The organism is Peribacillus sp. RS7 (genome assembly GCF_041956845.1).
GTDB lineage: Bacteria > Bacillota > Bacilli > Bacillales > DSM-1321 > Peribacillus.
In genome coordinates, this window is record NZ_CP168135.1 from 1,729,590 (window position 1) to 1,787,260 (window position 57,671).

Annotated in this window: 51 protein-coding genes, 1 pseudogene and 1 riboswitch (2 of these 53 cut by a window edge); of the genes and pseudogenes, 11 read left to right on the forward strand and 41 right to left on the reverse strand. The window is 40.3% G+C overall.

The features are described 5' to 3' along the window. Positions 1–913 carry the 5' portion of an iron ABC transporter permease gene (locus ACDZ29_RS08955; protein WP_289326964.1) on the reverse strand. Its footprint begins 143 nt before the window's first position, so the window shows 913 of its 1,056 coding nt (coding positions 1–913); the start codon lies at positions 911–913; its stop codon lies off the left edge, out of view. Next, positions 910–1,914, reverse strand: a complete 1,005-nt coding sequence (locus tag ACDZ29_RS08960; protein WP_375090689.1) for a FecCD family ABC transporter permease — start codon at positions 1,912–1,914, stop codon at positions 910–912. Before ACDZ29_RS08960 ends, ACDZ29_RS08955 begins: the two co-directional genes overlap by 4 nt. Before the next feature lie 189 nt (positions 1,915–2,103). On the opposite strand from ACDZ29_RS08960, the gene ACDZ29_RS08965 reads away from it, so the two are divergent. Next, a complete protein-coding gene (locus ACDZ29_RS08965) occupies positions 2,104–3,093 on the forward strand; it encodes an ABC transporter substrate-binding protein (protein WP_375090690.1) in 990 nt (329 codons plus the stop codon). Between the two features lie 88 nt (positions 3,094–3,181). Here ACDZ29_RS08965 and ACDZ29_RS08970 read toward each other — a convergent pair whose 3' ends face one another. From ACDZ29_RS08970 to secA, 9 genes are all read right to left on the reverse strand, one after another. Next, positions 3,182–4,375: a PDZ domain-containing protein gene (locus ACDZ29_RS08970; RefSeq protein ID WP_375090691.1), complete on the reverse strand. Its 1,194-nt coding sequence runs from the start codon at positions 4,373–4,375 to the stop codon at positions 3,182–3,184. A 211-nt stretch (positions 4,376–4,586) separates the two neighbouring features. Further along, positions 4,587–6,011 (reverse strand): S41 family peptidase, encoded by a 1,425-nt coding sequence (locus ACDZ29_RS08975; protein ID WP_289326968.1) that lies wholly within the window; start codon positions 6,009–6,011, stop codon positions 4,587–4,589. 142 nt (positions 6,012–6,153) lie between these two features. Continuing rightward, a complete protein-coding gene (locus tag ACDZ29_RS08980) occupies positions 6,154–7,545 on the reverse strand; it encodes a murein hydrolase activator EnvC (protein WP_289326969.1) in 1,392 nt (463 codons plus the stop codon). Between the two features lie 99 nt (positions 7,546–7,644). Further along, complete coding sequence (gene ftsX / locus ACDZ29_RS08985) at positions 7,645–8,538, reverse strand: permease-like cell division protein FtsX (protein ID WP_289326970.1); 894 nt, start codon at positions 8,536–8,538, stop codon at positions 7,645–7,647. Further along, a complete protein-coding gene (gene ftsE / locus ACDZ29_RS08990) occupies positions 8,528–9,214 on the reverse strand; it encodes a cell division ATP-binding protein FtsE (protein ID WP_061141190.1) in 687 nt (228 codons plus the stop codon). Before ftsE ends, ftsX begins: the two co-directional genes overlap by 11 nt. A gap of 293 nt (positions 9,215–9,507) precedes the next feature. Next, positions 9,508–9,849, reverse strand: coding sequence for a cytochrome c551 (gene cccB / locus ACDZ29_RS08995; protein ID WP_375090692.1), 342 nt, complete (start codon positions 9,847–9,849; stop codon positions 9,508–9,510). Positions 9,850–9,898: 49 nt separating this feature from the next. Beyond that, positions 9,899–10,714 carry a YitT family protein gene (locus ACDZ29_RS09000; protein ID WP_375091121.1) on the reverse strand — a complete coding sequence of 272 codons (816 nt, stop codon included), beginning with the start codon at positions 10,712–10,714 and terminating at the stop codon, positions 9,899–9,901. Positions 10,715–10,930: 216 nt separating this feature from the next. Then, a protein-coding gene (gene prfB, locus ACDZ29_RS09005; RefSeq protein ID WP_289326973.1) for a peptide chain release factor 2 occupies positions 10,931–12,029 on the reverse strand; the annotation gives its coding sequence in 2 pieces (ribosomal slippage) (positions 10,931–11,965 and positions 11,967–12,029; 1,098 coding nt in all). A gap of 165 nt (positions 12,030–12,194) precedes the next feature. After that, complete coding sequence (gene secA / locus ACDZ29_RS09010) at positions 12,195–14,708, reverse strand: preprotein translocase subunit SecA (RefSeq protein WP_375090693.1); 2,514 nt, start codon at positions 14,706–14,708, stop codon at positions 12,195–12,197. Positions 14,709–15,130: 422 nt separating this feature from the next. Here secA and ACDZ29_RS09015 point away from each other — a divergent pair, with 422 nt between their 5' ends. Continuing rightward, positions 15,131–15,454, forward strand: coding sequence for a helix-turn-helix domain-containing protein (locus tag ACDZ29_RS09015; RefSeq protein WP_289326975.1), 324 nt, complete (start codon positions 15,131–15,133; stop codon positions 15,452–15,454). A 137-nt stretch (positions 15,455–15,591) separates the two neighbouring features. Here the strand turns inward: ACDZ29_RS09015 and sinI are convergent, their stop codons facing one another. From sinI to ACDZ29_RS09115, 20 genes are all read right to left on the reverse strand, one after another. Then, complete coding sequence (gene sinI, locus ACDZ29_RS09020) at positions 15,592–15,732, reverse strand: DNA-binding anti-repressor SinI (protein ID WP_375090694.1); 141 nt, start codon at positions 15,730–15,732, stop codon at positions 15,592–15,594. Positions 15,733–15,763: 31 nt separating this feature from the next. Further along, a riboswitch (cyclic di-GMP riboswitch) is annotated at positions 15,764–15,848 on the reverse strand. Positions 15,849–16,535: 687 nt separating this feature from the next. Next, positions 16,536–17,093, reverse strand: coding sequence for a ribosome hibernation-promoting factor, HPF/YfiA family (hpf, locus tag ACDZ29_RS09025; protein ID WP_289326977.1), 558 nt, complete (start codon positions 17,091–17,093; stop codon positions 16,536–16,538). Positions 17,094–17,345: 252 nt separating this feature from the next. Beyond that, positions 17,346–17,690 (reverse strand): flagellar protein FliT, encoded by a 345-nt coding sequence (locus ACDZ29_RS09030; RefSeq protein ID WP_375090695.1) that lies wholly within the window; start codon positions 17,688–17,690, stop codon positions 17,346–17,348. Beyond that, complete coding sequence (fliS, locus tag ACDZ29_RS09035; protein WP_289326979.1) at positions 17,690–18,091, reverse strand: flagellar export chaperone FliS; 402 nt, start codon at positions 18,089–18,091, stop codon at positions 17,690–17,692. Before fliS ends, ACDZ29_RS09030 begins: the two co-directional genes overlap by 1 nt. Before the next feature lie 23 nt (positions 18,092–18,114). Then, the gene (locus ACDZ29_RS09040; RefSeq protein ID WP_375090696.1) at positions 18,115–19,626 is read right to left on the reverse strand and encodes a flagellar hook-associated protein 2; all 1,512 of its coding nucleotides are present in this window, start codon (positions 19,624–19,626) and stop codon (positions 18,115–18,117) included. A 13-nt stretch (positions 19,627–19,639) separates the two neighbouring features. Beyond that, positions 19,640–19,999: a flagellar protein FlaG gene (flaG, locus tag ACDZ29_RS09045; RefSeq protein WP_375090697.1), complete on the reverse strand. Its 360-nt coding sequence runs from the start codon at positions 19,997–19,999 to the stop codon at positions 19,640–19,642. A 219-nt stretch (positions 20,000–20,218) separates the two neighbouring features. Next, entirely contained in the window at positions 20,219–21,055 is an 837-nt protein-coding gene (hag, locus tag ACDZ29_RS09050; RefSeq protein WP_289326981.1) for a flagellin Hag, read from the reverse strand. Between the two features lie 136 nt (positions 21,056–21,191). After that, positions 21,192–21,425 carry a carbon storage regulator CsrA gene (gene csrA, locus ACDZ29_RS09055; protein WP_289326982.1) on the reverse strand — a complete coding sequence of 78 codons (234 nt, stop codon included), beginning with the start codon at positions 21,423–21,425 and terminating at the stop codon, positions 21,192–21,194. Next, positions 21,425–21,868, reverse strand: a complete 444-nt coding sequence (gene fliW, locus ACDZ29_RS09060) for a flagellar assembly protein FliW (RefSeq protein ID WP_375090698.1) — start codon at positions 21,866–21,868, stop codon at positions 21,425–21,427. The genes csrA and fliW overlap by 1 nt, the downstream gene beginning before the upstream one ends. An 8-nt stretch (positions 21,869–21,876) precedes the next feature. Next, positions 21,877–22,455 carry a DUF6470 family protein gene (locus tag ACDZ29_RS09065; RefSeq protein ID WP_375090699.1) on the reverse strand — a complete coding sequence of 193 codons (579 nt, stop codon included), beginning with the start codon at positions 22,453–22,455 and terminating at the stop codon, positions 21,877–21,879. Positions 22,456–22,499: 44 nt separating this feature from the next. Next, the gene (gene flgL / locus ACDZ29_RS09070; RefSeq protein WP_375090700.1) at positions 22,500–23,378 is read right to left on the reverse strand and encodes a flagellar hook-associated protein FlgL; all 879 of its coding nucleotides are present in this window, start codon (positions 23,376–23,378) and stop codon (positions 22,500–22,502) included. A gap of 12 nt (positions 23,379–23,390) precedes the next feature. Next, complete coding sequence (flgK, locus tag ACDZ29_RS09075; protein WP_375090701.1) at positions 23,391–24,950, reverse strand: flagellar hook-associated protein FlgK; 1,560 nt, start codon at positions 24,948–24,950, stop codon at positions 23,391–23,393. Positions 24,951–24,980: 30 nt separating this feature from the next. Next, positions 24,981–25,469: a flagellar protein FlgN gene (locus ACDZ29_RS09080; RefSeq protein WP_375090702.1), complete on the reverse strand. Its 489-nt coding sequence runs from the start codon at positions 25,467–25,469 to the stop codon at positions 24,981–24,983. Positions 25,470–25,546: 77 nt separating this feature from the next. Beyond that, a complete protein-coding gene (flgM, locus tag ACDZ29_RS09085; protein ID WP_289326988.1) occupies positions 25,547–25,810 on the reverse strand; it encodes a flagellar biosynthesis anti-sigma factor FlgM in 264 nt (87 codons plus the stop codon). A 254-nt stretch (positions 25,811–26,064) separates the two neighbouring features. Next, positions 26,065–26,463, reverse strand: coding sequence for a TIGR03826 family flagellar region protein (locus ACDZ29_RS09090; protein ID WP_375090703.1), 399 nt, complete (start codon positions 26,461–26,463; stop codon positions 26,065–26,067). 99 nt (positions 26,464–26,562) lie between these two features. Then, positions 26,563–27,255 carry a ComF family protein gene (locus tag ACDZ29_RS09095; protein ID WP_375090704.1) on the reverse strand — a complete coding sequence of 231 codons (693 nt, stop codon included), beginning with the start codon at positions 27,253–27,255 and terminating at the stop codon, positions 26,563–26,565. Beyond that, complete coding sequence (locus tag ACDZ29_RS09100; RefSeq protein ID WP_375091122.1) at positions 27,248–28,639, reverse strand: DEAD/DEAH box helicase; 1,392 nt, start codon at positions 28,637–28,639, stop codon at positions 27,248–27,250. Before ACDZ29_RS09100 ends, ACDZ29_RS09095 begins: the two co-directional genes overlap by 8 nt. 127 nt (positions 28,640–28,766) lie before the next feature. After that, entirely contained in the window at positions 28,767–29,609 is an 843-nt protein-coding gene (locus tag ACDZ29_RS09105; RefSeq protein ID WP_375090705.1) for a DegV family protein, read from the reverse strand. Positions 29,610–29,807: 198 nt separating this feature from the next. Continuing rightward, positions 29,808–30,491: a response regulator transcription factor gene (locus tag ACDZ29_RS09110; RefSeq protein ID WP_283916290.1), complete on the reverse strand. Its 684-nt coding sequence runs from the start codon at positions 30,489–30,491 to the stop codon at positions 29,808–29,810. 46 nt (positions 30,492–30,537) lie between these two features. Further along, positions 30,538–31,680: a sensor histidine kinase gene (locus ACDZ29_RS09115; protein ID WP_289314374.1), complete on the reverse strand. Its 1,143-nt coding sequence runs from the start codon at positions 31,678–31,680 to the stop codon at positions 30,538–30,540. 626 nt (positions 31,681–32,306) lie between these two features. Here ACDZ29_RS09115 and ACDZ29_RS09120 point away from each other — a divergent pair. Together ACDZ29_RS09120 and ACDZ29_RS09125 are read left to right on the forward strand one after the other, a co-directional pair. Next, positions 32,307–32,942: a YigZ family protein gene (locus ACDZ29_RS09120; protein WP_289326993.1), complete on the forward strand. Its 636-nt coding sequence runs from the start codon at positions 32,307–32,309 to the stop codon at positions 32,940–32,942. A 174-nt stretch (positions 32,943–33,116) separates the two neighbouring features. Continuing rightward, on the forward strand, positions 33,117–34,139 hold the full coding sequence (locus ACDZ29_RS09125) for an LCP family protein (RefSeq protein WP_375090706.1): 1,023 nt from the start codon (positions 33,117–33,119) through the stop codon (positions 34,137–34,139). 142 nt (positions 34,140–34,281) lie between these two features. On the opposite strand, the gene ACDZ29_RS09130 is transcribed toward ACDZ29_RS09125, so the two are convergent. The 3 genes from ACDZ29_RS09130 to ACDZ29_RS09140 all read right to left on the reverse strand — a co-directional run bounded on the left by ACDZ29_RS09130 (position 34,282) and on the right by ACDZ29_RS09140 (position 37,273). Then, positions 34,282–35,331: a glycosyltransferase family 4 protein gene (locus ACDZ29_RS09130; protein WP_375090707.1), complete on the reverse strand. Its 1,050-nt coding sequence runs from the start codon at positions 35,329–35,331 to the stop codon at positions 34,282–34,284. Positions 35,332–35,407: 76 nt separating this feature from the next. After that, complete coding sequence (locus tag ACDZ29_RS09135) at positions 35,408–36,511, reverse strand: glycosyltransferase family 4 protein (RefSeq protein ID WP_375090708.1); 1,104 nt, start codon at positions 36,509–36,511, stop codon at positions 35,408–35,410. Between the two features lie 18 nt (positions 36,512–36,529). Then, positions 36,530–37,273: a WecB/TagA/CpsF family glycosyltransferase gene (locus ACDZ29_RS09140; RefSeq protein WP_370016820.1), complete on the reverse strand. Its 744-nt coding sequence runs from the start codon at positions 37,271–37,273 to the stop codon at positions 36,530–36,532. 112 nt (positions 37,274–37,385) lie between these two features. On the opposite strand from ACDZ29_RS09140, the gene ACDZ29_RS09145 reads away from it, so the two are divergent. The 3 genes from ACDZ29_RS09145 to ACDZ29_RS09155 are packed head-to-tail and all read left to right on the forward strand — an operon-like array spanning position 37,386 to position 41,538. Next, positions 37,386–38,816 carry an O-antigen ligase family protein gene (locus ACDZ29_RS09145; protein WP_375090709.1) on the forward strand — a complete coding sequence of 477 codons (1,431 nt, stop codon included), beginning with the start codon at positions 37,386–37,388 and terminating at the stop codon, positions 38,814–38,816. Positions 38,817–38,820: 4 nt separating this feature from the next. Continuing rightward, a complete protein-coding gene (gene murJ, locus ACDZ29_RS09150; protein WP_375090710.1) occupies positions 38,821–40,347 on the forward strand; it encodes a murein biosynthesis integral membrane protein MurJ in 1,527 nt (508 codons plus the stop codon). A 24-nt stretch (positions 40,348–40,371) separates the two neighbouring features. Beyond that, the gene (locus tag ACDZ29_RS09155) at positions 40,372–41,538 is read left to right on the forward strand and encodes a glycosyltransferase family 4 protein (protein WP_375090711.1); all 1,167 of its coding nucleotides are present in this window, start codon (positions 40,372–40,374) and stop codon (positions 41,536–41,538) included. A 38-nt stretch (positions 41,539–41,576) separates the two neighbouring features. Here the strand turns inward: ACDZ29_RS09155 and tagH are convergent, their stop codons facing one another. The 5 genes and pseudogenes from tagH to ACDZ29_RS09180 form a co-directional block, all read right to left on the reverse strand. Beyond that, positions 41,577–42,374 (reverse strand): teichoic acids export ABC transporter ATP-binding subunit TagH, encoded by a 798-nt coding sequence (tagH, locus tag ACDZ29_RS09160; RefSeq protein WP_289327001.1) that lies wholly within the window; start codon positions 42,372–42,374, stop codon positions 41,577–41,579. 17 nt (positions 42,375–42,391) lie between these two features. Beyond that, positions 42,392–43,189, reverse strand: a complete 798-nt coding sequence (locus ACDZ29_RS09165) for an ABC transporter permease (RefSeq protein WP_370016825.1) — start codon at positions 43,187–43,189, stop codon at positions 42,392–42,394. A 3-nt stretch (positions 43,190–43,192) separates the two neighbouring features. Beyond that, positions 43,193–44,407 (reverse strand): annotated as a pseudogene (locus tag ACDZ29_RS09170) (CDP-glycerol glycerophosphotransferase family protein); the annotation flags it as partial. Positions 44,408–44,625: 218 nt separating this feature from the next. Next, positions 44,626–46,164: a glycosyltransferase family 2 protein gene (locus tag ACDZ29_RS09175; RefSeq protein ID WP_375090712.1), complete on the reverse strand. Its 1,539-nt coding sequence runs from the start codon at positions 46,162–46,164 to the stop codon at positions 44,626–44,628. Between the two features lie 89 nt (positions 46,165–46,253). After that, positions 46,254–49,586 (reverse strand): CDP-glycerol glycerophosphotransferase family protein, encoded by a 3,333-nt coding sequence (locus ACDZ29_RS09180; RefSeq protein WP_375090713.1) that lies wholly within the window; start codon positions 49,584–49,586, stop codon positions 46,254–46,256. A 1,203-nt stretch (positions 49,587–50,789) separates the two neighbouring features. On the opposite strand from ACDZ29_RS09180, the gene tagD reads away from it, so the two are divergent. The 4 genes from tagD to ACDZ29_RS09200 all read left to right on the forward strand — a co-directional run bounded on the left by tagD (position 50,790) and on the right by ACDZ29_RS09200 (position 54,933). Further along, a complete protein-coding gene (gene tagD, locus ACDZ29_RS09185; RefSeq protein ID WP_289327004.1) occupies positions 50,790–51,188 on the forward strand; it encodes a glycerol-3-phosphate cytidylyltransferase in 399 nt (132 codons plus the stop codon). Beyond that, a complete protein-coding gene (locus tag ACDZ29_RS09190) occupies positions 51,181–52,344 on the forward strand; it encodes a CDP-glycerol glycerophosphotransferase family protein (RefSeq protein WP_375090714.1) in 1,164 nt (387 codons plus the stop codon). Before tagD ends, ACDZ29_RS09190 begins: the two co-directional genes overlap by 8 nt. A gap of 334 nt (positions 52,345–52,678) precedes the next feature. Next, positions 52,679–53,719 (forward strand): LysM peptidoglycan-binding domain-containing protein, encoded by a 1,041-nt coding sequence (locus tag ACDZ29_RS09195; protein WP_289327007.1) that lies wholly within the window; start codon positions 52,679–52,681, stop codon positions 53,717–53,719. A 287-nt stretch (positions 53,720–54,006) separates the two neighbouring features. Further along, a complete protein-coding gene (locus ACDZ29_RS09200) occupies positions 54,007–54,933 on the forward strand; it encodes an LCP family protein (RefSeq protein WP_375090715.1) in 927 nt (308 codons plus the stop codon). A gap of 47 nt (positions 54,934–54,980) precedes the next feature. Here ACDZ29_RS09200 and ACDZ29_RS09205 read toward each other — a convergent pair whose 3' ends face one another. Then, positions 54,981–56,747, reverse strand: a complete 1,767-nt coding sequence (locus ACDZ29_RS09205; protein ID WP_375090716.1) for an LTA synthase family protein — start codon at positions 56,745–56,747, stop codon at positions 54,981–54,983. A gap of 507 nt (positions 56,748–57,254) precedes the next feature. Then, a protein-coding gene (locus ACDZ29_RS09210) for an SLAP domain-containing protein (RefSeq protein ID WP_289327010.1) crosses the window boundary here: on the reverse strand, positions 57,255–57,671 show its 3' portion. Its footprint extends 66 nt past the window's final position; only the last 417 of its 483 coding nucleotides appear in the window; the start codon falls outside the window, past its right edge; the stop codon is at positions 57,255–57,257.

Here is a 57,671-nt window from a genome sequence, read left to right on the forward strand (position 1 = left end):
AAGCTGAAGTAGGCAACAACACCCCAAAACTCGAACCAACCAGCCTTCTAGCCATATGAGGCGCCATTAGTCCCACAAAGCCAATTCCTCCAGCAAAAGCGGTAGAACCACCAATCAATGCCGTACTGATCATCAATAATGTAAACCGCTGTTTTTGGACATGTCCTCCAAGCCCCGTTGCAAGGTCATCGCCTAACTCCTGTAAATTAATATTCCTGGCATATAGAAAGGCAAGTAAAAGGAATAGAATCGTCCATGGAGCTAGCACCGCGATATTACTCCAGGTGGAGTTAGATACTGAACCCGTGATCCAAAGGTTTGCCTGGCTCGCTTGAAAGACGGGCCCAAGAATCATCATCATTGTAGTGAGTGCCTTCATTAAAGCCATCACCCCGATCCCAATCAACACAAGCCTTATCGGGGGAACTCCATTTTTCCAGGCTAAAGAATAAACAAGCAATGCCACGACTGTCGCCCCAATGAATGCAGCTAACGGAAGCCAATTGATGCTTACCGTTAACGAATGGTTCTTATCGCTAAAAAAGGCCATGAATCCAACGACCGCTACAGTCGCCCCTCCTGTTATCCCCAAGATATCCGGGGAGGCAAGTGGATTTCGAATCATCCCCTGAAGGATACCTCCAGCTACCGCAAGACCCATTCCTACCAAGAGAGCAACAATTATTCTGGGCAGGCGGAAAGATTGGATAATAAGCCGATCGCTTTCCGTCCCCCCTCCAATAAAGACCTGAAGTACGCTCAACGGATGGATATTCATTTCACCCACAGCAGTACTGATCACAAACACTAATGAAGTGACTAAAAATAATGCGAAAATCACGATCATAGCTTTTTTATCCATTAAGAATGATATTTTTTCATTAAACAAACGAAAGCTCTTATATGACTTCATCGACCGCTGAACCCCTTTCTAGCTATATAAATAAAGAATGGGGTCCCGATTATGGCTGTCATGACTCCAACAGGAACTTCTCGGGGCATCAGGATATACCTGGATATGATATCGGCTACGATTAAAAGCACCGCCCCGAAAAGTCCAGAGAAAGGAATCAACCAGCGATGATCGATGCCTATTATAGAACGGGTAAGATGCGGAACGACGATTCCAATAAAACCAATCGGACCCGCAACCGCTACTGATCCTCCAGCTAGCAGGATGACTGCCAGTCCCAGAACCAGTTTAAGGAAAACTATGTTCAGTCCTAGACCTTTTGCAACATCTTCACCCATGGATAACACATTCATTTTACCGGACACGATCAAGGCAATGCCCCAACCAACAACAAGATACGGCAGGACGGCAATTAAATTGTCCAGACTTCTCCCGGAAACTGATCCAGCAAGCCAGAACAGCACTTGCTCTAAAAGGGCCTCATTAGAAACGAGAAGACCTTGTGTGAGTGAAGATACCATGGCAGTCATGGCTGCACCGGCCAATGTCAGCTTCATCGGTGTCAAGCCGCCCCGTCCCATGCTTCCAATCATATATATGCTTATCGCGGCTATGGCGGCCCCTATAAAAGACAACCATGTGAATACTTGAAGATTGCTTATCCCAAAAACGGTGACCCCAGTGACAACCGCCAATCCCGCGCCTGCGTTGACACCGAATATATCTGGAGAAGCGAGTGGATTTTTAGTTAGCGTTTGCATTAACACCCCTGAGATGGCCAAACTTGCACCAATTGCCGATGCGATTAGGGCTCGTGGTAGTCTGACTGATTGAATGACAATGTGTTCATTCGTCCCATTGAAATGGGTAAAAGCATCAATGGCCATTTGCCATGTTGTATTTGTATACCCGTATACTATGCTTGAGCACATTAAAAACAGCAGCAAAAGAATGGTAATGAACAGCCCCATCCATTTCTGCCATGACTTTTTTAATAACATATCCAGTTACCTTTCCAATCACGTTTGTATATCTTATTTAATTCAATTGTACTGGCGATAACAGGATTATGTCAACGAATTTGAGAATCATTTTCAATTATATATTGACAGAAAAGTATATTCATTTTATGATGATGCTGTTAAGTGCGAATGATTATCATTTGCCGGAAAATTGGGAGGGATACATAGATGTTTAGATTTAAGTCATTATTAACGATTTTTACAATATTTGCAGTCTTCCTTCTAGCAGCTTGCGGGAATTCGAATGATCAAGCCGAAGGAAATAAAGCTGAAGACAAGAAAGAAGAGAAAAGCTACACAATTAAGCATGCCATGGGCACTGCTGAATTGAAAGAAACGCCTAAAAGAGTGGTCGTTCTGACAAATGAAGGTACTGAAGCATTACTTGCTTTAGGAATCAAACCTGTTGGTGCCGTTCAATCATGGCTTGGCGACCCTTGGTACGACCATATTAAAGATGATATGGATGGGGTCGAAGTTGTTGGTGTAGAACATGAAGTTAACTTAGAGAAAATCGCATCACTGAAGCCTGACTTGATTATTGGAAGCAAGATTCGCCAAGAGGCTGTTTATGATAAATTAAATGCAATCGCCCCTACCGTATTATCTGAAACGCTAAGAGGAGATTGGAAAGAAAACTTTAAACTATATTCAAAAGCCTTGAACCTTGAAGAAAAAGGAAACGACGTAATTGCAGAATTCGATAAACACACAGAAGATCTTAAAGCTAAATTGGGTGATAAGGTAAATCAAGAAGTTTCCGTTGTTCGTTTCATGGCTGGAACTACTCGTATTTATTACACAGACTCATTCTCTGGAGTGATTTTCGATCAATTAGGATTTAAACGTGCAGAACAACAAAAGGAATTGTTCACTGCAGATAATAAATTAGGTAACCTTGCCATCGAGGTAGGAAAAGAAGTCATCCCTAAAATGGATGGAGATCTTCTCTTTTACTTCACCTACGCTCCTGAAGGCGACAAACAAGCTCTAAGCACAGCAAAAGAATGGACAAATGATCCACTTTGGAAAAACCTTGATGCAGTCAAAAATGGAAATGCTCATGAAGTTAGCGACGCAACATGGAATACAGCTGGTGGAGTACTTGCAGCTAATAAAATGCTGGATGATATAGAAAAGATCATGCTTGAAAAGTAATAACACGTTTCTATTGAAAACGGCCTTTCTCGATATATTTCGAGAAAGGCCGTTTTATTTTATATGCATGTGCACCGCTTTTGCGGCATTAACCCACTTGTCCGCTTTCCTTCAATTGATCGTCAACGAACAAGATGCCCAATTCGTAATGCTCCCCGTCAAAAAGAGCTCTTTGCACAAAACGAATCTGTTCATTATTATCGATGACCTCAAGCTTGCAATGCGCCCGGTTTATTTGGAGAGCCCTGTATAACTCTCCTTCTTCCCTGACGACGACACCATTTATTTTCGAAATGACCTCGCCTTTAAGCAACCCCATTTTATCCGCCGGAGATTGAGGGATAACGCCTAAGATCTGGACACCAAGCTTACTTTTAGAAAAATAAAAAGGAAGCTTTTCATCCAATGCCTTTTGGGAATAATGAAGGAATTCACGACCCAAGATTGCTAAAACGGCCGTTATGATTGCCAATGGGGGGTACCAGTAACCACCCACTGCCAATGCCGTAATCACAAATCCCAATGCCCCTACCTTTTTGCCTTGCGCCCTTATGGCCTGTTCCGGGAGCGTCCCATGAACTTTTTGCTTGAAGCCGATTAAAATGGGAAGCAAGATTGGCGACAGGTATGTGTCCCCGATTGAAAAAACCGGATACCATTCGAAGGGAACTGGAAGTTGTCCTCCCGGAATCATGACGAACATGGGAATTAGCCAGATTCGTTGTGAAACATACACACCAATCGGCTGCCCCCTCTTGGATACCTCCAACTGAGGGGAGACCTTTTTGCTTCCATTGCCAACAATCAAAAACCCTTCAGCAATCAGTAATAACCCTATTAAAATAACAAGTGTCTGATACACGGACCGATCAAGCTGATTAAAAACATCCTGAAATACCGTCAGCTTGATATCTCTATCATATAGAAAAAAAAGGATGAAGAAGGTGAGTCCCACTGTATAAACGGGGGAAACAAACCGCTTTTTCATGGATAGCATGGACAAGATCGTAACCCCAGCCATGATGAACAGTGCCGCCAAAGGAATGGTGAATCCCGAAGCCAACGTGAGGACAGAAAAGATCAATCCCCATATCAATCCTTGTGGTAGCATGGAACGTAGCTCCATGGAAACTCTGTAGATCTTCGTATTAAAATCATGTCGTTCCCGTTTAACTCGAAGATAGCCGATGAATAAACAATAGGCAATCGAAACATAAAGCAAAGGATGAAGGAAGAGTTTTCCTAATCCCATTAAGCATGCTATCAGCCAATCCGTTGTCAATTTCTTTCCACCATCCTCAAAGTATCAATATTTTGTCAAATTTCGTTCTGGTCAGTTACCTCCTATTCTATCAAAAATGTAACCTCCATGCCTATTAAGATGCAGAAAAAATAGCTTTATCTCATGTTTTCCCTATACTGCCTTCATGTTTGCAGACAGGCGTTGATCCAACGCAAAAAAGGCACCGCTCCAAGGGAACGGCGCACTACAGTTATTTAACTAAATAATTCAAAGCCGTGCGTAACTGAATATCATTATCTTCATCCTGGATCTTGTCCAGAATGGCGGATTCCAGATGTGCTGCGGTTTTTGCGTCCAGCTTACCTGTCACTTTCAGGCCAAATTGTTTTTGGAATGCTTTTACGGCGATTTCTGTATTCCAATCATAATATCCATCCTCACGACCAGGTTCAAATCCAAGTCCTTTCAGAATGCTTTGGGCATACTGGATTTGTTCATCATTCATATCCCGCTGCAAGACATTCTCAACAGCCAGCTGATGGGCATCAAAGTAATCGGGCTGTTTTACTTTGATGGTCGGTTCGATCCCTTTTTTATGGATCCAGTTCCCTGAAGGCGTCAGCCACTTATATAACGTAAGTTTAATCTTACTGCCATCACCCATTGGTACTGCTTGCTGTACTGTGCCTTTCCCGAAGGTCTTCTCGCCGACCAATGGATAGCCTCCCGCCTCTTGCATCGCGCCAGCCAGGATTTCAGAGGCCGAAGCGCTGCCTTTATCCGTCAAGACGGCAATTGGATAACTTTTCGCTTTCTTAAGGCTTGTAAAAAACGATTGTGTTTCTCCCGTTCTTTCTGCAATTTGCAAATAGGGCTTTTCTTTTGTGATAAACTCGCCAAGAATCGTTTCCACACTAGAAAGAAGGCCACCTGGGTTGCCGCGTACATCTATGACCAAGCCTCCGATCCCCCTCTTTTCCAGCTCCTTCATCTGCTTTTTGAAATCATTCGCAGTATTTTCCGAGAATGTGGTCAGCTCGATGTAACCGATTTGTTCCCCGGCGACTTCCTTAATTGATGAAAATACGGTATCCAATGGAATTTCGGCACGCACCATATTGAATTCAAGTGGGTTGGAAACCCCCGCCCGCTTGATTTCCATTTTGACGGGTGACCCTTTTTCACCACGGATTTTCAGGCGTGTTTCATACAGATCCAAACCTTCTACACTTTCACCATTCACCTTAAGGATTTGATCTTTCGGCTTTAATCCAGCTTTCTCAGCAGGCGAATCTTTGTAAGGAGATACGATTATGACCTTACCATCTTCCATACCAATTTCAGTACCTATCCCTTCAAAAGAGGAGTCCAAGGTTTCATTGAATTGCTTAGCGGTCTCCTTGTCCATATATACGGAATAAGGATCTTTCAATGCTGACAGCATGCCTTGGATGGCACCTTCCACCAGATTAGAACCGTCCACCTGTTCTACATACTGACTTACGATCAAACCGTAAGCTTGTTCCACTTTTGCCCATTCCTTATCCTTCAATATTGTTTGGCTTTCATCCTTTGCTTCATTCTTATCCGGAAGGCTTGTCCAATATATGCCCCCCACTGCTCCAATGGCTAGTGACATGATGATTGCTAGAGGAAGTACCCATTTTTTGACCATATTTATCCCCATTTCTGACCTGATATGTAATTCACTATATGAGGGGGTTGGTAAGAATATGCTTGAAGAAAATGGCGGCACCACAAAAAAAACAGATTAGGGAATTTATCCTAGTCTGTTTTTTCCGATGATATATTGGGTATTAAATATTTATATAGTTTAATGGATTAACAGCATTTGACTTGCTATAATTCCATGCGCCTTTATGTAGCTCAAAGTGTAAATGCTGACCGTATGAATGTCCTGTGTTACCCATGATGCCAATTTGTTGACCTTTGGCAACAACAGAACCTTCGCCTGCTTGTCTAGAACTTAAATGTGCATACACAGTAGTCCATTGCTGACCGCTGATTGAATGGGTAACAAAGACAACGTTACCGTATGTACTTGAGAAGTAAGAACGGCTTACGACTCCGTCGGCTGCCGCTACAACCGGAACCGTTCCACTTGCAGCAATATCGATGCCGGCATGCTGTTTATTCCAACGTTCACCCATTGTTGAAGATACATATCCTGCACTTGGTCTAGTGAAAGTACCTGATGATACAGCTGGCGCTTGACTTACATTAGACGAAACTTGTGAAGATGATGGTGCAGATGATGAACTGTTGCTTTTTGCACTAGATCCTGAAGAAGTGGATTGTTTTTTTGTTTCGGAAGCTTGTGAAGCTGCTTGTGCTGCAGCTTGTGCCGCTTCTTGCTCTGCACGTTTTTTCGCTTCGGCTGCCGCTTTTTTACGAGCTGCTTCCAATTCGGCAAGACGCTGATGCTCTAAGTTGATGGCTGATTTGATAGCTTTTTCTTGAGCAGCAAGATTCTCTTTTTCTTCCTCTAGGCCCATCTTCTCATGTTCATGCTTTTCAGTTTGTTGCTTTAATTTCTTAACCAATGCATCCTTTTCTTGCTTCTGCTGTTTTTGTTGCTTTTGAATTTCCAAAAGTTCAGCTTTTGCCACTTCTAAACTGGCAAGCTTCGCTTCAACGGCATTTTGTTTTTCTTCCAGTTCCTTTTTATCCAGCTCATGCTGCTTTAAAATATCACGGTCGGCTTCTGCAATTGTCGCTACAGCTCCAACACGGTCAACTAAATCTCCAAAACTGGATGATCCGAATAATACTTCAAGGTAGTTCACGTCCCCACCAGTCTCCTGGAAAGAAAGTGCCCTTTCCTTCAATACTTCATTACGTTTGGCGATCCGCTCTTTTAATACTTTAATCTCTTCTTTCAATGCCTCGATTTCTTTTTTCGTTTGTGTAATTTCAGCATTTTTAGCATCTATTTTTTTTGTTGACTCTGCAATTTTCGCTTCAATGGCCGCTATTTGTTCTTCTGCTGTCATTTGCTTATCCTGCAGGTTATCGATTTTCTTCTCCGTGTCTGAAATATTCGATTCAACACCAGAGCGTTTTTCCTGAATGGATTCTTTCTGTTTTTCTAAATCCGAAATCGACTCTGCATAAACCGATGGTGCCGCTAAAATGCTTCCCAACCCAATCATGATGGAGGCATTCATAGCAATGATATTTTTTTTCAACGTTTCATTTCCCCTTTCAATCCCGTTACATTCGGTGCCTTGTAACGTCTCTCTATTTGTATCCGGCTTCTTTTGGCATTCAAGTGTAAAGTTACATTTTTATACTTTCAAGAACTTCCTGACGGACATCAAGCTACCCCATATCCCGATAACGGCACCAATTACAATGAGGATGGCCGAAACTTGATAAATAAACGGATTCGCAGGCAGAAAATCTATGAATTTGAACGTAATCTGTGGTGCTGCATATTTATAAAGATTGTAGTAGAGTACAGCTATCAGACCTATGGGAACGATGGAACCGAGGATTCCCAACCAGAGTCCCTCCAAGAAGAATGGCCAACGGATGAATGTATTCGTTGCTCCTACCAATCTCATGATCTCAATTTCTTTTCTTCTCGCTACAATGGTAATTTTAATCGTATTAGAAATCAGGAACATTGCAGTAAATAGTAAACCAACAATAAGAACGATTCCTATATTTCTCGCAATATTCACGAAGCTGAACAGTTTCTCGACGTAGCCTTGTCCATATTTAACACTTTGGATATACTCAAAGCCTTCAATTTCCTTTGCCACCTTGATGACATCTTGCGGTGATTTCGTTTTGATGATATAAACGTCCCTTAATGGGTTATCCTGTTCAAATGGTTTAAAAGCATCACCATTATCACCTAAATCATCTATTAAATTCGTAAGCTCTTCATCTTTTGGAGAGAAGACCACTGATTCAATGCCGTTCATCTCCGTAATTTTCTTTCCGATAGCTTTTATATCGTCATCATTCGCTGCATTATCAATATGTGCACGAACTTCGACATCTTTCTCCACATTTCCCGCGATATGATTTAAATTCATCATGAGCACTAAAAATACGCCAACCAATGTTAGAGTGACCGTTACTGCACTGACTGAAGCAAACGTCATCCATCCATTACGGCCAATATTTTTAAAACTTTCACGGAAGTGACGGAGCAATGTTCTAAATTTCATATCCGTAATCACCTCGATGTTCATCGCGAACTATTTTTCCACTTTCAATGGCAATGACACGTCGTTTGATATTGTTGACGATGTCCCTATTATGAGTGGCCATGACAAGTGTTGTTCCGCGTTTATTAATTTCTTCAAATATGTTCATGATTTCCCATGATGTTTCAGGATCAAGATTCCCTGTAGGCTCGTCGGCAATGACCACCTTGGGATCATTTACGATCGAACGGGCTATCGCAACCCTTTGCTGTTCCCCACCAGATAATTCGGAAGGCAGCATTCTAGCTTTATGTTTAATGCCAACCAGATCAAGAACTTCCATGACTCTCTTTTTGATTTCTTCTGGTTCCTTTTCGATAACTTCCATGGCAAATGCTACATTTTCATAAGCAGTGAATGTTTGAAGGAGTTTAAAATCTTGGAATACCATACCGATATTACGGCGGAATAGAGGAACTTTCGAATTGCGGATACTTGGAAGGCTAAGGCCATTGACCAAAATATTACCGCTTGTAGGCTTTTCTTCCCTATACATCATTTTGATGAAAGTCGATTTTCCGGCACCACTGGGACCCACTACATAAACGAACTCGCCTGGCTTTATTTTCACGTTGATTCCATTAATGGCAATTACGCCATTTGGATATGTCTTTTTCACATCTATCATTTCTATCATTCTAAAACCACCTAATTTGCTTGTATTATCATTATGTACTACAGCTTTTTCGACAATTTTCAATTAAATCTGACAGGAATTTCTCTTACTTGAGCACAGAAACATTATAACATCATATTTTGTCAAATTAAGCTTAAAAAATATTACAGTTTCATTTCAGTTAGACATATATCAACATCATATGTAATATTTCAAGGGTTTAATTGCTTGATAAGGGATTGAATGTGAGTTGTTTCGAGGTTTTAAAGGAGGCTAAAAAAACGTCCTGCTGACAACAGAACGTTTCGTTAATATTACTTATGTCCAGCAAGCCATTCTGCGACCATGCTCGCTTCCTTGCCCTGAAGTATACCTTTTGGCATACCACCTTGGCCATTCTCGATGACTTTTTCGATGTCTGCTTTTGATAGCTTCGAACCGACCTTCGTTAAATTCGGTCCTACGCCGCCTTCAAGATTCACTGCATGACAACTTGAACATTTGTTTTCGTAAATTTTCGCGGCATCACCAGCACCTGCCGTTGTCGTTTCATTATTTTCACTTGCAGGCTCTTTATCTGCAGCATCATCGTTCCCACCGCATGCAGCCAACGCCAAAGAAGTACCCAAAACTAAGGCTAACCATTTCATTTTCATTGAATTTACCCCCTCTGATTTATACCAGCACAAGAACATTATACCAATTTCAATCCCGTTTAAAACCCTCTCCAAGTACCTCAGATGCGTCCATTACAATTACAAACGCTTTAGGGTCAACGAGTTTCACCAATTGTTTCAATTTGGTGAATTCCGACTGATCTATTACGCACATTAAAATAGGACGAGTATCATCCGTATAGCCGCCATACCCGGATATCCCTGTTACACCCCGGTCCAGCTCATGTATGATAGCATCCCTTACTTCCATTTCTTTATTCGTGATTATCAGTGACATCTTTGAACGGTTCAACCCAACCTGGACGAGGTCTATCGTCTTACTTGTCACATATAATCCTATTAATGCATAAAGCCCTTTTTCAATATCAAAAACAATGGCAGCACTTAAAACGATGATTCCATCAATGACAGCCACACAAGTCCCTAATGACAGGTGGGTATACTTATGGAAAATCTGTGCCGCTAAATCGGTCCCCCCTGTAGAACCCTTCCCGCGAAAGACAATCCCCAGCCCAAGTCCGACCATAATCCCTCCGCAAATCGAACCAAGCAATGCATCATTCGTCCATGCATCCCAATCCTTTGTCAGAAATACCACTAAAGGCAAGAACAAGGTTCCAATCAGGCTTTTGGCTCCGAAATGTCTTCCCAGGATGATAAGCCCCGCAATGAACAAAGGGATATTAAACCCCCACAGTACATAGGCCGGCTCCCAACCGAGAGTTGAATCCAGAATCGTGCTAATCCCACTGACACCGCCAGATGCAATCTGGTTAGGCAACAGGAATACATTAAAACCAATGGCAATTATGGCCGAACCGACAATTACCAATCCATACTCCATTAACTTTTGCAGAAAAGGGTGCTTCGGCTCCCGGTATCTTTTCCTCATTCCATATTGTCTCCTCAAACCATCGTTATTATCTAGTATTGGCCGAACGAAGCATAGCATCCCTTTTCATATCCTGTAAATGTCAGCCAGATCGTTCAGGGAGCCCCATGCATAAGAAATCACAAAAAAAGCCGGACCGGGAATCCGGTCCGACTTTTTTGTGATTTCTTATAATTTTGAACGTAAATACGCATCAATGAACATATCGATATCTCCATCCATGACAGCTCCCAAGTTTCCGGTCTCCGCACTAGTACGGTGATCTTTAACCATGGAATACGGGTGGAAAACGTAAGAACGAATTTGACTTCCCCAGCCAATTTCCTTTTGCTCACCACGGATTTCATCCAAATCCGCTTGTTGCTGTTCAATTTCACGTTGATACAATTTGGCTTTCAGCATATTCATCGCTTGGGCCTTGTTTTTGATTTGAGATCTCTCATTTTGGCACGTTACCACGGTATTAGTAGGTAAATGTGTGATCCGGACTGCCGAGTCAGTTGTATTGATATGCTGTCCACCTGCACCACTTGCACGGTACGTATCGATTTTCAAATCTTCCGTGCGGATTTCAATATTGATCGTCTCATCAAATTCCGGCATGACTTCACATGAAACGAATGAAGTATGGCGTCGTCCTGAGGAATCGAAAGGAGAAATACGGACAAGACGGTGCACTCCTTTTTCCGCTTTCAAATAACCATAGGCGTTATGGCCTTTGAAAAGTAAAGTGACACTCTTGATACCAGCTTCATCACCTGGAAGGTAATCAAGGGTTTCCACTTTAAAGCCTCTTTTTTCACCCCATCTTGTATACATACGAAGCAGCATGGAACCCCAATCCTGGGACTCCGTTCCGCCTGCACCTGGATGCAGTTCAAGAATGGCATTTTTCGAGTCATATTCTTCACTTAGTAAAAGTTGAAGTTCAAAGTCATTCATCTTTTGTGAAAGGATCGTGATTTCTTCTTCCAGCTCTGCCAAAAGTTCTTCATCATTCTCCTCTTTCACTAGTTCATATGTCAAATCCAGATTTTCATATGATTCATTCAGATCGGACAATTGATTGACTTGTTCTTTCAGAGCATTCGTTTCATTTATGACAGTCTGTGCTTTTTGCTGATCATTCCAAAAATCGGGATGTGTCATCTCATTTTCAAGCTCTGCGATTCGTGCCTCTTTTTCATCTAAGTCAAAGAGACCCCCTAAAGTCCGTTAATCGTTGCGCTGTCCGTTCAAGTTCATTTCTTATTTCTGCTAATTCCATTTCTCTTCACCTCATTAGTATGTTAAAAAAATCCCTGTAGAGGGATTCACTTCACAAATAAACCTCTTCAAACTATATGCAAATATATTGCTTTATGCAAACTAAACATAAAAAGAGGCGGCAAGCCTTACACTTAACCGTCTCATAATCATTATACACCTAATTTCAGCCTAAATTGCCATGGCAATTCTTATATTTTTTACCGCTGCCGCAAGGACATAACGCGTTTCGGCCAACGTCTTCCTTTTTACGGGCAGGGGCTTTTTTCACTTTTCCCCCGTCTTCTTCCTTCGGATTGACCGCTTGTCCTTTTATGACTTCCTTCCGCTCTAGATTGTTGCGGATTTCAGCCTTCATGATGTATTTTGCGACTTCATCTTCCATAGAAGCAATCATGGCTTCAAACATCGCAAAACCTTCTGATTGATATTCACGAAGTGGATCGATCTGGCCATAAGCACGAAGGTGGATCCCTTGGCGCAATTGCTCCATTGCATCAATATGGTCCATCCACTTACTATCGACTGCACGAAGAACGATTACTTTTTCGAATTCACGCATTTGTTCTTCAGATAGCTCTTCTTCTTTTTGGTCATAGTTTTCTTTCACTTTCGCTAAAATGAATTCAACCAATTCCGCTTCATTTTTTCCTTCTAGATCATCTACAGTGATGGAACCTTCATTGAATAGGTTACCATTCAGGTAATCGACAAGGCCTTGTAAATTCCAGCCTTCCTCATCGCCCATTGGTGCAAACGCGACAACATTGCGCTGGATGGATGCCATAATCATCGTTTCGACGATTTCACGTAAGTTCTCACTTTCCATTACATCGAAACGCTGCTTATAGATGATTTCACGTTGTTGACGGAGAACATCATCATATTGCAGTAATTGCTTACGTGAATCGAAGTTATTGCCTTCGACTCGTTTCTGTGCGGATTCAACGGCCCTCGTCACCATTTTACTTTGAATTGGCTGGGAATCATCCATTCCAAGGCGTGCCATCATGCTTTTCATGTTATCGGAACCGAAGCGGCGCATCAATTCATCTTCCATTGATAAATAGAATTGAGTGACCCCTGGGTCCCCTTGACGGCCGGACCGACCACGCAACTGGTTATCTATACGCCTGCTTTCATGACGTTCCGTACCGATTACAGCAAGGCCACCAAGCTCCTTGACACCTTCACCAAGCTTGATATCCGTACCGCGTCCTGCCATGTTCGTAGCGATCGTGACTGAGCCTTGATTACCTGCATTCGCAATGATTTCCGCTTCACGTTCATGGTTCTTTGCATTCAAAACATCGTGAGGGATTCCTTTTTTGGATAAATAGGCAGAAATGACTTCCGATGTTTCGATGGCAACCGTACCGACAAGCACTGGCTGACCCTTTGTATAACGTTCGGCGATGTCTTCCACAACAGCCTTGAATTTCCCATCTGTTGACGCGTATATAAGATCTGCCCGGTCATCCCTGACGATATTCCTGTTTGTCGGGATCGCAATGACATTCATATTATAGATATTGCGGAATTCCTCTTCTTCCGTTTTGGCTGTACCAGTCATACCGGAAAGCTTTTCGTACATCCTGAAATAGTTCTGGAATGTAATCGTCGCAAGAGTCATGCTTTCATTTTGAATCTCAAGGCCTTCTTTCGCTTCGATCGCCTGGTGGAGACCTTCACTATAACGGCGGCCCTTCATCAAACGGCCAGTGAATTGGTCAACGATGACAATCTCGCCATCCTGGACTACATAATCCACATCCAAATGCATGGAAACATGCGCCTTCAACGCCTGATTGATATGATGATTCAATGTAACGTGACTAATATCGAACAAATTATCGATATTAAACGCTTTTTCAGCTCGGTTCATCCCATCTTCGGTCAGCTGAACGCCTTTTGTCTTTTCATCATACGTGTAGTCCGTATCTTTTTGTAACGTTCTCACAAACGCATTGGCTTGGATATAAAGCTGGGCCGATTTTTGTGCGGAACCGGAAATGATCAAAGGCGTTCTCGCTTCATCGATCAAAATCGAATCGACTTCATCAATGACAGCAAAGTGCAGTGGACGCTGTACCATTTGCTCTTTATATAACACCATATTGTCACGCAGGTAATCAAAACCTAACTCATTATTCGTGCTATACGTAATGTCGGCATTGTACGCCTCTTGTTTTTCTTCTTTAGAATGACTGTTCAAATTCAATCCGACGGTCAAACCAAGGAAATCATACAATATCCCCATTTCGGTGGCATCACGGTGTGCCAAGTATTCATTGACAGTAACGACATGTACACCTTTACCAGTAAGTGCGTTTAAATAAACCGGCATGGTGGATGTTAATGTTTTACCTTCCCCTGTTTTCATCTCGGAGATATTTCCGTCATGAAGGGATGCCCCGCCCATGATTTGAACACGGTAAGGATATAACCCTAAAGCACGTTTTGCCCCTTCACGCGCAACCGCAAAAGCCTCAACGAGCAAATCATCCACGGTTTCCCCATTTTGATAACGCTCTTTAAACTCACCAGTTTTGGCACGCAACTGTTCATCCGATAACGCAGCCGTCTCATCGGCCAGCGCTTCGACCTGATCAGCGATTTTTTCCAAACGTTTGATTTCTCGCTTATTCGGATCAAAAACTTTATTTAATATATTAAGCATTCAATAACGCTCCTCTATTATGGTTATGATCGTTCAATGACAAAATTCATATAAATTAAGAAGAAACACACCTTCTATTATGACTAATCCACGCTTAATTTTACCACTTCTATCCTAGAGGTACAACTTCATGTCACTACCGTTCCTATCGACCCGAATTCAATTCTTGTGAAAAACAATGGATAAATGAGGAGTAAAACTGTTAAAATAAAAGGAAGTATATAAAATATATAGCAGACTCCCCTCTATTTCCAAATGCAAAAGAGAATTTCCCATAACCTTCCATCACTAGATGCTGTGTCATCCCTAGCGATAGCATGTCAAGGTAATCCAACCTTACAGGCTTCATGTTTTGAATGATAAGGTGGGCTACTGAAACTTATTAGCAGAAGATAAATAGAACATGTTTCGAGGTGGTATTGATGATTGGTGAACGTGTAAAAAAACTGCGAGAAGAAAAGAAAATGTCGATGACCGAACTCGCCGATAAAGCAGGCGTGGCAAAGTCTTACTTAAGTTCCCTCGAGCGGAACTTACAAACGAATCCTTCCATTCAATTTCTTGAAAAAATCTCCACCGTACTCAACATTCCTGTCGATGCCCTACTTTACGATGCACCGAATAAGGAAATCTTGGACACTGATTGGATGAAAATTGTTGAAGAGGCTATGAATTCCGGTGTTTCAAAACAACAATTCAGGGAATTCATCGAGTTTAATAAATGGAGAAAAGATAAAGAAGAATAGAAGTGCACTAGTCTACCTACATAATCCTGAAGAATACAGCTTGAATAAGCAAGACTCGCTAGAATGGAAGAATAAACCCTATAAACAGCTAATGGGTTGAATCACTGTTTATAGGGATGTTCTCATCTTTTCGGTACTTATCTTCCATCGTTTTCCTCTGATGTAACCTCAAGGCTTTTCCGTTCAAAAAAAGCTATAATTTCCTCTTTTTTGAAACCCAAGCTCCTTGCTTCTGAAATCAACTTCACCCATTCTGGATCCATTTCCACATTAGCCACCTCTTCTACCTCCTAAAATACTCTTTGTATTTCAGGCAGACCAGCCATCATAGTCTTAAGGACCTTAGACCTGTGCCTTTGCGCCCTCATCTTTCAATAGGTTGCCTTTGCCGTGGTACTTATTACCAAATACATTACTTATAATCATATTATAACGGATACCCACTCCATATATTGCTATTTTATGTCGGTAATCTACCAAAATGCAAAAACTTTCATCCGACAAAATATTACAATATTATGAAAATTAAAAACCTAATTCATTTTTTATCATATGCAATAGTCAATTTCGCTTTTTTATATAATAGTAAATATTTCTCTTCTTAATCAATCGATGGGGCGTATCAATTCTCTCTATTGTAAGTGCGTCCGTGCTTTTTGCACAGTTAAGTCCTTGCCGCAGGTCGGACAAAGCCACTTTCCATATTCCGCACTGCTAAAAGAAGCCCTATGGCATGTATGGCAATTCTTCCGATACAAAAAACCCCTCTGCACCTTTAGCCAATTGTTTTTCATAATAAACTAACCGTTCTTTTTAAAGAACTAACAAATTTAGTATAGCCCAAAAGATAGTGGTGATTTTATAGGTACAAATAATTACTTTATCTCATTAAAGAACGAATTTCGTTCTTTAAAATGAAACTCAAATTACTTTCTATTTTTTAAAGAACAAAACTTTTATACTTTCCAATTCATATAAATATAAAAAATGTTATCAACTGCCAACGAATATGTTGGTAATCTACCAAAATGCATTAAAAAAGCACAACCCAGAGGCTGTGCTTTTGATCTTAGATTCATAATTAACTAGGTTCAATTAATCCGTAGCGTCCATCTTTACGACGGTACACCACGTTCGTTGTGTTGGTATCCGCATTCGTATAAACGAAGAAACTGTGACCAAGCATATTCATTTGTAAAATCGCTTCTTCACTGTCCATCGGCTTTAAATCAAAGCGCTTATTGCGGACCACTTCAATATCGTTATCGTCTTCGAATTCATCCACCACTTCGTCAACTTCCGTATTGAAGGCGAATGCCTCGGGCGTCGTTGATATGTTGTTCCGGTATTTACGATTGACCTTCGTTTTATGTTTACGAATTTGGCGTTCAAGCTTATCATTGATCAAGTCAATGGCAGCATACATATCCGCATTTTCCTCTTCAGCGCGAAGAACCAAATTCTGCATAGGAATCGTCACTTCGACCTTTGATGTATTATTGTTCACTTTCAAATTCACTAACACATTTGCATCTGGTGTATTGTTAAAATATCGTTCTAACTTGCCAATTTTCTTTTCGACGTATTCTCGAATTGCTGGAGTTACCTCAATGTTTTCACCGCGTACGTTGTAATTCATAAAGTGAGTCCTCCTTAAATTAAGACTATACAGTTAGATTCTACAATACCCCTCCGGTTCCTTTTGGAAACACATCATGAAATATGTCGAAATTATGAAACAATTGTCGGAAGGTTTGGAAAGGGTTGATGTCTGCCCTAACTCCATTATAACAAATGTAATGCCATAAAGAAAAAATTAAGACCATATTATTTACAGAAAATTTAAAAATATTTAACATAAAAACCGTTTGGGATCCAAACGGTTGGGTAATCAATTTCTTTTATCGTAGAACATGCCATCTACTGATAGACTCTCATACGGGTTCGTGTATTTATTAGAAGATTTTTTCTTCTTATTTATTTCCTGGATATCCCGCTGTATTTCCTGCTTTTGGAGCTTCAGCAAGTGATCGACCTTTTGGTTAAGCAATATGGTTGCACGGCCTAGCTGTTGCTCTTCACCAGTAAAAGGCGGTTTGACTTCTGAAAGAAGTTCATCTCGCTGATCAATCAGCTGTGTGGCCCTTTCTATTTTATCATCACGTTCTGCAATCGTCCGGTCTTCCAGAACACCAAGTAATTCAGCAGTCAAATCATGAAAGGTTTGAATCAGCATTACACTTGACCGCTTTGCGTAAATTGTTTTTTCCGGTTCATCTGAATAACTTCCTTCCAAGTATTCCGGAATTCAGTAACAAGTCCCTCCACCTCTTCCAAGGCAGCAACATCATTTTTCAAATTCGCATCTATCAGACGGCGATTCATGAAATCATACAGACTCATCATTTCTTTGGATACTTCCACATCCATATTCAACGTCACCATCAATTCGTGGATAATGTTTTGCGCCTTGATGATGTTCGTATTCCTCGCTTCAATATTACCAGCTTCAATGGCTTTTTTCCCAAGCACGATGAACTTCAAACAGCCATTATACAGCATTAATGTAAGCTCGCCAGGAGATGCTGTATTGACTGAATTTTGTTGGTACGATTGATATGGATTATTTATCGCCATATTTAACTTCCTTTCCACTTACCTTAACTAAAATAAGAAGCTAACGATGCACTTTGGCTGTTTGCCTTTTGAATCGCTTTTTCCATAGCCGTGAACTGGCTGTAGTAACGTGATTCCAATTTCGTTAACTTTGCTTCAAATGTTGAAATTCGGGTATCCAATCCGTTAACCAATTTCCCAATGGTAAACGAGTTATTAACATAGCCAGCCTTCCCTGCTTTTTCAGTTATCACCTTCATGGATGATTGTATATCATCCCTTAATCGGCGGGCGAGGCCTTTGTCGATCTTTTCCGATCCATTGGCCATGAACATATCATAAATCGCATTGGGATCCTCACTAATGGCTGCCCGGAGCTTGTCCTCATCAATCGTTAATTTACCGCCCTCGAGGTAATTCTTTGTTGTGGTAATTCCCAAACTGCTAAGACTGTTTTTTCCTGTGATCCCATCGACCGAGGTGTACAGAGATGATCTCATCGTAGTTAAAAGACTTTTTAATGTCGAATCGCTTTTTAACGTTCCGCTCTTCGCTTTTTCCTCCCACAGCTTCACTTCATCTTCCGTCATTGCCTTCTTTTGCTCGGTTGTTAATGGGGTAAAGGAGCGATATTTCGCTTCACCCGTTTTATCCTGAACCTTTTTAATGATTTCATTATATTTATTCACAAACTGAGTGATCGTGTCCAAGATGGCATCAACATCAGCTGTTGATGAGAATGTAACGGTATCCGTCGTTTTCTGCTTTACCGTTATTTCCGCTCCATTAACCTGAAACGTATTCGAAGGTCGGGAAATTTCCAGGCCATTATAAACAATGGATGCATTTTCCCCTATTGAGCCGCCAGCCCCCTCATTGTTACTGCTCATTTTTAACATATTGAAAAAATCTCCGGTGCCCCCCAATTCAATTTCAGGGCGGTCTTTAACATCGCCGGTATTTTTAGCAGTGATGGAAAACTGCTGGGAATTTTCATCAAAAAATAAAGTCACTCCCGAGTTAGCATTGATTTTATTGATGACACTCTCTAACGTGTCGTCCGCATTAAGGGTAAGCGTATACGGTTTTTCCACTGTTACTCCATCTTTTACTTCCGTATCAAAACCGCCATCTTTATTGATGGCCAGTATCGTAATTTCTTGAGGTGTCTTGAAGCCCAATTCCGATAGTTTCTTTTTGGAGTCAGTAACAGCTGATTTCTCCGTACTTGTCATGCTTGCTGCTTTAGCAAGTCCATTCACTTGTATATTCCCGGAAAAATCACTGGTCGAATTCACATTTTTCACTGATATTGCATCTGGATTCGATACCGACACCTTCTTTTTAATGAAGGAAGACTGCTTCCCGATTCCATCACGAATGAGCGTATCCAATTCTGATAAAGATGTATTCAACGAGCGGTAATCATCCCGCTGCCACTCGGAATACTGCTTTTTCTGTGCTAATTTATCCAATGGCACCCGTTCTGCCTGCATCATACTCTTAACTAGCTCATCAATGTCCATTCCACTTGCTAAACCACTGATTCGTACCAAAATTGATCACCGCCTATATTTTTTCATCCACCATGATCCCAACAAACTCCGTCATTGCCGCGTAGAAATCCAACAACTTCTTAGGAGGGATTTCCCGAATCGTCTCATCCGTTACGTCATCCACAACCTTGACATAATACTCATTCAGCTTCAAATGATACTCAAAACGAACGGCCGTATGTGTTGGATCCAGGAAAGTGTTCAAACTATCCACCACTTCTTGCACCTTTTCTTTTGAAGGCTGATTGGATTCTACACTTTGTTCAGAATAGGCAACTGTATTGATTTCTCTTTGATAGTAGGAACTGATTCCCTCTGAGATGGCTATTCTAAGTTGTGAGGAAAGAATATTCGTGGACAAACTCTCCAGCATCTAAATAGCCTCCAATATGATCTCTTTACTTTTTATATCGGTAATTACAGTCTTATATTTAGTCACTCTAGGATTTGTTTGCGACTAAAGATGTTCATGAACATCTTTACATTCCCTATGAAAAGGGATTCTACCATATTCATATCTGTTTCTATTACTCTTATAATACAAAAAAGACCCCAGAAACAATCTGGAGTCTTATTGAATAACGAATAAAAATTAACGCAGTAATTGAAGAACACCCTGCGGTTGCTGATTTGCTTGAGCTAACATTGCTTGAGAAGCTTGAGACAAAATAGAATTCTTAGTTTGAGTCATCATTTCTTTTGCCATATCCACATCACGAATACGAGATTCAGAAGCAGTTAAATTTTCTGACGAAGTGCTTAAGTTATTAATAGTATGTTCTAAACGATTTTGAGTAGCCCCTAATTTAGAACGTTGTGTTGAAACTGTTTCGATTGCTGTATTAATTAATGCAATCGCATCATTAGCGCCAGTTTGAGTTTTAATATCAAGTCCAACAGTACTAGCTTCATCTGTCCCAGTAGCAACTCCAAGTTTAGTTGCGTCCATTGCATCGATAGTTACTGTTAAGCTTTGATCTTTGTTAGCACCGATTTGGAAAGTGAAATCGCCACTTCCATCAAGTAGTTTTTGAGTATTGAATTCTGTAGTCGAAGAAATTCGAGTGATTTCTTTTGCTAATTGATCAAATTCATCTTGTACTGATTGACGATCAGCTTCAACGTTTGTATCATTGCCAGATTGAACAGCTAATTCACGCATGCGTTGAAGAATATCATGAGTTTCGTTTAAAGCGCCTTCTGCAGTTTGGATAAGTGAAATACCATCTTGAGAGTTACGAGTAGCTTGATCCAAACCGCGAATCTGCCCACGCATTTTTTCCGAAATTGCAAGACCTGCTGCGTCATCTGCTGCTGAGTTAATACGAAGACCAGAAGATAATTTTTCCATAGATTTAGATTGTGCATTGGTTGCACTTGATAATTGACGGTGCGTGTTTAGAGCTGAGATATTGTGATTGATGATCATTTATGTTTCCTCCTTGAGTTTTAAGTTCCCACATCCATGTGGTTGTTTACGATGGGAAGTGAATAAGTCGGCCGCCTATTTCACTTCCCTTCGTTGTATTTTATATCGACCTGCTTGGAAACATATTTAGCGGATATTAATACTTTTTGTTGAAAAATTCATTTATATTTTTCAGTAGATTGGTTTCAGTTTTGGAGGCTTCGCTATTTTCCTGCTGGATCGATAGGTAGATTTCTTTCCTATGGATATCGACGTTTTTAGGGGCATTGATACCCAGTTTGATCTGTTCTCCCTCAACGGACAGAATCGTAATTTCGATATCATCGCCAATCATGATCGATTCATTTAGTTTTCTGGTCAATACGAGCATCATTCTCCCCCCTGTTCTTCTAGAGGTCCAATCAGTCTGTGCTTTGTACGGTACTCACTGCCGCTCATGATAAATTGCTTTCCCATTTTTTTAGAGCTATTTATGATGATGGGTGCCTGGAGATTCGCCGTCGTATCATTGAAAGGGTCCTGGATCGTTAATATAACGAAAGTCAGGACTTCCAGTTCCGTTTCTATTTGTAAAGAAGATAATACCTCATCCGTAAGCTTCACTTCGTAATCGCGGTACACTTCAAAAGGATTCGTCACAATGAAGGCAACCTCTTTTGTTTCTAAGGATTGCAGGACGAAAAAGGGCGTGTCATCCAAAGTTAGCAAGCAAAACTGCTTTTCTTCTAAAAACCCTGGTATCCCGCTTTCAAATCTATAAATCTTTTCTTCTGCAATTTCCATTTCGCCATGAAATTTTGTCTGTATGATCATCTATGTTTTCACTTCCCTATCTCATCCGGAAATAAATTAATGAAATCTATATCCAGCGCATTTTTTTGTAGAATTTCCACATTCACACTGCCTGGTGTGTACGCATGGTTCACCTTATGGATTTGAGCATCAATGATCGGTTTTTGAGCGGTTGCTTCAAGCTTCACTTGGGCCGGCTGGTAGTCAAGCTTCACGCTGAAATGAGAGGGAATCCATCCGAGATTGAATTGCTTCTCGGGCCCTTTGCTGTTTTGCCTGGCCTGATCAGCGAGTGCATTACCGCCTTTTTCAATATGCCTCAGCTCCGTCCCCTGCTGGGCACGTCTTGCCATACCCGCCATCCAATCTTGATATCCCTGCTGCGCAAATTCTTCCACTCGCTTGGAGAGGCTTTTCAAATCCATATCTTCCCTGGCTTGTGACTGATCGATCGTCAGCTTGCCTGGGGTCGTTTGAATTTCCAGGATTGCTTGCGGTTGTTCGATTGATTGGACCGCTGCCTTCTGTTCGATTTTCTGTACAGGCTGCTCTATATTCAATCCAATCTTCATTGAGGTGGATTGCAATCTAATTTGTGGAATCTGCATCATCAACACTCCTTATAGAAAAAAGCTATCCATTTAAGAATAGCTTAGCGAAGAAAATCCAATAAACTCGGTTGCATGATTTTTGCTCCGATACTTAATGCAGCACTATGGACACTTTCCTGGGTCGTCAAATCCATGATCGCTTTTTCGATATCGACATCCTCATTTTTCGAAAGGATTTCAGTGGCAAAAACCTCCTGCTGTTTGAGACGGTCCGTCATCAGCTCAATCCGATTCTGCCTTGCGCCAACCTGTGCCTGCATGCCTAAGAACGTATTTATCGTTGCATCAAGCCCTTCGAGCGCGCCACTCACGTCGCCGCCGTTTTCCAGTGCATCGATTGTCTGGTCGATGCTTCCGCCAGTGGCAAGTGCATCACCAAATATCTTGGAACCGTCCGTATTGATTTTAAGGGAAATACCGGAAAACACTTCAAGGTTTATGCCCCCTGCGCCATATACCGTATTCCCATCCGCGTCTTTAACGGATGACGGTCTCACATTCGTATCCTGGCCGTTGAAAATATACTTCCCGGCTATCTGTGTGTCGCCAAGAGTTATGAGATGTTCTTTTAATTGCTTAATTTCCTCTGAAACATTTTTCAGCTGTTCCCCTTCATACGTACCATTGCTGCCTTGAACCGTTAACTCACGAATTCGCTGCATGGCGGAAACCGCTTCAGTAATGGCATCATCCGTGCTGTCGATCCAATTGGCCGCCTCGGCAATGTTACTTTGATATTGCCCAATTTGATTGAGATTTGTCCGGTACCCCATTCCCATCATGGCCGCAACAGGGTTATCCGATGGTTTGGAGAATTTCTTTTGAGAGGAAACCTGCTCTTGCAGCTTGGCCATCTTTTCATAACTGCTGCTTAAATTGCTTAACATATTATTGGTTAGCATCGATTGCGTTACCCGCATGTCCGTTCACTCCTATCGGCCTACTGTACCCATTCCGTTTATGATTTTATCGAGCATTTCATCCATCATCGTCATCATTCGTGCAGAAGCGTTGTATGCCTGCTGGAATTTGATCATGTCCGTCATTTCTTCATCAAGGGATACGGAACTGACGGACTCCCTATTTTGATTAACGGATTCAGCAAGCACGACAGAGTTGGAAAGGTTCTTTTGGGCGCTTTGGGAATCCACGCCAAGCTTCCCGATGATACCGGAATAATAGGTGTCGAAGCTTCCTGTCAATTCCTTTGAATTTTGGTCTTTAGTCGAGTACTCACTAAACGCCTTCTTCTTGAGGTCAGCCAGGAGTTTTGCATTTTCATTATCCCCGGATGCCCCTCCACTTTTACCGCCTGCGGCAATTTTTGTCGGGTCCTTTACGATCTCACGATTCACCTTGATGCTTTGGGCGGCACTCTTACCTGGTTCGAGTTCAAAGAAGTTCAATGTCGAAGTGCTGCCATCACCTAACGCATATCCTTGTTTATGGATGGCATTAAACTCATTCACAAAAGCTGTTGTCATATTATCGAGCTTTTTCAGCATATCAGGATAAGCTCCCCCGATCGTGCCATCAGCCTTTTTATAACCGAAGCTGTTGATCAAACCGGATAGTTCTCCAGTGAATTTGTAATCCGTCAATGATTTCGAACCAAATTTCACTCCGTCCACCATACCTGTCGTCTTATCATGGCTAACTTCAACTTTCGAAATCCCCACCATCCCGGTTTGGTTAACACTTACCAGATTCATGGGCGGCTTATAGGGGGAACCGTCTTCTTGCATCAATTCGATGTTATACAGCCCAGTTGCCACATCGCTGGCTCTGCCATAATCCGTCGGAATGACGTTATTCACTTTAATGCTGACAAGTTGAGAGAGATTGTCTACGAGTACATCACGTTTATCATAAAGGTCATTGGGGATATAACCATGCGGCTCCACTTTACTGATCTGTTGATTAAGCTGATCAATACTGCTAATGAGCCTATTGATATCGTTCGCTTTGACGTATATCTGATTACCGATATCCGTTTGAACGCTCGTTAGCGAGTTGTAGTAGTAGTTTAGGGTATCCGCGACCATGACGCCTGTTGAGGCAACTACTTCACGCGCCCCGGAGTTTTCCGTATTGGCTGTCAACCCTTGCAGCGAATTCCAGAACTTCTCCATCATGGCAGCCAATCCGCTGTCGGTTGGTTCATTCATGACCCCTTCCATTTTGGTCAAGGACTCGCTTATGGCCCCGTAATAACCGATTTTATTACTTTGTGTCCTGTATTGTGCGTCCAGGAAACTGTCCCGTATCCGCTGAACCGTTTCTGCCGCTACCCCTGTCCCGATCTGCCCAGCTACGCGCGGGCTGTTCAACCCGACAGTAGGAAAGCCAGACGTCTGGACCAGGTTGACCCGCTGCCTTGAATAACCTAATGTATTGGCATTGGCCACGTTATTTCCTGTTGTGTACAAGGCCCCTTGAGAGGTGGATAATCCGCGCTTAGCCGTCTCAAGACCCATAAAGGTTGAAATCATTTACTCGAACCTCCATCTTTTTTCTGTTTCTTATGCTTTGGTATCAAACATTCCCATGGCGCTTTTTACCGGTATTTTAACCGAATCCCCGTAATTCAGGTTCTGATTTTGCGGCCTTAGCATATCCAAAGAGACATTGATGAATTGAAGGGACTGATAGATCAATTGCTGATTTAAATAGTTCCGCTCCTTCAGCTTAGCCACTTCATCACTCAATTCCGCTTTAAGCCGTTCAAGGATTTCCGTTTCTGCCGGTCCTGTCATTTCCGTTATTGTATGGATGGAGGCCGCCTGTCCCACCGATCCATTTGCTGTAAGAAATTCCTCGACTGCCCCTTCCCTTTCCTTATCCGTTTGACTGATTGCTTTAATATGCTTTTGTTCCTGAATCAGCAGGGCATTAATTGCCTCGGTATCACTTGCTTTCAAAATGACCGTTTTTCTTATCGCTAATTGATTGAAGCTTTTATGGAGCTTGATCAATTTTTCAAGCGATTCGATGATGTTCCGTGCAGACATTTTGCTGCCTCCTCTACTCATAAATGAAGGACGGAAAATGCTTCCGTCCACTTCATTCAAGCATTTTCAATGAAAATTCATTTCCGGTAAAAATCGATGAGACCCTTAGCCGTTGCCTGTGCATTCAATTTATAATTTCCGTTTTCAACTTGGATTTTCAATTCGTCCACTTTTGCTTGTCTTGCAGCAGGAATCGGAGATGATTGCTGCATTTCTTTTGCCGCTGAAGAAATTTCGACTTTATCCGAGGATTTGACCTTGGATTCTTTGATATTCCCCGTTTTATTGGCTTGAAGATTATAAGGGTTAACACCTGTCATACCGACGTTATTGATTTTCATATTCCAGATCCTCTCCTTCGGTCCATTTTTTAGATTCCATATTAGATTCCATAATAGTACGTTTCCTTAACAGACCATGAAAATGGCTCTGGACTGTGTTAATCTCCCTATCGTTATTATCGACAAGGAATGGATTTCTTTAATTGTTTCATTAATCTTTCCTTCGACAACCATTGTCGATTCTTGTTCTCAATATCGAATATTTTAACAAATCAAGCATCATGTTGCCATGATTTATCCTTTTTGATCTTCCTTCATGTAGTACGTATTTTTTTATCATTTCCTTGAATTCCAGTTAGGCGCTTTTCCTCATTTTCAAATGTCTCCAAATCCGTACGCAGTGAATCGCTGCATTCTCCGCATAACCTTCCGCTCTTGATGTGAGTACCGCACTTTTCACAAGGAATTCCCAGATTGGGAAACTGCGAAATCCTTAGCTTTCCTGTTTTCACGAATTTAATGATTAAAGTCTCTTCAACGCCAGTGTCCTTAACCACTTGCATCATGGACGCCGTTCTATTTATTTTCTTGCGAATATATGCATACACTTTATCATATTGGGCTTCTTCTTCTTTATAGCAGGCATCGCATACATCACGGAATTTCGTCATAACGAATAACGAATTACAGTTTGGACAGTTGAATATTTCCATTAGGGGCCCCTCCTTCACCATCACAACGATTATTCTTCAGTACTTTATATATCGAATAATACCGGCGATACTTTAGGATGTTGTTTAAAATGAGCTGTTTCACCTAGCAAGGGTGATGGATGATACTTCTTTGGCCCCAGCTGTTTTCAATGACTTGGCTGCTTGCCTGAGAGTTGTGCCTGTCGTGTAAATGTCATCGATGATCAAAATTGATTTATGCTCCAGCAAATCGGGGTGTATGACCCGAAATACCTGCGGTAATGACAGTCTATCTTGACGTGATTTTTTTGATTGTTTTTCCGAATGGATTCTCGTTAAGGTCTCAACGGTTTGAAGTCCAAGAAGGTCTGCTAATGCCTGTCCCTGATTGAATCCCCGTTCCCTAAGCCGTTCATCACTAAGAGGGATGGCCGTTACCAGGTCAAACACCATGTCCTTTAACCTGTCTTTCATAAAAGGGACGAAAACCTCAGCTAATGCATAATCCCCTCGGTACTTATATTTGGCAATAATATCTTTTAGGTATTCATTATAATGAAATAGCGATATGTTCTTCGACAAATAGCCTCCCCATACCCTATCCCTTTCCCATCTTGAACAATCCAGACAGAGGTCACCTGTGCTGTAATTACCGTCCAGCTCCCTTGAGCACATTTTACATGTTTCTCCGGTTATCCTATTAAGTTTCCCCTCACACCTTTCACAGATTGCCTTTGCCTCGGCCCTTACCAATAGGCTCCTCCAAGTCAATGCCTCCTTCATTCCTTCATCACAAACAAGACATCTACTCATCCAGCAGCCCCCTTTTCTTGGCATCTTCATTCATCATTTGTATATGGTGAACCGTCTTGACCATCGCCTTACTTTTCCCGTAATGGAAAAAGGTGATCGTCCCGGCTGGGTTAGCAAAGCTCCTCCCTACCCGGCCTGCAATCTGAACGAGGGCGCTTTCTGAAAACACTTCATGTTCAGCACCAATCACGGCTACTTCCAACCGTTCAATTGTCACGCCCCGTTCCAATATGGTCGTGGTCAATAACCCTGGAACCATTCCATTTCTTAATGCCAGTACTCTTTCCCTTCGATCAGGGTGCTGTGAGTGGACAATCGATAATTCAGGGGACAGCCTTTGAAACAGAGGAATGACTTGCTCCATCACTTGAATACTTGGAAAAAATAATAGGAAGGGGATATTCTGCCTAAGGCGTTCAGTTACCCATCCGTTGATTACGGGAGGAATCTTTTTTTGAAGAAATAGTTTTTGCCAGTTGCCGCTCCATTTCATTTCAGGGACAGGGATGGGCTGACGATGGTAACGGGCTGGGATTATAACGGCTTTCAATTTTCCGCTTCGATATAGCCGCTGCATCCGTTTCGTAGGTGTGGCGGTCAAGTAGATGGTTGCGGCAGAAAACTTTTTCGATTTATTAACCGCATAGTGGAGCGAATCATCAATTGAGTAGGGAAACGCATCGACCTCATCGACGATGATGACATCAAAGGCTTCAATAAAACGGAAAAGCTGATGTGTAGTGGAAACAGTTAGTGGCGAAAATCCATGTCGATCTGCACTGCCTCCATGGAGGGTCGTGACCTCAATGGCAGGAAAGGCTTTTTTTAACCTCGGTGAGAGTTCGAGAACGACATCGGTCCGCGGTGTTGCCAAACAGATCCGTTTCCCGGAATGCAAGGCTGCCCCAATTGCTGCAAATAGGACCTCCGTCTTACCGGCGCCACATACTGCCCATACCAGGAATTCACTTTTTCCGTGTATGGCCTCAACGACACAGTCAGAGGCATTTTGCTGACCTGCAGATAAAGTGCCTTCCCAACTCATCACATTGTCCGGAACCTCAAACTGAACACCCGGACCGGTCCATTTATATAACTTTGCACATTCACTGACCCGTCCCATCATGATGCAGGAGCGGCAGTAAGTGCAATCCCGATTGCACATCTTACATGGGAACGTATAAAACGAAGCTTGATCTTTGTTACCGCAGCGAACACAATTAAACAGGCCACTCTCGGATTGCACTCCGCAAGTTTCCGATACATACCCATTCTTGAGATGTCCTGCGATTAGTTCTTGAGAGAAGGGGATTTCGAGGGCCAAAAGGTGCCTTCCCATGAGATGGTTCTGTAGTTCCGGGGAAAAAGGAGGGGGAATGATCATATTTTCCAAGCTGCAACCTTCTTTCTTAATAAAATACACTCCACCATATCATTCGCTTTTTACTTTCAGATCCCTTTTTGCTCATATAAAAACGCCTTCCCCTTTTTCAAGGGAAAGGCGTACCAGCTTATATTTTATACCAGCCCATCCCCATCGAGCCTTCGCCCAGATGCGTTCCGATTACTGGACCGAAATAGCTAATGTCGAACTCGACATTAGGGAACCGAACTTCAAGTTCGGTTTTCCAACTTTCAGCTTCACTTTCTCGCTTTGCATGAATAATGACGGCTTTATACTTCTCGCCGCCTGCCGCGTCATCTCCAAGTAAATCAGCAATCCGTTTCATCGCTTTTTTTCTTGTACGGATTTTTTCAAAAGGAACAATGACTTTATCAACAAAATGGAGGACCGGCTTCACTTGAAGCAGACTGCCAATCAATGCTTGGGCACTGCTTAAGCGTCCACCGCGCTGTAGATGGGATAGATCGTCTGCCATGAAGTATGCCTTGACGGATGGTTTCATTTCTTCGAGCCTGGCGATGATCTCTCCTGCACCTTTACCATCGAGTGCCATCTTAGCCGCCTCAATCACGTAAAACCCCTGGACCATGCAGCTGATTTCCGAATCAAAGGCATGTACCCTAATCCCCTCGACCATTTCACCTGCCGATACCGCTCCTTGATACGTACCACTGATTCCGCTCGATAAATGAATCGAAATAACATCATCATATACTTTTTGCAGCTCCTCGAATTTCTCGACAAACTGTCCGATTGGAGGCTGTGAAGTGGTCGGCAATTTCTCCTGCCTCTTTACTTCCTCATAAAACTCATCCGCAGTAATGTCCACTTCTTCCCGGTAAGCTTCATTGGAAAAAATGACATTAAGCGGCATCATATGTATATGTAGACGTTCACGAATTTCCTTGGGTATATATGCAGTGCTATCTGTTACGACTGAGGTTTTCATAAATAGTACCATCCTTATAAAAATTTACTCTGTATCTTATTCACCATACTATCTGAAAATGCCTTTATTTGCATTAAATAGCTTTATTCATTACCATAAATATGTAAAATCCCAATTTTAAATCGAGACCGACAAAAAAGTCCGACCCTTCAGTACGCATTGCGGAAACTGAAGAGCCGGACTTATCGAAAGCTTTCATTACTTCACTTCTACCCAGCCATTTTTAATAGCTAGGACGACCGCTTGTGTACGGTCATTCACATTCATCTTCTGAAGAATGTTACTCACATGGTTCTTGACTGTTTTTTCACTGATATATAGAGTTTCGCCGATGGCACGGTTGCTTTTTCCGTCCGCTAAAAGTTGAAGTACTTCACATTCACGTCGAGTCAATAGGTGAAGCGGCCTCCTGATTTCTATTGTGTGAATGGAATCACGATCAGCACCCTCTTCAGCTGCTAAGCGGCGATATTCTTTAACTAAATTATGGGTAACCTTCGGATGAAGGTATGAGCCGCCTTCAGCGACTACACGAACGGCATCAATCAACGCATCTGCGTCCATTTCTTTCAACAGGTAACCTTGTGCTCCTGTTTTCAATGCATGCTGCACGTAATTTTCATCATCATGAATGGAAAGGATGATGACTTTTGTTTCAGGGTAACGGTTCACGAGCATTTTTGTCGCTTCGACCCCATTCATAGTCGGCATGTTGATATCCATGATGACAACATCAGGTTTATGTGTTTCAACGAGATCCATAGCTTCGCTTCCGTCATCGCCCTCGGCAACAACATCAAAGGATGATTCAAAATCTAATATGCGCTTTACGCCTTCACGGAAAAGCTGATGGTCATCGATAATGATGATACTAGTCTTCAACGGCTTCTTCCTCCTAGTTTCTATTTAAAATGTCTATTCTCTATATTTATAAATGATAGGGAATCTGTATAAACACCAAAGTGCCTGCCCCTGGTTGTGAATCGATCGTCATTTCACCTTCAAGCAACTCGACTCTTTCCCTCATGCCTACCAATCCAAATGAACCTTCTTTTTGGATTGAAGAGTCAAACCCTTTTCCATCATCTTTGACGACGACGGTCACCATCTCTTTGGAAATGGACAGTTTAACTTGAACCTGTTTTGGCTCCGCATGCTTCAAAGAATTTTGTACAGCCTCTTGAACTAGCCTGAATAAAGCGACCTCCATATCGGAAGGAAGCCTTTTGACCTGTCCAAGGTTGACGAAATTCAAATGCACGCCCTTATTATAGTCTTCGGTCGTTTGCAAATACTTTCTGAGGGTAGGAACTAGGCCTAAATCATCAAGTGCCATAGGGCGAAGATCATAGATGATTCTGCGCACTTCATATAAAGCATTCCTTACCATGACCTTTAAACTACGGATCTCCACTAGCGCTTCATCAGGACCTCTCTCACGTTGTACTCGTTCTATCAAATCTGAACGCATCATGACGTTTGCCAGCATTTGCGCCGGACCATCATGAATTTCCCGCGAGAGCTTTTTACGTTCCTGCTCCTGGGCTTCGATAATTTTCAAACCGAAGTCCTGTTTGCGTTTCGCTTCTTGAAGGGCTTCCCCCACAAATTTAAGATCCTGCGTCAAATAATTCTGTACCACCGATATTTGCGAGACGAGATGCACCGCTTTATCGATCGTCTGCTGTAAACCCCTTAACCTTAACTCAAGTTCATCCCGGCGATTACGGAGCTCTTTCTCCAATTGCCGGTTTATTTGTAAATCGACTTGCAGCTTATGTGCCCTTTCATAAGCATCGCGCACCTGTTCTTCAGAAAAATGGTTGAAGTGCATACTGACTTCGGAAAGCCTTTTTCGAGCAAACCTGGCTTTTGAATCCAGTGCATCGCTATCGGTTATCACAATGGCAACCCTAATTTTCACATCATCAAGCTCTTTTGTCAGTGACTCAAAATCCTTTCGGCATTGTTCGCCGATATCAAAGACCTCACCCTTACTTTCACTGACAGTGCTCACCATTGTTTCTAAGATCTTGTCCAATGCTTTAGCATCAACCTTTTTTATGGACATTAAGATCCCTCCACTTAAATCAAAAGACTTAAACAATTTATTGTCTTAAAGACTATGTATATGGAAAAAAGTTCTTTTCCTTTTTCATGAATGGTTAAATTTAAGGAACTTTTGTGAAGTAACCTTCATGAACATATTGTACCAAAAAAAGAATAAAAATACGTTAATTTCCTTTTCGGATTTCCACAAAATGTACATATTTACTATACATCTCATTTTCCCGGCTATGGATAGCGTAATAGTCTACCTAATTAAAGGCAGAAAGCCATTTCCATTATCCTAATACAAATTATCCTTTTCAAACAAATGGGATATTCCACTCCATTGATTATCATATGAAACAGATGCATTTATTAAATGGCAAAATCCTTGAAATGAGAGGACACGTTAAGGACAAGCCAGGATTATGGTACAGGACGCATGTTTTTCCTAGAATGTTATTCTTTTAAGCATATGTGACCAGCTAATAACAATAACAGGCAATAGAATTAATTATAACACGTACAAATTTTTCTTATATTAAAGTTTCTTTACACATGCCAGTATGAAAATGGATCGTCATTGCCACTTTTTCCGCAAAGCCTTATAATAAATCAACTAATAGGAAGTACGAAGGTGGAATAGTAATGCTCACTCAATATTTAACGGTGGCAGGTCGCGGCGAACACGAAATCATCATTGAAAAATCCCGTTTTATTTCCCACATCGCCCGAGTCGAAACCGAAGAAGCCGCACAGGCCTTTATCCAGGAGATCAAGAAAAAGCATAAAGATGCTACACATAATTGTTCTGCCTATATGATCGGGGAACAAAATCAAATCCAAAAAGCCCTCGACGATGGAGAACCGAGCGGTACAGCAGGCGTCCCTATCCTTGAAGTTCTTAAGAAAAAAGAACTGAAAGACACGGCGGTTGTGGTCACACGGTATTTTGGCGGCATCAAACTTGGTGCTGGCGGTCTCATTCGCGCTTACAGCAAAGCGACTTCAGAAGGAATAAATACCACCGGTGTAGTCATTAGAAAATTAATGCGGGTCATTTCGACAACCGTCGACTATACCTGGCTTGGAAAATTGGAAAACGAATTGCGATCTTCCATTTATCAAATAAAGGAAATTCAGTACCTCGATCAGGTCAATATCCTTGTATATGTCGGGGAAACACAAAAAGAGGCATATACCGCCTGGATTACAGAGCTGACAAATGGTCAAGGCCAAATCACTGAGGACGAAATGCTATATTTGGAACAGGAATTCACCTGATTTCTCCCTGCATATTTTTCCTTTTTTATGCTGTAATATAATTGAAAAGAAATATTTATTTTACGAAATTATTAAATCATTGTAAAATTAGGATTAATTGACGAAATATAAACTGCAGGATTCGAAAAATAGCGATTTATGTCTGATGTTCGTTATTTAAAAGGAGAAGAAAAGATGTCTAATACTAGGCGTGTCTATAAAATTAAAAAAACAAAGAAAAAAAGGCGAAAGAGACTTTGGTTATTGCTTGTTCCGCTGCTGGTACTTGGTCTGGGGGCTTCTACGTATGCTGCAACCCTGTATATGAAAGCCCAGAATGTATTCAATGATTCCTATGACCCTGTGGAAGCATCTGCAAAGCGGAGTGCAGCGATCGACCCGCTCGAAGATAATTTCTCCATTCTTTTCATAGGGATCGATGATAGTAAGGAACGTGACTTTAAAGGAAACTCACGCTCGGATGCTTTAATTTTGGCTACATTCAATAAAGATCAAAAATCTATAAAACTATTAAGCATTCCCCGTGATTCATATGTGTACGTGCCAGCCAAAGGCGTAACCACGAAAATTAACGCGGCGCATGCTGCCGGTGGAGCAAAAGCAACGATGGACACCGTTGAGGAGTTATTCGATATCCCTGTCGATTATTATGTCCGCATGAACTTTAATGCTTTCATCGATGTCGTGGATTCATTGGACGGAATCGAAGTCGACGTACCATATGAATTGAATGAAATGGATTCAAAGGACAAGAGGAATGCCATCCATCTTGAAAAAGGATTACAGACAGTTAATGGTGAAGAAGCATTAGCGTTTGCACGGACACGTAAAAAGGACAGTGATATCCAACGTGGTGAGCGTCAGCAAGAAGTCCTAAAAGCCATCATTGCCAAAGCAACCTCTGCTGGATCACTAACTAAATATACAGGCGTAATGGAAGCTGTCGGTGACAATATGACAACGAACCTTCAATTCTCACAAATGAGAGGTTTCATAAAATATGTAACTACCGATAAAGGTCTCAATCTTGAAACCATCAAACTTGAAGGTCAGGATTCTACCATTGGCGGAACCTATTATTATCAGCTCAACGAAACATCAGTAGCCAACACTAAGCTGATGCTTCAATCCCACTTGAACCTGGGACCGAATAAAGGCAATCAAACTGAATCCGTTCAATCACAAATACAAGAATAAAGTGAAACCCCCACTCGTCATGAAGTGGGGGTTTCACTTTTTCTTGCTTCCTTTTCGATTCTCTCATGTCAAAAAAAGCCTCCATCCGTTTTAAAGTAACGGATGGAGGCTTTCCTAATCTAGTAATCTATTTGCAAAGCGGTCATGGCTTGTTTTTAAAGTTGAGCATCTTCAGCAACGGCTGATAGTTTGAATTGACCAAACCAATTTTCTCCACAAAAATCTCTATGATCAACAGGAGTCCAGTTACAAGGATCAAAGCTCCCCACATCGTTGCAAATGAAAAGATTATTGCCGCTAAGCCGAAGCAGGCAGCTAAAGCGTAAATGAGCAAGACAGTCTGCTTATGAGTGAATCCCAAGTTTATCAAGCAGTGATGTAAATGGGATTTATCAGCAGCCGAGATTGGCTGTTTATTGACGACCCTGCGGATAATCGCGAAAAATGTATCCGAAATGGGCACACCCAAGATGATGATCGGTACGATCAAGGAAATCATCGTAACGTTTTTAAATCCTAGCAGGGACAGGACGGCAATGATGTAACCTAAAAATAAGGCACCTGTATCTCCCATGAAAATCTTTGCCGGATGAAAGTTAAATTTCAAAAAGCCCAGAGTGCTTCCAATCACGATCAATGCGACCATAGCAACAAACAGATCATGTTTAATAAGGGCCATTGTTGCAATTGTCACTAATGCGATCGTTGAGACACCACCTGCGAGACCATCCAGTCCATCTATTAGGTTAATCGCATTAATGATGCCGACAATCCACAAAATGGTGATCGGTATACTTAAAACACCAAATTCAAGTGTATCGGTAAAGAACGGCAAATTGATGAATTCCACTTCAAGACCGCCCCATAATACGATAATGAGGGCAGCCAAAACCTGGCCCAGGAATTTGGGTGCAGCTCTTAATTCATATATATCATCAGCCATCCCGATTAGAATGATGACAAGTGCTCCCACCAGGAGTGGCAATTGTCCCCAAAAATCATTTGTAAAAAGTAAGAAGGTAATGAAAAAACTCAAAAATATAGCTAAACCGCCCATGCGCGGCATAATTTTACTATGCACTTTTCGCTCATTCGGTTTATCGGTAGCTCCTAATTTAAAGGCCAGTTTTCCGACAAAAGGAGTCAAAAAAATGGATAATAAAAAGGCTACCAACAAGGCCCCTATTAACATCAAGAACCACCTCATTTCAACTAAAAATCTAATACCCGTAACGATCTATAAGAAAACCTATATATAAATGCTTATTTTAATTTTTCATCCTCAAATAAACATTATATACGTTATTGGCTAAAATCTCTATAGAAAAGTTGTTTTTTGCAAATTTTTGTAAATCCAACCCTATCTTTGTCAGGTTTCCGGATTTTTTTGATTCTAAAGCGTTGCAGATGGCCAATTTCAGCTGATCGACATTGCCGATATCCGTAATCCAGCCCTTGCTCCCATCAGGAATCAATTGCTTTACACCGCCAACATCACTAGTGATTGCCGGCAGACCGGATCTTGCTCCTTCAAGTAGTACCAATGGAAAGCTTTCGCTTAAGGAAGTCAATAATGTGACGTCCCCCAATGGGTAGATTCTTTCCAAATCTTCACGATACCCTAAAAAGTGCACGTTATCGGATAATCCCTTTTCCGAGACCATATTTTCCAGAACAGTTCTCCTGCTCCCATCCCCAGCAAGCAACAGCTTTACATGGGGGAATTCTGATACCACTTCACTTAATGCCGCTAAGGCAAATTCATGACCTTTCACCGGTTCAAGCCTTGCAGGCATGATGATGATGAAATCATCTGCCCCAAACCCGAAAGCATCCCTTTGAAAGGGGAAAGGCAATTCCTTTTCAAAGTCAATTCCATTTAGGATCTTTGTAATTTTGGACGAATGGATTCCCTGGTCAATCAAGTCCTGCTTAAAGCGATCGGAAACTGCCAGTATATGATCGGCATATTGAAATGACCTTACATGTAGGCCCGTAAACAATTTTCCTTTTACACCCTGGCCTAAAAAATCATGTTGAGGTGAACTGTGAACAGTAAGAAGCCAAGGACGTTTAATGAGGCGCTTTAATAAAGCACCATATATATTCGCCCGCGGACCATGGGTATGGATGATGTCTATATTATTTAGACGGATAAAGTCCCGTAAAGGTTTCAAAATTGAAAGGTCATATTTCGAATGTTGCTTGAAAAGTTCAGTTTGTATCCCAGAGGACCTGGCCCTCCGGTAAAATTCACCATCTTCAAATAAACCAAGCAAGCACTCCTCTTTATTCAATTGGTTCAGTAAGGACATAATATGAAACATACCGCCGCCAGTTTCATTACCAGCGTTTAAATGCAAGATTCTCATCCAGTCCACTCCTTAAGTTCAGGAACGCTGCACCGTTTTCCTTAACCGTCTAACCTTGAATACGAATCTTGGCAGTGCAAGCATCCGTTTCCACCGTGAAGGTTGCTGGATCAATCGGTACAACCATTCAAGACGCATCTTCTGCCAGAAAACCGGAGCGCGGTTCACCTTTCCCGCAAGAACATCAAAGCTCCCCCCAACTCCCATGAACAACCCTTTATTAAATAGCGAATAGTGTCTGGAAACCCATTTTTCCTGCCTAGGAAACCCTAATGCAGTCAAAATGATGTCAGGTTCAAGTTCCGCTATCGACTTAGCAAGCCCATCGTCCTTAATATCAATGTAACCATGGTTGTATCCCACCAACTCGAGACCCGGGTATAGCTCTTTTGCTTTACGGGCAGCTGCTTCAATAACATGCTCTTCCGCTCCAAGCAGGTATACCTTAAGCGCTTTTTCATCAGCGACCCTAAATAATTCATTCATCAAGTCGAATCCTGTAATCCGTTCTTGCAAAGGTTGATTTAGCCATTTAGAGGCCATAATAATACCAATGCCATCCGGAGTGATGTAATCAGCCGATTTTATGATGTCCTTATAATCCTGATGTTCATTTGCATACTCCACTATTTCTGGGTTTGCCGTAACGACAAACGTTTTTTCCTGATTCATTAATCTTGGATAGATCATTCCATTCACGAATTCATCCATATTGCTATCAATGAATGGTATGGATAGTATCTCAACAAACTTTTCTGTCATTTAACTTCAGCCTTTCATATGTACTATACATCTAAAGGGTGGGGTATTATTCAAGAAATTTTTTCATACACATAATAGAACGTGATTTTTCGTTTCAAAGGTGGTTAATCAATTGAATTTTTTAGACAAACAATCATTACCCATTCTAGTCATGTGCCTGCTTGTCCCATTAGCAGTGCCTCACCCTATCGCCGGTTACATGGCAACGGCGTTGATGCTCTTTTTTATCGGTATAAATAAAAAAAACCTGTTATTAATTCTATTCATTTACTTCCCTGCCCGTCCCTTATTGATGGAACTGAATAGCGGCTTAACCTATACAGGTGACCTGATCATCCTCACCTTATTCGTTTCTTTGCTTATTGAAAGATTCAAGAAGAACGAATGGCATTTTTCGAACTATCATTTCACCTTGCCATTTTGGTTGTTTTGTTTAGTTGGTGCCGTAGCTGCACTCATTAACGGAGTGGGAATCCTCCCTATCGTATTTGAACTCCGGGCTTTGCTTGTTACATTCTTGCTTCTTTACATTATCGGTGAATTAAATCTAGAAAGAAAGGATATCTTTCGCTTTTTGAAGGTAATCCTAATATTTACAATCCTTCTTTGCCTGCATGGTATATTGGAGAAAATCTTTTCGCGTACGATCCTGCTTCCCCACGCATGGGAAATGTGGAATCTTTCTCCAACAAACCGGATGAGGATTTATGGTGCACCTGCCAACCCTAATGTATTTGCCTTATTCTTAAGCATCCAGTTATTCCTTAGTTTCTTTCTTTACCAGTCGCTGAAAAAATATAAATCCATCGTCTTTCTAGCGTCCATCTTACTTTCTGGCACGTTACTGCTTACCTATTCACGGGGCACGATGATTGCATTCGGATTCGCGGCACTTGTCTTCATCATTTGGACTAGAAATAAACCATTTCTCAAATATGCTGCAGGAGCATTAGTTCTAGGCCTGCTTCTGATTTATTACCCAGTTTTATTCGCTTCAAGTAAAGTGGAGGTATCCGCATCTGTTCCCATGGAAAATATGGTAATTGGCAGCACACCCACTTCCGAACATGAACATGCCCTCTCCAATCGATTTTCTGAAATGTTCTCTGATAAGACTTTACACCAGAGTACGGAATGGGGCCGGTTATATGTCCTAATCAAGGGAATTGAAATTTTCAAAGATCATCCCATAATCGGTACAGGGATGGCAACCTTCGGAGATTCTGCCACGCTTACCTTTTCCTCACCAATCTATCAGGAATACCAAATTGGTGAAAGGATGTATTCCGATAATCAATATATCCAGATTCTCGTACAAACTGGGGTGCTTGGTTTTCTCGCGGTTCTAGCATTCATCCTTTTTACCTACCGTAAAATCATTAAATCGGGAAATGGCACTTTGACAGTGTTCACCATCTGCCTGATGTTGGCAGCTTTATTAGCAGGACTTTTTTACAATATTCTCGAAGATAAAACCTTTACACTATTTTTTTATAGTTGTTTGGGCTTCTGCATACAAAAGGACATCATTTTAAAGGATTGAAAATATGCCTACTCTTTCACATGTAATTAAATCGGTCGGGCTCGTCACCATTATTGCAGCCGTTGGAAAAGTCCTCGGATTCGGGCGGGAATCGATCATAGCCGCCTATTTCGGGGCATCCTCAATGGCGGATGTCTTTTTCGTGGCAAGCCTCATACCAACCATTCTATTTACGGCTCTCGGCAGCGGTCTTCAGGCCGGCGTCATCCCCATATACTTGGAAAAGAAGGCAAATAACCCTTTGAAAGCTGATGAATTCATCAGTGTTTTAGGTTCCTTTTTCATGCTGGTAGCCGGCATCATGACCATTGCCTGCATGATTTTCATAAAACAGCTCGTCATATTGGTAGCCCCCGGTTTCTCTGATTCAGAGCTTGCACTAACGGAGTCCCTGACCCGGATCATGCTGCCAAGTTTACTATTTTTCACGCTTTCATACATGGCGACGGGGGTCCTGAATGCGAATAAGCGTTTTATTCTGCCAGCACTAACTTCAACTGCACAAAACACGGTCATTATAGCAGCCACCGTATTGCTCGCTGCTCCCTTTGGGGTTGAAGGGTTAGCTTGGGGGTTTGTGTTCGGTGCAGCCAGCCAGTTCCTTATTCAATACCCATCATTAAAGAGATACGGAATCCGGCCAATCGTCACGTTCCTGCCTCATAAACGGCAGATCGCCCAAACACTGTACACCTTTTACCCAATCATCATCGCCGCTTTGGCGATTCAATTGAATAGTGTCGTCGATCGGATTATTGCCACCTCGCTTGAAACCGGAAGCGTATCAGCACTGAACTATGCGAATCGGCTGCTGTGGCTGCCATTGAGCATTGTCCTCACGCCGCTGATCACCGTATTGTATCCTTCAATCGTCGAGCGGGCACTTATAGGCTATCAATCTTTCCTTAATTTGACCTTAAAGGGGCTGAAGTCGCTTTTATTTCTAGCCATTCCTTTCATGATCGTCATGTTAATCAGCGGAAACAGCTTAATCACTCTGGCTTTCCAACGCGGGGCTTTCGATGCTTCAGCTACCGAAACGACCTATGCGGCATTTATCTTTTATTCAGCTTGCCTCCCGTTCTTTGCACTAAGGGATTATTTGATGAACGCCTTCTACGCCTTAAAAAAAACAAAAGTGGCCATGTATTCCTGCCTGATTGCCGTATTGCTTAATGTCCTGCTCAGTTGGATCCTATCACGTCATCTTGGCGTCGGTGGAATTGCCTTAGCCTCGGGCATTTCCATGCTCCTGCAATCGCTTTACCTATTCGGCTTCCTATGGCTAAAGTCAAAAAGGGCGGACAAAGCCGCTTTCACGGATGTTTTTCAGGAAGGCAGCAAGCTGATTATCATCGGAAGCATCATTTACGGACTTGCTCTCTCGATCCATCCGCTTACCCTAACGTTACCCATCATTATGGAATTAGTGATCATCTCGCTTCTCGTATTCGGATTATATATCGCACTATCCTTACTTTTTAAAGTAAGCAGCCTACAGACAATGAAAAGGATTAGATCACCAAAGTAATACATTAGAAGAAGGAGTGCCTTTATGAACATTTTAATCACAACGATTTTCAACTACCCTCATGAAGGAGGGCTATCGAGTCATATCACTACGTTAAAAAAGGGTTTAATGTCGCGGGGCCATGATGTGGACATATTATCTTTCTCTCAATTGCCACCTTTCAAGAGGAAGATGCTCGCCCAGGCTCCGGGATTTTTATTAAATAAAGTAAAACAGGGGAGCGGCCAGCTTTTCAATGACAGACAACGCCAAAAATTATTGGCTTCATCTATTAAAGCCTTGAAAAAGAACTATGATGTCATTAATGCTCAAGATATTTTCGCAACGCTTGCCTCCATTGAATCCGGGATACCAACGGTGCAAACTGTCCATGGATATTATTCATTCGAGGCAGTCAGCAGGGGCGCTCTCCTTCCGGATAGTGAAGAAGATTTAATCATTCGGGAGCTTGAAAGAAAAGCCTATCGGTCTGCTGCAAAAGTTGTGACTGTCGATCAAAGGATCAAAGACTATATAAATCATTTGGCACATATAGAGGCGGACACGATTAAGAACTTCATTGATGTGTCTGCTTTCAAACCGGAAATGGCAAAGCGGGAGCAAACTCGCCAGGATTTTCAAATCCCCCTACATAAAAAGATGCTTTTCGTTCCTAGAAGAATGACTGAAAAGAACGGTGTCATCTATCCGCTCCTTGCTTTGCCGGAGGTACTGGAAAATCATCATGAAACGATATTGGTCTATGCAGGTACAGGAGAACAGCGAACCCGGCTTGAGGAAACGGCAGCAAGGCTCAAAATATCCGATTCCGTACTTTTCTTGGGTTCAGTGCCTTTCGAGAAAATGCATAACCTCTATGAGGCATCGGATATCGTACTCATCCCAAGCGTTCATTCCCACGGTGTGGAAGAAGCTACATCCATATCTGCATTAGAAGCGATGAGTTGCCGCTCACCCGTCATTGCAAGTGCAATCGGAGGTTTAAAGGAGATTCTCATTGATGGTGAAGATGGTCTGTTAGTTGAGGAAAAAAATACAGAAGCACTTGCACAAGCCATCTCCATTCTGCTTAATGACCCTACATATGCAGCAATGTTAGCTTCGAAAGCAAGATATAAAATGGAAAGCGAATACTCCCATATTACAGCTGCCGAGCGGTTTGAGAAAACGTACGGTGAAGTGCTTAACTAAAAAAAGCAGACCCGAAGCTTCGGGTCTGCTTTTCACTTTCATACCAGTGCAGAACTACGCCTTTTCATTTGTTCTTCACGATACTTTTTCTGTTCTTGTTTAGACATAGCGTTATATTCTTTTAAGAATGCTTCATATTGCGGCATTACTTCGTTCATGGCACCGTATGCTTTTAACTCTCCATATTCAAGCCATAAAGCCTTTTGGCAAAATTTCTTCATCTGACCGATTGAATGGCTGACAAAGAACATCGTTTTGCCTTTTTCCTTAAATTCGTTCATTTTCTCCAAACACTTTTCAGCAAAGTTTTTATCCCCGACTGATAAGGCCTCATCAATAATCAGGATATCTGGATCAATATGCACGGAAATGGAAAAACCAAGCCTTGACTTCATACCGCTTGAGTAGGATTTCACCGGTTGGTCAATGAACTTGCCCAACTCTGAAAACTCGATGATCTCAGGCTCAAGTTCCTTGATTTTATTTTTATCGAATCCAAGCATCAACATTTTCAGCTCGATGTTTTCTCTGCCCGTCAACTGATTATTCAGGCCAGATGACACGGCAATCAAAGCCGTTTTCCCGTTAGTTTGGACATTTCCGTCCGTAGGCGGGATAATGCCTGCAATAATATTGGACAATGTGGATTTTCCGGATCCGTTGACCCCGACAAATCCTATTACATCGCCCTTTTCCGCTTCAAAACTTACATTCCGCAGAGCAAAATACTCTTCCCCATAGCTTTTAGGCAAAAGGAGATCCAATAATTTTTCCGAGTTTTTATTATATAATTTATATTTTTTCGTTATATCTTTGACTATTACCGATTTTTCCAACTTTTCTCACTTCCAGTTTACTTAAAGTCAACAAAGCGATCTCTAAACCTGACATGCAGCGAGGAACCTATCAAAAACAAGATGATAACGACTGCCCAGAAATAAAGCGTATATTCCCAATGCTCTATCAGATACCATGATTCCCCCAACAATGAAGCTCGATACCCATCGACAATATAATATAGTGGATTCAGCTTCATGATATTGACTATGATAGGGTGCTCCTTAGCATCCAATACCCAAAGGATTGGTGTTAAATAAAACAAGACTTTCATTAAGGACACGATTATATTGTGAACGTCACGAATAATGGTTGATAATGTTGAAGAGATTAAGCCAAATGAAAATAACAGCACAACCGTCGCAACAACATAATACGGCAGCTGTATGATATAAACTGTTGGGAGGTATCCAGTAAAACCCAATAGTATGATAATGACTCCCAGCAGCATGAGATGCTGATACAACTTAGCAAAGATGACATACGAAGGAATGACACTCATCGGAAAACTCATCTTGGATACCATATTCAGTCGGGAATAGACGGATTTAGACGTTTGGGTTATGGCAGGATTCACAAAAAACCAGACAACGATCCCTGCCATAAGCCATGGAAGGAAATTATCGCCGCGATTTAAGATTATAAATCCGAATACAAACCAATAAATCGCAATCTGTATCATCGGATTGATGATTTCCCATAGGATTCCCAGATAGTTATTGCTGTTGGCACTTTTCACCTCATAAACAGATAAACGCCTTACCAAATAAAAACTATTGATTTGTTCTTTTAAAACGGTCAAAGCTGAACTCATAAATTACACAGACCTTCCTAAAAACACTTTTTCTACGACACGGCGTGAAGCCTGGCCATCCTCGAGTGCACAAAACCGATCGTGAAAATGATTGATTTCATTGGTATTTTCATATTTCATCGTCTTGATACTATCAATGACCGCATCAGATGTTTTTACTAACAAACCAGGTGCATTCTTTTCAAAATCAAAGTAAAACCCGCGAAGCTTGTCCCTGTATTTTTCAATATCATATACATAGAAAAGCATCGGACGCTGTAAATTTGCGTAATCAAAGAATACGGATGAATAGTCCGTTATTAATAAATCCGAAATAAGATACAAATGACTAATATCTTCGTAACTGGATAAATTGTAGGCGAATCCTTGATATGCCGATAAATCCAAGTTCTCAGAAATCAAATAATGAAGACGGAGTAAAATGACATACTCCTCCCCCAATTCCTGTTTCATTCGATCCAGATCCAGTTTTATTTCAAACTTATATTTTCCCTTGCTATAAAACTCATCATCCCTCCAAGTTGGTGCATAAAGGATGATCCTTTTCTCTATTGGTATACCCAACTTCTGTTTCAATGAGTCGATTGTATCACGATTATTCCCATTGTAAAGTATATCATTACGCGGATAACCGGTTTCCAGAATTTTAGAAGCATCGACATTGAAGGCCCTGGCAAAAATTTCACTTGAATAAGCGTTCGGGGAAATTAAATAATCCCATTTACTTGATTCGGCATGGAAATTTTCTTTATATTTATCCGTCGTTGTTCCAGGCATGTGAACTTCATTCATGTCCGCCGCAAGTTTCTTTAATGGCGTCCCATGCCACGTTTGCAAATAGATCGTGTGCTTCGGCTTCGGAATCCAAAGCGGGAGCCTGCTGTTCGTTACCCAATAACGGGCTCTAGTCATTTTAAGCAGCCAACTAAATGAAAAACGATCGAGATAAGGAATGCCAGCCTCTTCGAAATGAGCTCTGTACCTTTTATCTACGCTCCAGTACATTTTATATTCAGGATGGTGACTCTGCAAGTATTCATAAATAGCTCGTGGATTACAGCTATACTGCTTTCCTAAAAAACTCTCAAATATAACAAGCTTTTGGTCCACTGGCAATAATTTTCCTGCCATTGCAAAAGCCATTTTATATCCTATTAGAATAATTGCTTTAGCCCTATTTTTAACTAGCGATAGAAAGGAAGGTCTCTTTGAGTGTATTTTTTCATTTGACATATCCGATCTCCCTTTTTAGTAATTGGTAATCATTGAATAATGCTTATACATTAACCATGGCGCACTGTTCTTCGTGATGTTATCAGCCTAATAACATAATTCCCATAACCTACACTCATCATCAAACTTCTACTAAATTAAATCGAACTAAAAATAAGCTCACCCAATAAATGGGGAGCTTATTTTTGGTGTACTTCTAACAGCTACTCCAAAGACTTTATTGCCAGTCCCAAATTATTTGCCACTGTTGTATAAAACTCCACATTTTTCTTATTATAAGTCATCTTATTTTTCAGGATTCTTTTAATATTCACCAATTGATAATCATTGTATCGAATAAACAGGGTAAATAATGAATTTTCCATTCGATCAATTTCATCTAATGAAACAGTGAAATGGCCTCTATTACCTTCCATTTGAACTCTACAATTGATTTCATTGTCGATTCTTTTTCTATCACGTATCAATACAGAGTCTATGTTGTTTATATCATCACCATAAATCTCGAAACTTTGGTGGTAGACATTATCCATAACATATGAATCCATTGCACGAGCAAGCATCGGTATCCTTACGTAGCGATATTTTTCTTCCAAAAATGGAAGTTCATAATAAGGTAAACAATCTTTGATATGATATTTTTTATTGGAATCCCGCTTTAACCATTCAAATAACTTTATGAAATCATCAATACGATCCTCCATAAATAATTCAATGGCAAATTTATAAATAGGTACTTTAAACTCATCCTTAAAGTCATATGACAAGTTTTTCGTAGTTTCAACAGCTTCCTTTAATATTTCGATAAAATCATCTTTGTTCTTGGATTTCACAAAAGTTTGGCTGTCGAACGTTTTTACAATATCGTACTCATAAATCCGGTTAAGGGCCACCTTTTTCAATTCAATGTCAATATCTTTGGATTGAATATACCTTATTATCTCAACATCCGCTTTTCTTTTGTCCAACATATTCGTGACACGTGTTAAAGATGATGAATTTTCTGTAGTCCTATTGACATAATAAATAGGTTTTTTAGTAGTCGAAACTGCTCTAACTTTAAAGAAAACATCAGTGAAAAACCATTTATCTTCACCGAATTTCATATTTGGAAATCCAATTTCATTTTCTTTAACCATGGACAGATTCATCATCCTGGCCGTCGGACCCATATGATAAAAAAAATGCGGAACATCCATTGGGGTGATGCTTCTTCTTTCTTTGATGGAAGCAAACTCACCGATAACACTTTCTGACTCAGCTTCGACTTTTACCGTTTTGCCCACTACATAATCATCACCTGTTTCCTCCAGGATGTTATAGAGGTTTTCCAGGCCATCATGGGCTAGCCAGTCATCCGCGTCTAAAAAAGTTATATATTTGGATGTTCCCAATTCTATTCCAATGTTTCTGGGAGTCCCAGGTGACCCATTATTTTCCTGAAGGGTAACTGAACAGATATTTTTATATTTAGCTGTATACTCTTGGATAATTTTATTGGTGCCATCAGTCGAACAATCATCAATGATTATATATTCAATCTGATCTATACCTATGGATTGATTTATTACTGATTCAATCGTTTTCCTAATGAATTTTTCAGCATTATAAGCTGCAGTAACTACAGTGACTTTTTTAACTTTCCCTAAAAATTTACTCCTTAAGCTTGAAGGATTATTTTTTATTAGAACATTACTGCTCTTTAAAAGTTCCCTCGCTCTTTGACGTACCAAGAGCTTCATACGATTCCTCTCCTTTTATGTCTAGAGTTTCAAGTTTCAATTAGGCAGCCAGATACCAGTTACTTAAAGCAACAATACCATTTAAGGAATCAATCATCAAAAAATTTATCCACGATTCTCTGTGTAGCTTTACCGTCCTCTATGCCACAATACTTCTCTCTAAATAAACTATATCTCTTTTTGTATTGCATGTTGATTTCATCAATATTGGTAATAGTATCGATAATCTCCTCAGTTGTTTTTAAAAATGGACCTGGTGCTTCTTTTTCAAAATCCATATAGAATCCACGGATGTTATCTCTGTAGTCATCCAGATCATAGGTGAAGTACAAAATCGGCCGAGCAGTATTAGCAAAATCGAACATTACTGAAGAATAATCAGTAATCAAAATATCAGAAATCAGGTAAAGTTCCTGTATATCTGAGTAATTGGATACATTCATAACGAAATCCTCAAATTCGCTCGGGATGCTGAGTTTATTACTAATGACAACATGCATCCTTAACAATAGGATATATTCATCACCAAGTGCTTGTTTCATTCTTTCTAAATCAAATTTCAACTCGAAAATAAATTTATTGCTTTTCGATGTTTGATTATCCCGAAATGTAGGGGCATATAAGATGACTTTTTTTCCTTTTGGTATCTTCAGTTTTTCCATCACGGACTTGGAAATCATTGAAGCATCTTCCCTATAAAACAAATCATTTCTTGGATAACCCGTTTCCAATATTTCTCCTTCATACTTGAAAGCACTTCTGAAGGCCTTGGACGCGTATGGGCTTGGTGAAATTAAATAATCCCAAGTTCTGGTTGCACCATGCACCCGATTTAAGTAGCCCTCGTCTCTTCCTTGGATATTTTCTATATCAAATAGCATTTTTTTCAGAGGGGTACCATGCCAAGTCTGAATATACGTCGTTTCCTTCCTTTTGCTTAGGTAGGTAGGGAAATTTTGATTATTTATCCAATAGCCCGCTTTAGCTAAATAATAATAGTATTCAGGACTTAAGCGTTTTATCAACTTCGTATTCTTACCTTTTATCGGCAAATTACCGTTATACACCCAAACTTTTTTATAATGATTATCCCTTTTAACCAGTTCTTCATAAATATACTTGGGGCTATCCGCGACTTGCTTGCCAATTCCACTTTCAAAAAGAATAAGGTTGCGGTCAACCGGTAAAAGCCTGGACATGATTTTATATACTTTTTTCATAACAGGGAAATACATTTCACTTTTCCTGAATCGATTCAAAACGAGCTTTGAAATAGGATGGTTATATAGCTTAATTAGTGAATTTTGATCTTTTTCGGCATTTTGAATCACTTCGAATATCCTTGAATTAGAATGAACATCGCGATATTTAATAAAACGGTTGGCCTTGTCCATGTACTTTTCTTTCATGACAAAATCAGTCTCGGCATAATTGGCTAATACTTCTAACAAATCATCCAATTCATCAACGATTTCACCCGGGAGATCGTTATCCAAATCCAGATGTGACGGTCTTTTCCCTATGAACCGGTCTCTATCAAATTGATAGTAAATCACCGGTTTATGCAGGAAACTAAAGTCAAAAGCTACACTTGAATAATCCGTAATCATGATCGCACTTTCTTTAATTAACCTTTGGACATCCACTTCACCCTGACTAATTACCCTAACTGGGGCATCTTTAAAATAAGATGTGAATTTCTGCATATTGGGGTGAAGGCAAAAAATGATTTCTAACCCATTGTTTTTAGATAAATCATGTAAAACCGGGTGATGCACTAATTTCTGATACCTTTCAAAATACTCGCTTTCCAAAAATATTTCATCGGATGTAATCCAATCTCTCCATGTTGGAATAATCAATAATTGCCGCTTTATTAAAACATCATCCTTAAACAGCGAGTCGAACCTCGACAGTCCTGTTGTGAATACTTCCTTTTCGTTGTACCCAAAATCAGTTACAATCATGTCCTTTTCGAAGTCTGAACTTACCAGGAAAACATCCGTACTAAAACCAGAGGCTGCATTTTTCCCATAGTTAGCCACCATATTCTTAGTTCCCATAACACCATGTTGAAGAAATACCTTAACTCCCTTAACACGTTTTTTAAATTCAGATGTTCTTAAAGGATATAAATAATCCGGATGATGTGATGAAATAATACGTGTTGATTCCATTGTCTTTTTAATATGATCCTTTGACTTGAAATAAAGTATATTTCCAAAGGGCTCAACGTTCTTGGCTTCCACGGAATTTTCTTCAATAACATAATACACTTCTTTTTCAGGGTGGTTTTCCCTCATATATTTAAAGAAATGATATCCAGTATCCTGCGCTTTATATGTTCTTTCTCCGATTAACCAGACATCTTTTTTCTTTTTAAATAAACCCAGGAATCGTCTCCACCCCATCATGCTCTTTAAATACCGATAACTTTCTGTAGGGAAGTTAAACACTTCCAAAGATAAATTAGATGCTTTAAAGGTATAGTATGGATTGACGATAGCAACTCTATTACCCGAGCTAACGTCGGTCTTTTTAGTAAGTAATTTAGTTCTGGTGGTCGGTCTTCCGACACGTACCAATTTCGGCTCTTCCTGATCATGCAAATGTAATTTCATATAAATATCAAATATATCATCTTCCAAATCCACACTGACCAATTGTTCTAAATCCAATCTAATATCATATATATAACGATTCAGACCATATTTCTTCATATTCATTTCCTGATTATAAATGAAAGATATATTCGCAAGATATTCTTTGTTACTTTGTCTTCCTTTTACTAGGCCTTCACCTTTTATAATCTTTGAATGTTTAGTGAAAATTTGACCATTAATATGCATTTCCTTTGATTTGTTGGTGATTTTTTCTATTTGAGACTTAATTGAAACTTTAGGGGCTATATTGAAGTAAAGAGATAAATTCCCTTTATTGGTTATTGAGAATATAATTTGTTTATTTTCAAAGGTGTAAAAACTCAAATTCTCAGTGTACGTTTCCTGAAAACGCCCTAGACGAATTGGATATTCAATATTAACCTTTTCGGATACTTCTACATATTCAGCCTTATGTTCGATCTTAAGTATTGATTTTTTGCTCAGCTTTTCAACTGGTACGGAAACCTTTATATAACAGTCATAAACAGTCGGGTCGTCACCTTCTAATTTGTGCATTAAATCTTTCAGATTTACTTTAAACTCAAATTTAGATGAACCTGCCGATTCAGCAATTTTTATTTTTTGCTCTTCGTTTACTTTAGAAAATAGCCATAGTTCTTTTGCGCAATAATGTTCTATTGAAAATTCCCCTTTTACCAACAGCGTATTTTCCTCTTGCAAAAGGGTCAGAACTTGTTTCAGTTTAATTTTAGGGGTTTTTTTTCTTGCTTTACTCTTTCTAAGAAGATTGTTTATCATTTTAGACCACCTATAATAAATTATTTAAATAAAAGTGAATCATTTATTGTATTTTAAAATCATAAACTTTTTTCGGTTTTTCCTCAATATCATGAAACTGATAAGCTAACCATTCCTATATTTCCCATCAATCCTTTGTTAAGCAAAAAAGGGGAATTATGGTTGATTCATTGCCAAAAATCGAAAATACTCATGCTAAAAGAGACATTCTATAAATGCAGTTTACATCGATATCGGCTTGGTGGAAAACAAACCTTAACTTCAATGGGCTAAGACCAAGTTCTACAAGCTAAGGACTGTCGCCTTGAACACACTGTGTTCATTGCTTAAGCAGGTTCTTTTGATGCCTGAATCTCTTTCTGATGAAGGACCATCTTATATATCATTTGTACGTCCTTCCATGTTGCCAGAATGGAAAGGGAATAGCAAAATCCGTTTCTTAATTGCATGGAATTCCTCAACACCAAAGTTAACGCTTTCAAAACGAACTATAGGCTCCAACTGTTATTTCTTGAATTTTATTAATTGGGTCTATAAATGTTAACCGATAGGCTTTGAGCCTATACATTTACTTATCATCTGTCATTCATACGATCCTGCCGGATTAGATTTTTATGCCACTTCAACTTCCCTATTATATAACATGGGTTTATGAAGCTCCTCTAGTTGTTCTCTCCTAAACGTGGTAAAATGTGAATGGCTTATTTTAATTGCAGCAAGAATAATGAAACTTTTTCTTGGAATCTTGCTCAGCAACTTACTTCACCTTTAATAAGAGTGATGTGTGAAATTATATTTAAATACTATTAAATATAAACCATACAATATCTATTTCAATATAAATCATTCTTATATAGAAACATTCATAGGAACGTTATTATTATGCCCTGAAAAATTATACAACTTAGCCAACATTTGATTGTAGCTTAGTATTTATATCTACAATTATCATCAATGTAAAAAATTGTGGTTTATTTGTAAATAAATTGTTGTTTATTTGTAAAGCTATTAAGTTATAATTAGTTAGGGAAGTCATTATTTAAAACGCATTTGTTTTGCTCTATAGGCAAACAACAGCTGAATGCCATGGAATGCTAATTACCTGTTTTAAGTTTCATTTAATATTCTAATAGTCCAAATATATATACTAATTTGACTCATAACAATTTAAGAGAAATAAAGAGTCTAACAGGAGGAATAAAAATGAAAAAAGTAATCACTTATGGAACCTTTGATTTGCTTCATTGGGGGCATATTAATCTATTAAAACGCGCTAAAGATTTAGGGGATTATCTTATCGTTGCCATTTCCACGGATGAATTCAATGCTTTAAAAGATAAAAAAGCTTACCATAGCTTTGAAAATAGAAAAATGATCCTTGAATCGATCCGCTATGTGGATGAAGTTATACCTGAAGACAAATGGGAACAAAAGAGGGAAGACATCATTCGTGAAGGTGTAGATATCTTTGTAATGGGAGATGACTGGAAAGGCCAATTCGATGAATTATCTGAAGTTTGTGAAGTGGTCTACCTTCCAAGAACAATCGGCATTTCGACTTCCCAAATTAAAGATGACCTTTTACAAGTTACTAATGGCTAAAGAATTCGCGATAGGGATTTATCTTTTTTGTTTCAAAATTTTATTCTCTATCTTTAAACTTTTCCCTTTACATGACAAAACGACCTTTGTCACATCATTTGGGGACAATTGCCAATATATCGCAGATGAAATGGACAAGCAGGACATTTCTGTTCAAAAAGTGTTTTTACTGAAACCGAGCAGTCATATAGAAGTTAAGGACGATGGGAAAACCATCGTCCTTCCGTTTGAATCTAAAAATATCATTGCCATGTTCCGATCCATTTATCATCTCGCTACATCAAAATGGATTATCATTGATAATTATTTTGGCTTTCTTTCAGCCATTTCATTCAAAAAGCAAGTGACATGTGTACAAGTCTGGCATGCGGCAGGTGCCGTTAAGCAATTCGGGGCAAAAGACCCTTCCATTCAAAACCGTTCTGCCGGTGCAAGGAAAAGATTTTTAGATGTATATAAAAAATTTGATTATGTTACGGCAGGTTCAGAGAGAATGGCGGAAATTTATCAAGAAAGCTTTCAACTACCGACATCCCATATCCTAAGGACTGGGATACCTCGGACCGATTTCTTTTTTAATGATGAATCCAAAAAAACTGCACGCAGTGCATTGCTAGCCAAGTATCCAGAACTTGAGCATAAGAAAATCATGTTATATGCCCCTACATTCCGTAATGACGGCTTGAACGATGGAGAGATTGCACTCGATTTGGAATTGCTCTACAAGGAACTTCAGGGTGAAAATTATGCGTTATTACTTAAACTGCATCCTGCCGTAAAAGCAGAGCATGATTTACGACGTAAATTCCCAGGTTTCGTTTATCCTGTCAATAGTGAATTTCACGTAAATCAACTGCTGATCAGTACGGATCTTTTGATAACGGATTACTCTTCGATTCCATTTGAATTCTCTTTTCTGGAAAGACCAATGATATTCTTTGCATACGACTTAGAAAAGTATGTGCAGGAACGGGGATTTTGGGAGGATTACTCCTCTTCCATGCCCGGACCGGTGGTATCTACCTCAGAAGAGCTTTTAAAGAAAATCCGGGTCGCCCATCATTCTTTAATGGAAATCGCTCCCTTTAACCAAAAGTGGAATCAATACTCCACTGGAAATTCAAGTAAGAATTTAGTTGATTTCCTATTTAAATAAAATCACCCACTTCGTAAAACGAAGTGGGTTTTTTCATTGTTAAGTGACAAAAATTTCAATAACCCTCATTAAAAGAAGGAATTACCTAGATGAAGATGGAAATGTACATTATAAAAACAGGACCATTTTTACAGGGAATGACAAATTAATCACACGAATCCAAATTGTGAAAAAAGACTCACAATATAGAAAATATTGTAGATTACATTACTCAAATCAAACCAATATAAACCAGTAAAATACTACTATTTTCCCCTTGTAACAAAAATGTAATATGTTTTAACCCTTTTGATTTGTTAGAATAGGGAAAAAGACATATTCGAGGTGGAAAACCGTGAAAAAAAGTGTAGTCGCATTTTCGACATTAGCCATTTTATCTTCGACTTTTGTTTCTCCTGCCCTTGCCAGTACATATACAGTCAAAAGCGGTGATAACTTAAGTAAAATCGCCCAGAAGCATAATACGACGGTAAAAGACTTAAAACAGCTTAATAACTTAAAAACAGACTTTTTGAGTATTAACCAAAAATTAATTATTTCCAACTCCAAAACGACATCAAATGCTTCTTCAGTCTCCTTGAAAAAAACAAAGAATACTACATATACCATTGTTTCAGGTGATACCTTAACCAGGATAGCAAACAAGCATAACCTTACACTTGCTGAATTGATGAAATTGAATAATTTAAAATCCGATAGAATTTATGCGGGTGCTAAACTTATCGTATCTAAATCAACCACTACCACCACCATTGATCTACCAAGCAGCTCCAAGCCATCCAATGTTACTCAGACCCCAGCCAATTCGTCTACATACATTGTGGTAAAAGGGGACACACTTTCCAAGATCTCCAGAAAAACCAACTTGACTGTAGCCCAGCTTAAATCAATCAACTCGTTAGAGTCTGATCTAATCAGAGTGGGCCAAAAACTAAAATTAGGTAAATCGGCAAGTACTGCCTCTCCAGGTAAACATGATGATGGAAAAGTGGAAGCTCCAAGTTCCGGGAACAAAGTAACCAAGCTCGTTTCTGAAGCAAAGAAATTAATTGGAACACCATATTCGTGGGCGGGCGCCTCTCCATCAGGTTTCGATTGCAGTGGATTTATTTACTATACGTTCAAAAAGGCTGGATATGAAGTTTCCAGGCTTTCATCTTCCACATATTATGATATGGGTAAAAGGGTTACTTCACCGAAAAGTGGCGACCTTATCTTCTTTGCAACGGGTTCCAACAAATCAGTGGTAAGCCATATGGGAATTTACTTGGGTGGCGGACAGTTCATTCATGCCTCATCAAGTAAGGGAGTAACAATCAGTTCTACTTCAAACTCTTATTTCAAAAGTAGAATCATAGGATATAGAAGTTTATAGGATTTACATGCCAGACTTTATCTTAAAGTCTGGCAATCTTATGTAGAGAGTCACACCTTCTTTTTATTCATGGTTATATAATTAAAAAATTCGATTGATAGGATAGCGAAGGAATTCAGTATCTGAGAATCCTTCGTTTTTTTACTGTTAATACAGGTAAATATGCACTCTAAGTACAAAAAGAAACTATTCTATTTTTGACAAAAAAAAGGTATAGTTAAAAACATACCAACTAGGTATTTTTTCGCACCTTCCATTTTATGGGATGGTTCAAGGGGGAATATTAGATGAGATCCGAACATAACAAAAAGAAAAAGAAACGTAAAACGTTTAAAATAATCGGCTTCACCCTTCTTATCCTTATCATTGGCGCAGGTACTTATGGAGCTTCAGTTTATCAATCGTTAGCCGGAGCGATTCAAACTATGCAGGGTACAGAGCACAAAACGGATAAGCGTGTAGATGACATCAAGTTCAAAAGCAAAGATCCATTTTCATTACTCATTCTTGGCGTGGATGAAAGGAAAAATGACTCAGGTCGATCAGATACGATGATTGTCATGACGGTTAATCCTAAAAAAGAATCCATTGAATTATTGAGTTTACCCAGAGATACGCGTACAGAAATCATCGGTAAAGGCATAAATGATAAAATGAACCATGCCTATGCATATGGCGGAGTTTCCATGTCGATAAACACAGTGGAAAACTATATGGATATTCCGATTGATTATTACGTCAAAATGAATATGGAAGGCTTTCAGGATATTGTGAATGCTGTCGGTGGCATCACAGTTGATAATGATATGGACCTTGCCTATAAAGGGTTTAATTTTAATAAAGGCACAATCGACTTAAATGGTAAAGAGGCATTGATTTATTCCCGAATCCGCAAGGAAGATCCCCGCGGAGATTATGGACGGCAAATGCGGCAACGTCAGGTTATCCAAGCTGTCATGAAAAAAGGGTCAAGTCTCTCAACACTTACCAATTATGACGATATATTCGAAGCACTAGGTAAAAACGTTGAGACCAATTTAAGTTTCAATGAAATGTTGAGTATCCAAAATAACTATAAATCATCCCTAAAAAATATTGAACAATATACTCTTGAAGGTGACAATCAAAAGGTAGATGGCGTTTGGTACAACATCGTTCCGGAAGATACAAAACTTGAAGCCCAAAACCGTGTGAAAACACATCTGGGATTATAATGGGGGGAGGATGGCTTTAATAGCCATCCTCTTTTTTTACCTTTTGGTCAATCCTTCGTTTTTTTAAAATAATCGGAACGTATCACTTGGTCACTCAGATCAATCTCCTTTTGGTCTTCTGGTGAAAATCCTTCGACCTTGCCCTCTTCATTAATTTTCATTTGAGAACCATAATCCCCTTTTAATATCAAAGCATCACCTTTTTCGTCATTAAGCATGCTCTCTCCAAAGTATGAAGAACTCTTAATATTGAACAGATCATATAGAGTTGGTAAAATATCGATTTGGCCCGCTACCTTATCAATCGTTCTTCCTTTCATATCCTCCTGATAAATGATCACGGGAATGGGCATATATTTTTCAATCCACTGCTCATCGCTAATTTTACTACCGTAATACGCTTCAACCTCGTGTTTATCTTTTAAAAATAGCCCATCATGATCTCCGTAAATGACAATCACGCTGTCTTTCAATTTCCCGTCATCCTTCAATTTCTTTACGAAATCCCCGATGGCTGAATCCGTATAATGAATTGCTTCAAAATATTTAGATAGATAACTGCCCTCTTTTCCAACTTCAGGCTTCAATGTTATCTGTTCCTTCGGTAGCGAAAAAGGTACATGGCTGGTCAATGTAACGAAAAAAGCATAATAGGGATTTTGTTTATCTTTTAATAAATCATAGCTTTGATTGAAGAAACTGCGGTCTCCCAAGCCCATCGAAATCATCTCATCTTGCTTCATGTCCTCTATGGAAAAATAGTCATCAAACCCTAGTGAGGGATATGCATGCTGCCTATTCCAAAAGTCTTCTTCATCCCCGTGGAAAGCATAACTTTGATAATCCGACTTCTTTAATTCTTTAGCAAGACCCGGGAAATCATTATAAGGGAACCGAAAAAAGGTCGCGCCTTGCTTTAAAGGAAATAAACCGGTATTCACGATCAGCTCTCCATCAGATGAATTTCCAAATACGGTCTGTGGATATACATGCGGGAAGTACAAACCCTCCTTCGCCAATTCATTCATGAATGGTGTGACCTCCTGTCCGGCACTACTTTGAAATAGCGGAAACGCCTGTAAAGATTCCACTTGGATGATAATGAGATTCTTCCCCTCCAATGAACCTGAAAAGGCATGATCCTTTATTTTCTTTTTATTGAAGTAATCAGAAACGGCCTTCTTTTCTTTCGAAGACATTCCATGCCCTCCCGAGTCAGTAAAGTAGGCATACGTGTCCAATAAGTGATGACCGATCGGGCCCCAGTTTCGCAAGAAGGTATTCGCCTCATAACGCCGGGTTATATCCACCTTGTCGATAAAAATATTCTTTACCGGCTTAAGCCCTGCTATCATCAGGAAAATCACGGCCGGTACAAGTGCCATATGCTTGAGGGGGTATTTTTTCTTCACGAATGATTCTGCAATTGGAATACCTACCAGAAGAAAGATTGAATCTTTCATTTCCATCATACTGAATATACTTTCACCAAGCCCATTCAGATTGCTTTTTTGCATCCACATATAGGAAGTTATAGGTGTCGAGTAATAGCGATAAAACCAGATGTCCCCAAGGAAAAAGACCATGATCGAAAGAAGGAAGACAGAAAAAATGATGCCCTTTAGGATCCAATTCGGTATCCATTCCTTCAGATAAACAATAAAACCGGCAACACCGATGATTATCGTAATAATCCCGACAGAAAGATCATTACCCATCCTATCATTCGTATAAATGAAAAGTATGGCCACGATTGAAATGGACAAAATCTCAAATAGCCTCTCCTTCAATCGCTGATTTAGGTTATTCTTCATGCTCCAGCCACTTTCCTCTTCATTATTTCCAGGCCATCGTTAAGCCTGATTACGGAAGATTACTTATAAATATTACTTAGCGTTACCATTTATGAGAAATTGCAGACAGAAAACAGCATTAATATTTGGCAGTTGTCAAACCAGTCTTAATGCCTTCCCTCATAAACAAGAGCCTTCATCTATAGATGAGGGCTCAGACTGTAGACAAACTTGAGAAAAGCAAGTTTGTTATTTAATAAACTTCAGTTGTTTTCAGAAATTGCTTCGTGAGGAGTGTCACAAATTTCTTCAATCTAGTGAGGGTTTCACCCATATAAACCAGTAAAAAATCAAGGAGCATAACCCCTTCGGGTAATACTTCCCTCGATAAAATCGTGAAAGGGATTCGGGATGAGACCATTCCGCACCCTATTTTGTCGACAAACTGGTATAGATGAGGGCTCTTCAACATACTTAATCATTTCTTTTCATTCCGGTTGCCGCCAATTCATGTGAGTGTTTTTCCTACTATCTCTTCCATTCAAAAGCAATCTTCCAATCTTCATCAGGAATCGATTCTGCCAACATATCCCCTTCTTCGAATAAGAAACGCCATGGCATGCTTGAAAGTGCCGGTATCTCCCCCAGGTTTGATAGATCGAATGCCTTTTTTGCCAATAATTTTCCGTTCCCATCCACTATCAATAAATCCACGATATCAAACTGGACTGCTTTCTCCAATGAATTTCGGAGAAAAGCAACTATGATTACATCATCCTCCACCCTATTCAGCTTAACGCCGGATATTGAAATTTGATTCGGTTTTAATGCAGCCAGCCTTTGATGGTGGAATCTATATACATATTCCTCTTGCTTGGAAATTTCCCATTCCTTGTGAAACATCAGGGCAGTATGAACAGCGTCCTGATTGAGTACCTCACGTTC

Bases quoted from the DNA above. Each gene is read 5' to 3' on its own strand.
- ACDZ29_RS08960 (WP_375090689.1), bottom strand. From the start codon at position 1,914: ATGTTATTAAAAAAGTCATGGCAGAAATGGATGGGGCTGTTCATTACC.
- ACDZ29_RS08965 (WP_375090690.1), top strand. From the start codon at position 2,104: ATGTTTAGATTTAAGTCATTATTAACGATTTTTACAATATTTGCAGTC.
- ACDZ29_RS08975 (WP_289326968.1), bottom strand. From the start codon at position 6,011: ATGGTCAAAAAATGGGTACTTCCTCTAGCAATCATCATGTCACTAGCC.
- ftsX (WP_289326970.1), bottom strand. From the start codon at position 8,538: ATGAAATTTAGAACATTGCTCCGTCACTTCCGTGAAAGTTTTAAAAAT.
- ftsE (WP_061141190.1), bottom strand. From the start codon at position 9,214: ATGATAGAAATGATAGATGTGAAAAAGACATATCCAAATGGCGTAATT.
- cccB (WP_375090692.1), bottom strand. From the start codon at position 9,849: ATGAAAATGAAATGGTTAGCCTTAGTTTTGGGTACTTCTTTGGCGTTG.
- ACDZ29_RS09000 (WP_375091121.1), bottom strand. From the start codon at position 10,714: ATGGAGTATGGATTGGTAATTGTCGGTTCGGCCATAATTGCCATTGGT.
- secA (WP_375090693.1), bottom strand. From the start codon at position 14,708: ATGCTTAATATATTAAATAAAGTTTTTGATCCGAATAAGCGAGAAATC.
- ACDZ29_RS09015 (WP_289326975.1), top strand. From the start codon at position 15,131: ATGATTGGTGAACGTGTAAAAAAACTGCGAGAAGAAAAGAAAATGTCG.
- hpf (WP_289326977.1), bottom strand. From the start codon at position 17,093: ATGAATTACAACGTACGCGGTGAAAACATTGAGGTAACTCCAGCAATT.
- ACDZ29_RS09030 (WP_375090695.1), bottom strand. From the start codon at position 17,690: ATGCTGATTCAAACCTTTCATGATTTGACTGCTGAATTACTTGGTGTT.
- fliS (WP_289326979.1), bottom strand. From the start codon at position 18,091: ATGGCGATAAATAATCCATATCAATCGTACCAACAAAATTCAGTCAAT.
- flaG (WP_375090697.1), bottom strand. From the start codon at position 19,999: ATGCTGGAGAGTTTGTCCACGAATATTCTTTCCTCACAACTTAGAATA.
- hag (WP_289326981.1), bottom strand. From the start codon at position 21,055: ATGATCATCAATCACAATATCTCAGCTCTAAACACGCACCGTCAATTA.
- csrA (WP_289326982.1), bottom strand. From the start codon at position 21,425: ATGCTCGTATTGACCAGAAAACTAAATGAATCGATCATGATTGGCGAT.
- fliW (WP_375090698.1), bottom strand. From the start codon at position 21,868: ATGATCATACAGACAAAATTTCATGGCGAAATGGAAATTGCAGAAGAA.
- ACDZ29_RS09065 (WP_375090699.1), bottom strand. From the start codon at position 22,455: ATGCAGATTCCACAAATTAGATTGCAATCCACCTCAATGAAGATTGGA.
- flgL (WP_375090700.1), bottom strand. From the start codon at position 23,378: ATGCGGGTAACGCAATCGATGCTAACCAATAATATGTTAAGCAATTTA.
- flgK (WP_375090701.1), bottom strand. From the start codon at position 24,950: ATGATTTCAACCTTTATGGGTCTTGAGACGGCTAAGCGCGGATTATCC.
- ACDZ29_RS09080 (WP_375090702.1), bottom strand. From the start codon at position 25,469: ATGTCTGCACGGAACATCATCGAATCGCTTGAAAAATTGATCAAGCTC.
- flgM (WP_289326988.1), bottom strand. From the start codon at position 25,810: ATGAAAATCAATAACGTCGGTATGACAGGTGTTAACCCTTATAATCTT.
- ACDZ29_RS09090 (WP_375090703.1), bottom strand. From the start codon at position 26,463: ATGGAAATATTCAACTGTCCAAACTGTAATTCGTTATTCGTTATGACG.
- ACDZ29_RS09095 (WP_375090704.1), bottom strand. From the start codon at position 27,255: ATGAGTAGATGTCTTGTTTGTGATGAAGGAATGAAGGAGGCATTGACT.
- ACDZ29_RS09100 (WP_375091122.1), bottom strand. From the start codon at position 28,639: ATGATCATTCCCCCTCCTTTTTCCCCGGAACTACAGAACCATCTCATG.
- ACDZ29_RS09105 (WP_375090705.1), bottom strand. From the start codon at position 29,609: ATGAAAACCTCAGTCGTAACAGATAGCACTGCATATATACCCAAGGAA.
- ACDZ29_RS09115 (WP_289314374.1), bottom strand. From the start codon at position 31,680: ATGTCCATAAAAAAGGTTGATGCTAAAGCATTGGACAAGATCTTAGAA.
- ACDZ29_RS09120 (WP_289326993.1), top strand. From the start codon at position 32,307: ATGCTCACTCAATATTTAACGGTGGCAGGTCGCGGCGAACACGAAATC.
- ACDZ29_RS09125 (WP_375090706.1), top strand. From the start codon at position 33,117: ATGTCTAATACTAGGCGTGTCTATAAAATTAAAAAAACAAAGAAAAAA.
- ACDZ29_RS09130 (WP_375090707.1), bottom strand. From the start codon at position 35,331: ATGTTAATAGGGGCCTTGTTGGTAGCCTTTTTATTATCCATTTTTTTG.
- ACDZ29_RS09135 (WP_375090708.1), bottom strand. From the start codon at position 36,511: ATGAGAATCTTGCATTTAAACGCTGGTAATGAAACTGGCGGCGGTATG.
- ACDZ29_RS09140 (WP_370016820.1), bottom strand. From the start codon at position 37,273: ATGACAGAAAAGTTTGTTGAGATACTATCCATACCATTCATTGATAGC.
- murJ (WP_375090710.1), top strand. From the start codon at position 38,821: ATGCCTACTCTTTCACATGTAATTAAATCGGTCGGGCTCGTCACCATT.
- ACDZ29_RS09155 (WP_375090711.1), top strand. From the start codon at position 40,372: ATGAACATTTTAATCACAACGATTTTCAACTACCCTCATGAAGGAGGG.
- ACDZ29_RS09165 (WP_370016825.1), bottom strand. From the start codon at position 43,189: ATGAGTTCAGCTTTGACCGTTTTAAAAGAACAAATCAATAGTTTTTAT.
- ACDZ29_RS09175 (WP_375090712.1), bottom strand. From the start codon at position 46,164: ATGAAGCTCTTGGTACGTCAAAGAGCGAGGGAACTTTTAAAGAGCAGT.
- ACDZ29_RS09180 (WP_375090713.1), bottom strand. From the start codon at position 49,586: ATGATAAACAATCTTCTTAGAAAGAGTAAAGCAAGAAAAAAAACCCCT.
- tagD (WP_289327004.1), top strand. From the start codon at position 50,790: ATGAAAAAAGTAATCACTTATGGAACCTTTGATTTGCTTCATTGGGGG.
- ACDZ29_RS09190 (WP_375090714.1), top strand. From the start codon at position 51,181: ATGGCTAAAGAATTCGCGATAGGGATTTATCTTTTTTGTTTCAAAATT.
- ACDZ29_RS09200 (WP_375090715.1), top strand. From the start codon at position 54,007: ATGAGATCCGAACATAACAAAAAGAAAAAGAAACGTAAAACGTTTAAA.
- ACDZ29_RS09205 (WP_375090716.1), bottom strand. From the start codon at position 56,747: ATGAAGAATAACCTAAATCAGCGATTGAAGGAGAGGCTATTTGAGATT.